The organism is Pseudomonas sp. DWP2-2 (genome assembly GCF_049897065.1).
Lineage (GTDB): Bacteria > Pseudomonadota > Gammaproteobacteria > Pseudomonadales > Pseudomonadaceae > Aquipseudomonas > Aquipseudomonas paracarnis.
The window spans coordinates 670,900-725,803 of record NZ_JAFCVN010000002.1; the positions used below are offsets into that span (position 1 = coordinate 670,900).

A 54,904-nucleotide genomic window follows, 5' to 3' on the forward strand; every position below is an offset into this window, starting at 1 on the left:
TGGGCTGCGCGCACTCGTCAGCTGCAAGGCGCTCATGTCAGCACCCATGATCGGTTGTGGTCGAACCTGCCCTTTTTAAGGCCCTTGGTCACGATCACCGATGACAGCCTGGCCAGCTACGGCATTGATGAGCACGGTGGGCGTTTGCATGATTTGTTGGGCACGCGGTGCGACCCCTATGTGAACCGTATGTTGACCGGTGAGGACTTTCATCACCATTGCCACTCGAACCTGACCCGTGCGGTATTGCCCCACGGACTGACGGAGTTCGATGTGCATGACGTGTTGAATATTTTCCAGTGCACCGGGCTCAATCACGATGACATGTACTTTATGAAGGCCTGTCCGGCGCAGAAGGGCGATTACCTGGAGTTCTTTGCCGAGATTGATTTGCTGTGTGCGTTGTCGACGTGCCCTGGCGGGGATTTGTCGCTGCCCATGTGGGGGCCGGAGGCGCAGGACCCGTTGACGGTGTGTCGTCCGTTAGGGGTTGAGATCTATAGGCTGGAGGATGAGTTGCTCAGTGGCTGGAGCCAGCCGGAGCGTGCCGCCTATAAGGGGCAACATGGGTTGCATATTGCCAAGGCGAAGTGGGAGTAGGGGGCTGCTTCGCAGCCCAGCGGGAGCAAGCTCCCTCGCCACGGGGTTACACGCGATTTATCTGTCTTGCGCATCCTTGGCATCCGCCTGCGCATTGCGCTCGGCCACGCGTTTGCGTTGTTCGTCGGTGAGTTCGACTTTGTTGGCGCTGTCGCGCAGCATCATCAGCCCTCCGACGATCGACCCGATCGCGACTACCATAATCAACCACGCATACCACGGCATAAGGCTCTCCTTGAGGCAGATGTCCGTGGGAAAGTTTCCCACGGTAATGACTGCTTTGAGTCACGGGCTTTCTGAGTAGTTCAGTGTAGGCCCGTTCTGCCTCATAGGCGCTATTGTCCGGTCAACATCGCATCTGCCGGCGCATCGACACGGTCTTGTGCGGTCAGCTGGAAGTAGATGAAGCCCACCGCCATGAAGCCCAGGAAGATCAGCCCGATCAAGGCATTGAACCAGGCCATTGCCACCAGGCATACCACCGCCAGCACCAGCGCAATACCCGGCACGATGGGGTAGCCCGGCGCGCGGAAGGTGCGTTCCAGCAACGGCTCGGTCTTACGCAGTTTGAACAGGCTGAGCATGCTCATGATGTACATGACGATGGCACCGAACACCGCCATGGTAATCATCGCGGCGGTCAGGGTCATGCCGCCCAGGTTGATCAGGCCGTCGCTGTAGATGGCGGCGATACCCACCACGCCGCCGGCGAGGATGGCCCGGTGCGGTGTCTGGAAACGTGAGAGTTTGGCCAGGAAAGACGGCAGGTAACCGGCACGGGCCAGGGCGAAGAACTGGCGCGAGTAGCCGAGGATGATGCCGTGGAAGCTTGCCACCAGGCCGAACAGGCCAATCCATACCAGCATGTGCAACCAGCCGGAGCTGTCACCCACCACGGTTTTCATCGCTTGGGGCAGTGGGTCGTTGATGTTCGAGAGGGTGCGCCAGTCACCCACACCACCGGCGAAGAACATCACGCCCATGGCCAGGATCACCAGGGTGAGGATGCCGCTGATGTAGGCTTTTGGAATGGTGCGCTTGGGGTCCTTGGCTTCTTCGGCGGCCATGGCCGCGCCTTCGATGGCGAGGAAGAACCAGATGGCGAAGGGGATGGCGGCAAACATCCCGGCAATTGCCGGGGCGCCGAAGGTGTCGGAACCGGCCCAGCCGTTGAGGGCGAAGTGGCTGAAGCTGAACGCCGGTGCGACCACCCCCATGAACACCAGCAGTTCGGCGACGGCGAGCACGCAGACGACCAACTCAAAGGTGGCGGCGAGTTTCACCCCGAGGATATTCAGGCCCATGAACACGATATAAGCGCCGACGGCGGCGTGCTTGGGGTCGAGTGCCGGGAACTGCACGTTCAGGTACGCACCAATGGCCAGGGCAATCGCGGGCGGGGCGAAGACGAACTCGATCAAGGTGGCCAAGCCGGCAATCAAGCCGCCTTTCTCACCGAAGGCGCGACGGCTGTAGGCAAAGGGGCCTCCTGCGTGGGGAATCGCAGTGGTCAGTTCGGTGAAGCTGAAGATGAAGCAGGTGTACATCGCGGCGACCATCAACGAGGTCACCAGAAAGCCCAAGGTACCGGCGACGCCCCAGCCGTAGCTCCAGCCGAAATACTCGCCGGAGATCACCAGCCCCACGGCAATGCCCCATAGATGCAAGGTACCCAATGTGGGTTTGAGTTGTGTGTTCATTGTGCTGCGCTCCTTGAACTGTTTGGAATGATTCAAGGTGTTGCAGTGGCTATGCCAAGCCTCAGAACTATGTCGTAAAGCAATGCCTATGTCGCCGAAGGGACGGTTTGGCGTTTGAATGCGGCATGAGTTGCACCACATAAGTGCGGTGGTGCCTTGGCGGGCGCTTTCGCGGGCAAGCCCGCTCCCACACTTGACCGAGTTTTAACTGAAAGAACGCAGTCGAATGTGGGAGCCGGGCTTGCCCGCGAAGAGGCCCCCCCAGCCACGGCAAACCCCGCTGTAAACCCCGCTAAACCCACTCTTTACGCCATCTTTACGCCCCACCCGGCCCCTCGCTCTCGTTCCTTTACACCGCTCCTGCGGACAATGCCCCCACACGCGGCAATCGCCGCAAGACGGGGAAATTTCCATGAGCGTTCTGGACGGAGTGTCACTGCTATTGGCCGTGGCGCTGTTCATTTATCTGCTGGTTGCGCTGTTACGCGCGGATCGGAACTAGGAGCGGGCTATGCACAGTTATGACTATTGGCTGATCATCGCCTTCTTTGCCGTGGTACTGGTGCCGGCACCCTTTTTGGGGCGGTTCTACTACAAGGTGATGGAAGGCCAGCGCACTTGCCTCACCCCGGTACTTGGGCCTGTCGAGAAAGCCTGTTATCGCCTCTCGGGCGTGGATGCGCAGCAGGAGCAGAGCTGGCAGAAATACATGCTGGCCTTGCTCGCATTCAACCTGGCGGGCTTCTTGTTGTTGTTCTCGATCCTGTTATTCCAGGGCTCCCTGCCACTGAACCCGCAAAAACTGCCGGGCCAGGAATGGACCCTGGCGTTCAACACCGCCGTCAGTTTCATGACCAATACCAACTGGCAGAACTACAGCGGCGAAGCGTCCCTAAGTTATCTAAGTCAGATGGCCGGCCTCACGGTGCAGAACTTCGTCAGTGCGGCGACCGGTCTCGCCGTCCTGGTCGCCTTGTGCCGTGGGATCGGGCGCAAATCTGCCCAGACCCTGGGCAACTTCTGGGTCGACATGACCCGCGCCACCCTCTACGGCCTGCTGCCGTTGTGCCTGGTGCTCGCGCTGTTTCTGGTGTGGCAGGGCGTACCGCAAACCTTCGCCCACTATGTTGATGCGGTCACGCTGCAAGGCGTGGATCAGGTGATTCCCCTGGGGCCGGCCGCGAGCCAGATTGCGATCAAGCAACTGGGCACCAACGGCGGTGGCTTCTTCGGCGTGAACTCGGCGCATCCGTTTGAAGACCCGACAGCCTGGGCCAACCTGTTTGAAGTGGCCTCGATCATCCTGATCCCGGTAGCGTTGGTGTTTACCTTCGGCCATTACGTCAAAGACCTGCGTCAGAGCCGGGCGATCCTCGCGTGCATGCTGGCGTTGTTCCTGATCGGCGGCGCGACGTCGCTGTGGTCCGAGTACCAGCCCAATCCAACCCTGAACAACCCGGCGGTGGAGCAAACCGCACCGTTGGAAGGCAAGGAAACACGCTTCGGCACCACCGGTACCGTGCTGTGGTCGGTGACCACCACTGCGGCGTCCAACGGTTCGGTCAATGGCATGCAGGACAGCCTCAGCCCCCTGAGTGGGATGGTCGCGCTGGTGAACATGATGGTCGGCGAAGTGATCTTCGGCGGCGTGGGTGCCGGTATGTACGGCATGTTGCTCAACGTGTTGATCGCGGTGTTCCTCGCCGGCTTGATGATCGGCCGCACCCCCGAATACCTGGGCAAGAAACTCCAGGCCAAGGAAGTGCAATTGCTGGTGGTGACTCTGCTGGTTATGCCGGTCGGCGTATTGGTCTTGAGTGCCATCGCCGCCAGCCTGCCCGGCCCGGCAGGTGCCATCAGCAACCCTGGCCCCCATGGCTTCAGCCAGTTGCTCTACGCCTATACCTCGGCCAGTGCCAACAACGGTTCGGCGTTTGCCGGCCTCGGCGCCAATACCCCATTCCATAACCTGATGCTCGGCCTGGGCATGTTGATCGGCCGCTTTGGCTACATCCTCCCGGTACTGGCCCTGGCCGGCAGCCTGGCGATGAAGAAGACCGCACCGATTGGCCAGAACAGCTTCCCCACCCATGGCGCGCTGTTCGTGACCTTGTTGACCGTGACCATTTTGCTGGTGGGCGGCCTGACTTTCCTGCCGACGCTGGCGTTGGGCCCCATCGCTGAACACTTGAGCATGGGCTTCTAGTTAAGGGATATGAAAATGAATATGCCTGCAAAAAACGCGGCCCCGGTCAAACCCCTGGAGCCTGCCAAAACCGCCATCTCGGCCCTGTGGCGCCCGGCGCTGGTCCAGGCGTTCGTCAAGCTGGACCCACGCCAACTGCAACGCTCGCCAGTGATGCTGGTGGTGGAGCTGACCGCCATCCTCACCACCGTGTTGTGCTTTGTGCCCGACACCACCGTGCCCACTTTTGTAGCGGTGCAAATCGCCGTGTGGCTGTGGTTCACCGTGCTGTTCGCCAACTTCGCCGAAGCCCTGGCCGAAGGCCGCGGAAAGGCCCGCGCCGACAGCCTCAAGGCTGGCAGCGAAGGCTTGAGCGCCCGACGCCAGGAAGCCGATGGCAGCTTCAAGGTGGTGCCGGCCACCAGCCTGCGCAAAGGCGATGTAGTTCGTGTTGCCGCCGGGGAAATGATCCCCGGTGACGGCGAGGTCGTCGAAGGTATTGCGGCAGTCAACGAAGCAGCGATCACCGGCGAATCCGCCCCGGTGATCCGCGAGTCTGGCGGCGACCGTTCGGCCGTCACCGGCAACACGCGGCTGGTGTCGGACTGGCTGCTCATCCGCATCACCGCCAACCCGGGCGAGTCCACCCTGGACCGCATGATCGCGCTGGTGGAAGGCGCCAAACGCCAGAAAACCCCCAACGAAGTCGCGCTGGATATCCTGCTGATCGGCCTGACCCTGATCTTTCTGCTGGTGGTCGTGACCCTGCAGCCGTTCGCCCACTTTGCCAATGGCAGCTTGCCGCTGGTGTTCCTGGTCGCACTGCTGGTGACGCTGATTCCCACCACCATTGGCGGCCTGTTGTCGGCCATCGGGATTGCCGGCATGGACCGCCTGGTACGCCTCAACGTGATTGCCAAGTCCGGCCGCGCCGTGGAAGCGGCGGGGGACGTGCATGTGTTACTGCTGGACAAGACCGGCACCATCACCTTCGGCAACCGTCGTTGCTCGGCCGTGGTCGCTGCACCTGGTGTCAGTGGCCGCGAATTGGCCGAAGGCGCGTTGCTGGCGTCCCTGGCCGATGACACGGCGGAAGGCAAGTCCATCGTTGAATACCTGCGCGCCTTGCACCCCCAGGCCGAGCCGAGCCTGGATGCGTTGACCGCCGTGCCCTTCAGCGCCGAGACCCGTTTGTCCGGTGTCGACTATCAGGGCCGTGTGTTCCGTAAAGGCGCGGTGGACTCGCTGCTGGCGTTTATCGGCCAGCAACGTAGCGACCTGCTGCCTGCGTTGTCGCGGGAAATCGACAAGATCGCCCAAAGCGGCGGCACGCCCTTGCTGGTGTGCGCCGATGGCAAGTTACTGGGGGCGATCCATCTCAAAGACGTGGTCAAGCCAGGTATTCGTGAGCGTTTTGCCGAGTTGCGCAAGTTGGGGATTCGCACCGTGATGGTCACTGGCGACAACCCGCTGACCGCCGCCGCGATTGCCGCTGAAGCGGGTGTGGACGATGTGCTGGCCGAAGCCACGCCAGAGAAGAAACTCGCGCGTATTCGCCATGAGCAGAACGATGGTCGCCTGGTTGCGATGTGCGGCGACGGCGCCAACGACGCCCCGGCGCTGGCCCAGGCTGACGTCGGCATGGCGATGAACGACGGCACCCAGGCTGCGCGCGAAGCCGCCAACATGGTCGACCTCGACAGCGACCCGACCAAGCTGCTGGACGTGGTGCAGATCGGCAAGGAGTTGCTGGTGACTCGCGGCGCGCTGACGACCTTTTCCATCGCCAACGACGTGGCCAAGTACTTCGCGATCCTGCCGGCGCTGTTCGCCTCGATCTACCCGCAACTGGGCGTGCTCAACATCATGCACTTGCAGAGCCCGCAGAGCGCGATCCTATCGGCCATCGTGTTCAACGCGCTGATTATCGTGGTGCTGATCCCGTTGGCCCTGCGCGGCGTGCGCGTGCAGGCCGCGAGTGCGGCGGCGTTGTTGCGGCGCAATCTGCTGATCTACGGGCTGGGCGGACTGTTGGTGCCGTTCGTGGGGATCAAGGCCATCGACATGTTGCTGACCGCGCTGCACCTGGTTTGACCTGGCCGCTGATCGTTCCCACGCTCCGCGTGGGAATGCCACCCCGGACGCTCCGCGTCCCACCGCACCACTGAATTGAGGAGTCTGAAATGTCCAACATCATCCGCCCAGCCCTGAGCTTGCTGGTACTCATGACCCTGATCACCGGCGTGGCCTACCCGCTGGTAGTCACTGGCGTGGCCCAAGTGGCCTTCCCCGATCAAGCCAATGGCAGCCTGGTGCGCGACGCCAGCGGCAAGGTGCGTGGCTCCATCCTGATCGCCCAGGACTTTACTGGTGACCGCTGGTTTCACCCACGCCCGTCAGCCGGTGCTTTTGCCACAGTGTCCAGCAGTGCCAGTAACCTGGGCCCGAGCAATCCGGCCTTGGCCACTCGCATAGTCGAAGAGGCCAGCAAGCAGTCAGTACCGGGCCAGGGCCCGGTGCCATTGGCCTCGCTGACAACCTCCGGCAGCGGCCTTGATCCACACTTGCCACCGCAGGCGATTGCCTATCAACTGGCGCGAGTGGCGGCGGCGCGAAATATGCCGGTGTCGACCTTGCAGCGGTTGCTGGATGAGCACATCGAAAGCCCTCTGGTAGGCCCGCCTGTAGTAAACGTACTGGCCTTGAACATGGCTTTGGAAGCGTTGTAAGCCAGGCGATCGCCATCGCGGGCAAGCCCGGCTCCCACATTTGGAATGCATTCCACTGTGGGAGCCGGGCTTGCCCGCGATGGCGGCCTTGAAGACTCTCTATCAATACCTGAAGGAACCCCCGAGCATGAGCGACGCCGGCCGCGCCGATGCCCTGTTAGCCGATCTGCCCCGGGACGGCCGTGGCCGGCTCAAAGTTTTCCTCGGCGCCGCGCCCGGTGTCGGCAAGACCTACGCCATGCTCCAGGCGGCCCATACCCAACTGCGCCAAGGCGTGCGCCTGATCGCTGGGGTGGTCGAAACCCATGGCCGCGCCGAGACCGAAGCCTTGCTCAGCGGCCTGCCGCAACAACCGTTGTTGCGCAGCGAATACCGTGGCGTGATGCTCGAAGAAATGGACCTCGACGGCCTGCTCGCCGCCAAGCCAAAACTGGTGCTGGTCGATGAACTGGCCCACAGCAACGCCCCTGGCAGCCGTCATGAAAAACGCTGGCAAGACATCCAGGAACTGCTCGCGGCCGGCATCAACGTATTCACCACGGTCAACGTCCAGCACCTGGAAAGCCTCAATGACCAGGTGCGTGGCATCACTGGCGTGCAAGTGCGCGAAACCTTGCCGGACTGGGTGCTGCAAGAGGCCGACGAACTGCTGCTGATCGACTTGCCATCCCGCGAGCTGCTTGAGCGTCTGCGTGACGGCAAGGTGTATGTGCCGGAGCAGGCGCGTGCGGCCATCGATGCGTTTTTCACCCAGACCAACCTCATGGCCCTGCGCGAGCTGGCCATGCAAACTGCCGCCGCCCACGTCGACGATGACCTGGCCCAGGGCTACCGCCAACTCGGTCAGGCCGCGCCGGCAGTGCGTGGGCGCCTGTTGGTCGGTGTGGATGGCGATGCGCAAGCCGAACGACTGGTGCGCCATGCCTGCCGCGTGGCCCAGCGTCGGCATTTGCCCTGGAGCCTGGTGCACATCGACAACGGCCGTGCGCGGGATGAGCAATCGCGCCTGCGCCTGCAAAACGCCCAGCAACTGGCAGAGCGGCTGGGCGGGGAAGTGGTGTTGCTGCGCGCCGGGGAAGTGGCCAAGACCCTCATCCAGCACGCCGCCGAACGCCGTGCCAGTTTAGTGCTGGTGGGGCAGTCACGGATGCGCTGGCGGCGGCGCCTGTTCGGTGGCGGCTTGGCGGCACGCCTGTTGCGCAATGCCCGCGGCTTGGAAATCAACGTCCTCGACAGCGATGACATGCCTGCACCGCCACGCCTGCCGGAGATGCGCGGGTTGGTGTGGTTCGATTACGCCTTGGCGGTGGTGGCGACCCTCGCCGCTGCCGCAGTGGCCTGGGCCGTGTCCAGCGCGTTGGCGCTGCCGAACATCTCGCTGGTGTTTCTTGCCGCCGTGCTGTTGGTGGCGGTGCGCAGCAGCCTGGGGCCGTCCCTGGTGTGTGCGGCACTGTCGTTTTTGACTTACGATTTTCTGTTTATTCCGCCGAATTTTTCCTTCGCCATCCAGCGCGAAGAAGACGTGTTGACCCTGTTGTTCTTCCTGTTGATGGCAGCGTTGACCGGCAACCTCGCCGCACGCCAGCGCCGCCAGTTGCAGGCGTTGCGCGATACCCAGGAAGAAACCAGCGAACTGCTCGACCTGTCGCGCAAGCTCACCGCTGCCACCGACCGCCAAGCCGTCATCAGCGCCGCCGCCCACCATCTGCAAGGTTGGAACGAACTCGACCTGTGCCTGGTCAATCGCGATGGACAGGGAGGCTGGAAGGTCGAGACCGGTGGCTCGTTGACCCTTACCGAAGCAGAACGCGCCGCCGCCGACTGGGCCTGGCAGCATGATCAGCCGGCCGGCATGGGCACCGGCACCTTGCCGTTTGGGCGTTGGTGGTGGTGGCCGCTGTCGGGTGAAGAGGGGCCCTTGGGGTTGCTGGGTGTCAGTGCCAAGCCTGGCCTGGAATTGAGCGGGCAACGTCGTCGCTTACTCACCGCGTTGAGCCAACCGCTGGCCCAGGCGCTGGCGCGGGCACAACTGGGGCAGGAGCTGGAATCGGCGCGCCTGCACGGCGAAACCGAACAACTGCGCAGCGCTTTGCTCGCGTCGGTGTCCCACGACTTGCGCACGCCATTGACGTCCATGCGCGGCAGCATTGACAGCCTGCTGGCCCTGGGTGAAGCCATCCCGCTGGAGGATCGCCGCGAATTGCTCGAAGGCACTCGCGATGAGGCCGAGCGCCTCGACCGTTATATCCAGAATCTGCTGGACATGACACGCCTGGGCCACGGTGCGCTGAAACTGGCACGCGATTGGGTGTCGCCCGGCGATATTGTCGGCAGTGCCCTTGGGCGATTGCGCGCCGTGCTGGCGCCGTTGCAGATGAGCACCGATGTGCCGCCGGAACTGCCCTTGTTGTATGTGCATGCGGCGCTGATTGAGCAGGCCCTGGTCAATGTGTTGGAAAACGCCGCACGGTTTTCGCCGCCCCAGGGCCGCTTGCAGTTGCGCGCGGGCGTGCAGGATGAGCAGTTGTTTTTTGCCGTAGCGGATGAAGGGCCAGGGATTCCCGAGGAGGAGCGTGCGAAGATCTTCGACATGTTCTACACCGCTGCCCGCGGTGATCGAGGCGGGCAGGGCACCGGCCTCGGCTTGGCGATCTGCCAGGGCATGGTCGGTGCGCACGGTGGGCATATCAGCGTGGCCGATGGCATTGACGGGCGGGGCACCTGCATCACCTTGTTTTTACCGCTGCCCACACAACCTGCCTTGGAGTAAACCTTGTAGGAGCGAGCTTGCTCGCGAAGGTCGTTAACGATAATGATGGCTTCCTGAATGCACGCGTTGCCTAGAGGTTTTTCGCGAGCAAGCTCGCTCCTACAGAGAGGGTGATTTTTTAATGGGTTTTAATGAGACACCATGAGCCAGACCGCGACGATTCTTGTCATTGATGACGAACCGCAGATCCGCAAATTCCTGCGCATCAGCCTGGCTTCCCAAGGCTATAAGGTAATCGAAGCCGGCACCGGCAACGAAGGCCTGGCCCAAGCGGCCTTGAGCAAACCGGATCTGCTGGTACTCGACCTGGGCCTGCCCGACATGGACGGCCAACAGGTGCTGCGCGAGTTTCGCGAATGGTCCACGGTGCCGGTGCTGGTGCTGTCGGTGCGGGCCAGCGAAGGTCAGAAGGTCGAGGCCCTCGACGGTGGCGCCAATGACTACGTGACCAAACCGTTCGGCATCCAGGAGTTTCTTGCCCGTGTGCGTGCGCTGTTGCGCCAGGCACCGGCCGGAGAGGCCCAGGAAGCCGCCTTGAGTTTTGGCCCGCTGACGGTCGACCTGGCCTATCGCCGCGTTTTGCTGGACGGTGCCGAAGTGGCGCTGACCCGCAAGGAATACGCAGTGCTGGCGCAGTTGGCACGCCACCCGGGGCGGGTGATTACCCAACAGCAACTGCTCAAGGACATCTGGGGGCCAACCCATACCGAGGACAGCCACTACCTGCGGATCGTGGTGGGGCACTTGCGCCAGAAGCTGGCGGATGACCCGACCCAGCCACGGTTTATCGTGACTGAGGCGGGGGTGGGGTATCGGTTGCTAAGTGCCTGAACGTTTGGTGCCTGTGCTGGCGCCATCGCAGGCAAGCCAGCTCCCACAGCTGAAATGCATTTCCCTGTGGGAGCCGGGCTTGCCCGCGATGAGGCCATCCGCAACACTTACACGCTCAACTCTGCTCACTCTCATACCGATCCAACGTATCACTGGCAATCTCCCGCCCCAAAGCGATCAATTCCGGCGCTTTATAGAACTCGAAAAAGCGGCACACCCGCTTCGGCACGTTGATCAGCACATCGGGCGGATACCCAGCGATCTTGTACTGTGCCAATGAGGTTTGCATCACCTCGAAACTCTGGTTGATCAGATCCAGCAACGAGGCAGGCCCGACGTTGTCGATGATGAACGAGCCGGTGGCCGACTTCGGTGCACCGGCTTTCTCGGGCGCAGCGGCAGGTTGCTGGGCTTCGGGTTCGGCAGACTCCAGCCACGGGTTGATTTCGGCGGCCTGGGCCTGCAAGGCTTCTTGTTCCAGCTTCATCAACTGCTCGGCCTGCTTGCGGCGAAATGGCAGGTGGGAGCCCAGTGACTTGGCCAGGCTGTTGAAGCGGCTCTTGAACGCCGGCGGGCGCGGAATCACCGGCAATTGGTAGTGTTTCTGGTTGGTGGCATTGAGGTTGACCGCAATGATCAAGTCGCAATGGCTCGACACCACCGGAACGATGGGCAGCGGGTTGAGCAGGCCGCCGTCCACCAGCATGCGGTTGCCCTGCATCACCGGTGTGAACAGGCTGGGGATGGCCGCTGAGGCGCGCATGGCCTGGTGCAGGCAGCCTTCCTGAAACCAGATCTCCTGTTGGTTGGTGAGGTCGGTGGCGACGGCGGTGTAGGGGATGCGCAGCTCCTCGATATTGATATCGCCGACAATCTTGCGGATTTGCCCGAACACCTTCTCACCGCGAATCGCTCCCAGGCGAAAGCTCACATCTACCAGGCGCAATACGTCGAGGTAGTCCAGGCTTTCGATCCAGTTGCGGTACTCGTCGAGCTTGCCGGCGGCGTAGATTCCACCCACCACGGCGCCCATGGAACAGCCGGCGATACAGGCGATGTCATAGCCGCGTCGTTCGATTTCTTCGATCACCCCGATATGGGCGTAGCCCCTGGCCCCACCGGAGCCCAGCACTAAGGCAACACGTTTCTTCATGGCCAGATCCTTCGCAAAACAGGGGCCCACAATGCACCCATCAAGGGGCCTGCTTCAATCCTTGCTGACAGCGCGCAATATTTTTCCAGGCTGGCGATCAGCCTCGGGTATGCTCTGGCAATAGGTACTACTGATTTCAGGCTAAGGACAAGGCACTTTTCCCTGTAGGCAACGTCTACAGGCTACGACTGAATTTGTATATTTGAGGTGTCATCAATGAAAGCCTGGATCTGTGTGCCTGTGATCGTGTTGGCCTTGGCTGGCTGTGCCGGGAAAACCGCGTATCGCGACAGCTGTGGCTCGCAATTGGACGCCGCCTGGAAAGAGCTGGACCTGGCCAAGGCCGAAGGTTTTGCTGGCACTGTCAGCTACTCCAAGGCTTTGTCGCTGTTGACTGGCGCCAAGACTCAGCAGCAGTTTGAAGCGTTCGAGGGTTGCTCCAACAAGGCCGAAAAGGCGCGGTTCTACATTCGTGAGTCTCGCGCCGGGCGATGACCCTGCGGCGGATAGGATTTTTCATCGGAAAGTGAGGGCAGGATGTCAGCGTTGGTCAATCAGTTAGTCGCTCAGGTCATTGGCCTGGAAGTAGGGTTACTGAGCTGCCAGGCTCGCCTCGCCGCCGTCACTGACGATGAAGCCTTGCATGATTTGCGCACCACGGTACGCCGCCTGCGCAGCCTGTTGCGCCCTTTGCGCGGGCTGCCCGGTGTCGAACAGCTTGAATTGGCCGCCAGCACGGTTGGCCAACTGACTACGCCGCTACGCGACCGAGAGGTGCTGGCGGCGTATTTGCATCAGCACGGTCATCACGACGCGGCTGATCGACGCCTGCGTCTGCAGCCCGAGGCTTATCGCCAGGTGGCGCAAAGCCCGGAGTTGGCGCACTTGCTGCTGATTCTGGATGCGTTCCCACGGTTTATCCGCGCGTCCCAGCATCAGAAACTGCTCAAGGGCTTGCGCCCGCGCATCCAGAAACGCCTGGCCAAGCAATCGCAGAGACTCGATGAGGCGCTGAAGGATCCCGATCATGACCGTCATCGACTACGGTTGCTGATCAAGCGCGTGCGCTATGCCGCCGAGGCGTATCCCGAGCTGGACAAATTACCCCCCAAGGCCCTGTCGCACTTGAAGAAAGCCCAGAGCGCGCTGGGTGACTGGCATGACTGTTGGCAGTGGCTGGCCCAGGCCGGGCACGAGCCGGACCTGCAACCCTGCGTAGCGGTGTGGCAGCGCACCATGCTCAAGGCGCAAGGCAAGGCCGATCGCGTGCTGGACACGCTCAGCGCCGAGTGTTTTTAAACCGGTCCGGTTTTTGGCTGGAATGGGCGCTGTGCCTGTGCAATTCGATGGTTAAGATTCCTCCAGGATTTTCTTGATGTGAGGTCGCCATGCGCTTTAGTGATTTGCTCGACGCTGCCCGTAGCAATCCGCTGGATGTCACCATCCCTGCCGAATGGGCCCAGGGTCGGGCTACCTTTGGCGGGCTGGTCGCTGCCTTGCAGTACGAGGCGCTGCGCGCCCAGGTGCCGGCGGACCGACCGCTGCGCTCGCTGGCCATCACCTTTGTCGGCCCGGTAGCGCCGGATGTACCTGCCAGCTATCAAGTCGAAGTGCTGCGCGAAGGCAAGGCGGTCAGCCAGTTGCTCGGGCGCGTGGTGCAGAACGGTGAAGTGGCGACCCTGGTCCAGGCCAGTTTTGGCGCCTCTCGCCCCTCCGAAATTGACGTGGCAAGTGAGCCGCCACCGGTATTCAAACATTGGGATGAGTGCCAAGAACTGCCCTATATCAAGGGTGTTACCCCCGAATTCATGCGTCATTTGGCAATGCGCTGGAGTGTCGGTGGCCTGCCGTTTACCGGCAATAAATCCCGCGACATGGGCGGCTGGGTACGGTTGCGGGGGGATGTGAAAGAGGAGCCACTGACCGAGGCGCATATCCTCGCCCTGGTCGACGCCTGGCCACCGGCGTTGCTGCCACACCTGAAAAAGCCCGCGCCGGGCAGCACCCTGACCTGGACCATCGAGTTCATCCAGCCGCTGCAAGACCTGACTACGCTCGACTGGTGCCAGTACCACGTCAACATCGAACACGCCCGCGACGGCTATGGCCACGCTGCCGCTGCCTTGTGGAGCCCGACCGGCGAGTTGATCGCCCTCAGCCGCCAGACCGTGGTGGTGTTCGCCTGAACCCGCCGGTCAGTGGTGGTGCCGCTGCCGCCAGGCCCGCCACCAGCCACCGCTGAGCACAAAGCGCGGGAAGGTCACGAACTGCTCGACCACCAGGCGCTGCACCGCATCTTTGCGATCACTGAACGGCTCACTGGCCTGGGCTTCCAGGCTATGGCCGTGACGCTGCAACGCCAGGCCCGCGACAATACCAATCACGCCGACGGCGAAGCTGGCCAGACTAAGGCTGAACACGCCCGACACGATCAGCAGGAAACCGACGATAAACAGCGGCACGGCAATCAGGTGCAACGCCAGGTTGGTTGGGTGCTGATGGTTCTGTGGGTACTGACGCCATTGCCAGGCGGGGAGGTTGGGGTGACGTTTGCCCATGGTGGTGAATCCTCTGTCCGTTGAAACAACTTGAACAGAGTTTAGGTTGAGGTGGGCGAGGTGGCGAATTGGGGCTGGCTATGGGGGTCATAGGCTGCAATTTAGGCGGAGTGACCCTCATGCCCAAATGACACAGTCATGATCATCCATGTGTACCAAGAACGTCAGCTCTTTATCGGTTATCCAAAACGGATATCCGGTGGTTTCGCCTAACACAGAGGCTAGCACTCGAGCGTTTTCCATTCTCCAGGCGCTATACGCTGAGTCAAATACCAGCAGAACCAGGCCATTCCCGCTAATGCGATGCGGCATCTCCTTCCAAAAGTCAGGGTTGTGTTCGGTGCTTTTCTCGTTTAGTTCGATGGGATCAAGCACATTGCTCTGCGCTTTGAAGAATTTTCTCGTCAGAGAGCTTATCAACAAGTTGAGTTCGCTCGAATCAAGCTTTCCAGCGTCGAGGTTCAGCGCATTACAGGCTTCGTCTATTTCGTCTTCCAGGTAACTCATCAGGGGACACCTATTCTGGACCGGCTGACAGGAACCAGTTGGAGCAGTATATGGCCTCTTTTGGCTCCTCGGGTGTGAATGTGGGAAGGATTCCAGTCTGTTAAGCGCAGATCCCCTGTGGGAGCGGGCTTGCCCGCGAAGGCGGTGTGTCAGTCACTGCCTCTGTTACTGCACTACCGCTTTCGCAGGCAAGCCAGCTCCCACTTTTGATCTTCGTTGCTTTGAGTATTGCGTTCGCTTGACTGATCGGCACCAAGGCTTACCTCCGATGTTGTTGGGTCAGTTTGCACATGCATTGGCTGGTTCACAGTTATCGAGGTCAAGTCCCATCCCATATTCGATATTCAGAGTGTCTAGGGTAAGGAGATTTACCTGAACGGCATCAAGACTGTATGAAGTACAAATTAGATGTGGACCCTTCGATTTTCTTGGCTTTGCCCTTTTTTAGGTACGCATTGAACTCACGTTCCAAGGCTTGTTTATCTGTATATTTTTTGTACTTGCTGGGTGTTTCGCATGCGTACATATACAGCCTCCACGAGTCGAAACCGTCGACCCTATCGTCCGGGCCGTAATCAAAGTCGACACATATTTCAGATAAGTAAACACTGCAACCAATACCGTGCAGCTCGTAGGTGACATTTGCAGCGACCGTCCCACGCTGCGGGATTTTTTTGGATCGCCACAGACCAATGATATTTTTGGTTCCAAACACTTGCTCAAGTAAGTCGGTAGCCTTTTTTACTTGCTCCAAGTATTCTGTGATCAAATGTTCTAGCGTCTGAGCTCTCATCGTCTAGGCCTTTCCAGTCTATCCAGTCCTACTGCATTTGAAGCGTCTATTACGTCCTGGGTGCTGTTGAACGAGCTGTTATGGTCACCTATATTCTGGATTAGTTTTATGGTGACTGGCGTCTTTGTTTGTCTTGCAGCGGCAGCTCGGTGGTGCCCATCAACAATATAGCGTTGCTCGTTATACTCAAAAACGTCTATTGGCGTATTTTTATCGTATCCGTCGTTTCGCATACTGCGAGCAATTTCTTCCACACGCTTGGTTGACCGCTTCCCTTCAATGCTGTGTGTTCTATTTAAGAAGGTTGCGTCTACTCCGTGAACAAGAGGAGCTGAAGGCTGTCCATCATCCACGCTCGATTTGTAGGATGGATCGTCAGCACTCGTTTGCTTTTTACACCCATCATCGCCTGGGCATGAATTCAAGCCTAGCGGGTCTACCCACCCTGTCGGATTGGGCACGTACTGGTAGCCATTGATCCCACCCGCCAACTTCACCGGATCCGGCGTCAGATAGCGACCAATATCCGGATTGTAGTAGCGATGGCGGTTGTAGTGCAGTCCGCTTTCCGCATCGAAATACTGCCCTTGAAAGCGCAGCGGGTTGTCAATGTTGCCTACGTCGAGCCGGGCGATCTGGCCGTAGGCGCGGTAGTGGGCGGACCAGACGATTTTGCCCTCGGGGCTGGTCAGTTCCTGCGGGGTGCCGAGGTGGTCGAGTTGGTAGTGGTAGGGCTTGGTTTCTTTTGGGCCGAAACCTTCCAACAGGGCCAAGGGGCGGAAGCTGTCGGGTTCGTAGAGATAGCTGCGATGGCGCTCTGCATGGTGTTCGGCAATCAGCTTGTCGCCTTGCCAGAAAAACTCTGTGGTTTTGTCGTCCACGGTTTTGCTGATGCGCCGCCCAAACGGGTCATAGCGATAGCTGGCGGTTTGGCCGTTGGGTGTTGTAACCCCGACCAACCGGTGCTGGCAGTCGTAGCGGTACTCTGTGACGAGTTGCTGGCCCTTGCCGCGTCGTTCGCGGATGAGGTTGCCGAAGGCGTCGTAGTCATAGTGCCGGTCGCCCTGGATCATCAGGCGGTTGGCCGCGACGATGTCCGGGCCGGGGCGGTCTTGCATCAGCAGGTTGCCGGCCGGGTTGTGGGCGAAGCGCTCCTGTACGTCCTGGGAGTGATCGGCGTGGGTCAGGCGGTTTAGCGGGTCGTAGCGGTAAAGGTGTTCGCCTTTGCGGGTGTCGAGCAGGCGGGTAAGGTTGCCGCTTTTGTCGTAGTCGTATTGGCGTTGGTAGAAATAGTTTTGCTGCTGCGTAACGGCGTGGGCGTGCAGACGATTCTGGTCGTCGTAGTGGTAGTGGTTGAGGAGTTGGCCTTGCTGGCGCTGATGTTCTCGGCCGCTCTTGAATAGATGTGAGGTGAGTACTTCACCGTTGAGCTCGACGGTGGCTAGGTGGCCGCCTTTGTCGTGGTTGAAGGTGACGCGGTTATTGTCCGGCAGGCACAGGTTTTTCAGTTGCCCGCAGGCGTCGTAGCCGTAGCGCAGGGTGCCCCAGCCCTGGTGTTCGGCGGTGAGGCGGTTTTGGCGGTCGTATTCGTAGGCCAGCGCCCAGTGGCCGTCCTCGACGCTAAGGAGGTTGCCCTGACGGTCGTAGGCATAGTCGACAACGCTGGCATCGGGCAGGGTTTTTCGGACGAGGCGACCGGCGTGGTCGCGCTCGTAACGGGTGATTAGCTGACTGTTATCGTCGCCGTATTCGGTCTTCTCCAGCAGGTTGCCGTTGAGGTCGTAGACGTAGGCGGTACGTTGGCCGTCGAAGCCGGTTTCCTGCTGGATCAGGCCGTTGGGGTGGTAGTCGAGTTGGTAGGTTTCGCCGGCTTCGTTTTCGATCTCGGTGAGCAATAGCCGAGCGTTGTCGTAGCGGTACTTGACCTGGGTGCCGTCGGCGTTGAGACGGCGGCTGATCAGGTGCAGGCCATCGGCGTATTCATAGCGGGTGACGTGGCCGAGTTCGTCGCGTTCGGCGATGATTTTGCCGTAGGGGTTGTAGCTGAACTCCCTACAACCACCGCCTGGCAATACAAGACGAATCAACCTGCCGACGCAGTCCCAGTGATAGTGCGTCAGCGCACCATGCTCATCCTCACAGGCAACTTGCCGTCCCAGATCGTCATAGCGATAACGCTTGATCCCACCATTGGGCAATTGCTCCTCAAGCAACTGCCCGCGTTCGTTCCACACCAGTCGATGGCAACTGTGATCCGGGTACCAAACTCCAGTCAGTTGCCCGTGCTTGTTGTAGCTGTAGTCAGTAACCTCTCCATCGGGATCGGTCCTACGCGTAACATCGCCTTGTTCATTACGCTCGTATTTCCAGACCGCCTCCCCACGCCTGACAACCCGTACAAAACCGTTGTCATGCTCGTAGGACGTTGGCTCATCATCCCCCGGAAACAGCGCGACCAAGCGCCCGGCATCGTCGTACTGATAGGCCGTCACCGCGCCCATCGGGTCTTGCTCGACGGTCAGCCGGCCCTGGTCGTCGTAGGATTTAAAGTGCGTGGCGCCGTCCGGATCAATCCTCTGCACCAGCCGCGCCCGCTGGTCATGGACATACACCTCCTGGCTACCATCGGCGTTATGCACCGTGACACGCCCGTCATCGCCCCAGGCATAGCGCGTGTCCATCTGCGAAAAACTCGCCCAATGCCGAACGCAGCGCGCCGCCTTGCCCGCGTGTTCCCATTCCCAATAGAAACTCGCGCCTCCGGCCAACTGCCGCTCGAGAATGACGTGCTGATCGTCGTACCGATAACGCTCGCTTTCCCCGACAGCATTGGTCGCGCAAACCAGTCGTCCGTGTTCGTCATAGGCGTAGGAAACAAGGTTCTGTTCGGTTTCCCACACGTAGGGATCACGCCCTTTGGCGCGATGCACCTGGTAGTCCACCGCAACGATGCGATCCAACTCATAACGCAACAGCAACGAGCGACCAGCACCGTTATCCAGCCGCTCAATCCGTCCTGAGCGATCACGGCAAATGCGCAGACGGTTGTCATACGCATCGCTGATGGTTGTCAGCACACCGTCGCGAAAGTGGTAGAAACGCGAGGCTTGGGCCAGCACCAGTTCATCAGGCGCCGAACCCAAGTAGATCGCCGCTTCCGCCAGGCTATTGGTGATTGCCGGTCGAGCTGAAGTCGGCAAGGGCAGGGTGGTCGAGCGGTTCTCATGGTCGGTCCACACCACCGAATCGCCCGACACCACCAGCCGATGAGCCAGCGCATGGCTCCAGCCAAACCCCAACCCACACTCGACTTCCACCGCACTGGTGCGGTACAACCGCGTCCACTCAAACGGCAAGATCCCATCCAGCGCGCCGTCGGTAAGGGTCAGCAATTCCTCGCCGGTGACCATCGACACCGGGCAACCGTGGGTGACGGTTTTATCCGCTGGCGCCGCCGCATCCCCCTTCGGGTTCGACGCCACAGCCGGCACATCATCGACAGGCTCCTGACGGACCAACGTCGTGCGCTGGGTCTTGCCGCGCACCATCGGCACCGGGTTCGAAACTAGCGTATCGCCCGCCTTCAACGGCACAGCCGGCACCGTCTTAATCGGCGTCGCCGCACTGCTCAGCAACACCGGCTTGGCCGCCTCCACATGGGTTTCCAACCGAGGCCCCGCCACCTGCTTGGCCAGCAATTCCAACAACGCCCGCGCCCGCCCGGACTTGACGCCACTAAGCACCTGAGCGCCCAGGCGCAGCTGGACCCCAATGCCTCGCGTGGCCCAGATCAGCAACAGATTGATCAAGACTTCGCCGGTGATTTCACCCAGCAGTTCGTACATGTCGGGTGGCGGCAGCATGCGTACCCAGGCCACCAGCGCCGACAGGTAGATAAACAACAGCGGCTCATCACTGAGTACCAGCAACCCCTTGGCCAGCGTGTCTTTGCCCAGCTTGAGCAGCGCATTCAGCTCGGCCTCGGACAGGTATTTCAGCAACGTTTCGCTGTTGGTCTTGAGGTTCGCGAGCAGGTCGTACAGCTCGGTGATGTTGTCCCACAGGTTATAAAGCGCGTTGCCCAGCCCGGCAGCAAAGGCCATGCCCTGTAAGGCACTGCGCTTGTAAGCCGGCGCTTTGGCAAAGTCTGCCCATCGAGGCTTGAAATACTCGGCCCATGCCGTGCGCAAATCCGCTTCCAGCCCGGCGATCACAGACTCATAGGACGCATACAGCGCCTGGACGTGAGCCTTGGAAACGTTGGGGTAAAAGGTGATTTCGTACTGTTGGTCGCGGGTACAGTCGCTGACTTCAAGAATGCCGCTGGGGCCAATGGTCCGATGCAGTGGCGCGCCTACCGGGCTGCCGTCCTGTGCAACGGCTTGCAGCCTCACGGGCGTGTTGCCGATAGGCACGAACTGCGTGCTTTCGAACAGATGCACCAGCGTCAGCCCACCCTGGGCTTTGCATTGAGCGACGGTGCGGCTGGGTTTGTCGGAAGAGATCGGCGCGACCAGTGCGACGTCTTCCCCAACCTTGAACACCTGCTCCACGCTAAGTGCCGAACCACTTAAAAAGCTGTCGGTCCACTTATCAAAGGTATTCAGGCAGGTGCGGAAGTCCGCGAATACGCGCTCAACCTTCGGCGCTTCGGGATCCATCGGCACCAGCATCAGGTTGGCCAGCACCGAGATCAAGAGACAGTCCCATTCATCAGGGCTCTAACGAACACCAGCATCTGCAATCCCTCGCACTGTTTGATCAGGCGAGGGACTTTGCAGCGGTTGTCAGGTAAAAGAAGTCGGCGTTATGCGCGAAAATAGCGAGGAAATTTCGTCTTAACTTCAGTTAAACCGAGGCTTGGTCGTAGGAGTCGGATTACAGCTGGAACAGTCTTACAACTTCAACTGCCCAATCGCCTTGCTCAACTCCCCGGCCAACGTCGCCAGTTCATTGCTGGTAGTCGCCGATGCCACGGTTTGATGTACGGTGTTTTCGGTCACATCGCGAATGCTCACCACGGCGCGGTTCATCTCTTCGGCAACATGGCTTTGCTGCTCGGCGGCCACGGCGATCTGGGTGTTGCTTTCGCGCATCTGTGCCACGGCCCCGGTGATTTCAGCCAAGGCCACACCAGCTTCCTGGGCCTGCTGGACGCAGTCATCGGCCTTGAATGAGCTTTCCTGCATGAAGTCCACGGCGTCGCGGGTGCCGGCTTGCAGCGCCGAGACCATGCGAGTGATTTCGTCGGTGGAGCTTTGCACACGCTTGGCCAGGTTGCGCACTTCGTCGGCGACTACCGCGAAACCGCGACCCATTTCCCCGGCGCGGGCGGCTTCGATGGCGGCATTGAGGGCAAGCAGGTTGGTCTGTTCGGCGATGCTGTGGATCACACCGACCACGCCGTTGATTTTCTGGCTGTCTTCGGCCAGTTTCTGGATCATTTCGGCGGTCTGCTGTACCCCACTGGACAGCCCGGCGATCGAATGCTGTACCCGGGTGACCACTGCCTGGCCGCTGCCGGCGAGGGTGTCGGCGGACTGCGACAAGTCACGGGTGGCGCCCGCGTGCTGGGCGATGTGGTAGACGGTGGCGGTCATTTCGTTGATGGCGGTGGCGGCCTGGTCGGTTTCGCTTTGCTGGCCCAGCATGCCGTGTTGCACCTCGTTCATGCTGCTGGCCAGGCGTGCGGCGCCGTCGTCCAGTTGCCGGGCGGTGCGTGCCACGGTATTGACCACGCGCTGGTAACCGGCTTGCATGGCGTTGAAGGCGCTGGCCATCTGGCCGACTTCATCCTTGCAGGCCAACGGCACCCGCGCCGACAGGTCACCAGTTTTTTCAACGTGCAGCATTACATCCTTGAGGGTGTTGAGCTGACTGAGCAGGAAGCGGATCAACAACTGCGAGGCGCCGAGCATGGCCAGCATCAGGACTGCCACGGCAACGGCGTAATTGGCGAAGCGTTCACTGAACACCTGGCTCAGGCTCGGCGCGTAGGCGAGGACTGCGACCTGCTGGCCGTCGGCCCGGCTGATCACCTCGGCGCCGATCAGCGGGTTTTCACCGAACAACGGCATAGGGTTGAGTTCAGTCCAGCCGTTGGCAGTGTTCAGGGCGGGCAGGTCCTGGGGGATCTGGCCTTTGGAAAATGCGAGCCAGTGCTCACCAGTGGGCAAGGTTCTGTCGGCTGGCCAGGCGCTTAGCAAGCGTCCCTGAGCCTGGGCCGATGCCTGTGACGCCTGGCTACGCGCCTGTTGTTCCAGCTGTACCGCGTACAGCACCAGCAGCAGGGTGGTGATGAAGGCGACCGCATTGACGGCCCAGAATTTGTATTTGAGCGAGATATTGCTAAGCCAGGCACCCATGGAAGGTTTTCTCTGATAGCGGAAACGGTATTGGCAAGGTGCCATTATTGTGCCGCTATTCAGAACAGCGCTTTTGATATGGGTCAATGCGCCGCATCAATCGATGGCAGGCAAGCCGAAAAAGCGCCGGGCGCACGCGGTGCTGTGCAGCGCCAGGTCTTCCATTGTTTCGTTACGGTGCAAGGCCACTTCGCGCAGTACTTCGGGCAGGTAAGCCGGTTCATTGCGACCATTCTTCGGCTTGGGGCGCAGGGTGCGTGGTAGCAGATAGGGCGCATCGCTTTCCAGCATCAGACGGCCTCGGGGAATATCCCTGACCAGTGAATGCAGGTGGGTGCCACGGCGTTCGTCGCAGATCCAACCCGTGATGCCAATGTGCAAATCCAGGTCCAGGTAGCTGAACAGTGCTGCCTGTTCGCCAGTGAAGCAGTGCACCACGGCGGCTGGCAGGTGGTCGCGGTAGTCCTTGAGGATCTCCAGCAGACGCTGGTTGGCATCGCGCTCATGGAGAAACACCGGCAGTTGCAGCTCGACGGCCAGGGCGAGGTGTTCTTCGAGGACTTTTTCCTGCTGGGGGCGAGGGGAGAAGTCCCGGTTGAAATCCAGCCCGCATTCACCCACGGCGCGCACTCGGCTGTCGCCCAGCAAGCTGCGCAGGCGTTGGGCGCTGTCGCTGTTCCAGTCGCTGGCAGAGTGAGGGTGAATACCGGCGGTGCTGAACAGGCGCTGGCCGCTTTCGTCGAGCTTTACACACAGTTGCAGGGCCTGTTCGCTGCCCTCGACGCTGGTGCCGGTGAGTACCAATTGCTGCACGCCAGCGGCGTAAGCGCGTTCGAGAACGGCCGTGTGCCTCTCGTCGAAACTGGGGTTGGTCAGGTTGACGCCAATATCAATGAGTTGCATGGTGCTATCTCCGCCTGCGGCCGGAAAGCATATCAGAGCTGTAGATTGATAAGAAAAACCAAGAACTACAACGCGTTAACGCTGTCTTTGAACGTCGCAAGCGACATTGTGGTGGGCCGATTGCCTACCACCGTGGCGCCGTTGCACGCCTTGCCAGCGCATAAAGCGCTCTGTTTCTGACCACCAGCACGTCGTTATTCGCGAAGGTGCTGGCCAGTTTTCTTTTCGGAGAGCGGATGATCCGACCCTCGGCGTTGCTTATGTTGTGCCTGACGTTGCTGCTGCCCATGGCGGCGGTCGCACGTCTGGATGGGCCGCTGCAAGTGGCCAAGCCCGGCAAGGTCCGCGACCTCGCGCAAATTCGCTCCAGCCGCACTCTGCGCGTATTGGTCAACCAGAGCCGCAACAGTTCCGGTGAAGTGCAGGGCCAGGCCATCGGTGTCGAATACCATCGGTTGCGTGCCTTCGAGCAGTACCTCAATGGCCATGCCCGTGATGGGCAGGCCATCAATCTCAAGATCATCCCCAAGGCCAAGGACCAGTTACTCGGCGCGCTGGCCCGTGGCGAGGGCGACCTGGTGGCGCCCGGTGAGTTGCTGGACGTGAAGGGCGTGCACAAGGTCAGCGCCAGCGACCCGATTGTCAGCGATGTGCCGTTGTGGCTGGTGGGCGTCAAGGGTGAACGACGCTTTACCAGGCTGGAGCAACTGTCAGGTCGCACGCTGACGCTGACCACGGGCAGTGCGGCGGCGGATGCCATCAGTCAGGTCAATCAAAAACTGGCTCTGCACAAGCGCCCCCCCGTGAAAGTCGAATGGGTTGACCCCAGCCTGGCGGTGGAAGACGTCCTGGAGATGGTGCAGGCCGGGATTTTTCACCTGACGATCGTGGAAAAACCCATTGCCCAACGCTGGTCGAAAATTCTGCCCAAGTTGCGCTTTGACAAGCAGGTGGTGATCAGCGAGCCGGGCGACGAGTTCTGGTTTGTGCGCCAGGATGCCTCGATGCTGCGCGCCAGCATTGATCGGTTTCTCAAGACCTATCACACGCCTTCCGACCAGGATGTGGCATTCCAGCGTATCTATCGACGCCTCTACCAGGTCCGTAACCCGTTGGCGCGGGCTGACCGCCAGCGCCTGGAAAAACTGCGCCCGGTCCTGCAAAAACATGCACGTGAGCAAGGTATGGACTGGCTGAACCTGGCGGCGTTGGCGTTCAAGGAGTCTTCCCTGGACCCAGGCGCACGCAACAGCGGCGGCCCTACCGGCCTGATGCAGATCACGCCGTCGGCGGCCCAACGGGTGGGGGTCAACAATATCGAGACGCTCGACAATAATGTGCAAGCGGGGGCACGTTACCTGGCGATGATCCGCCGCAAGTTTTTCGCCAGCCCCAAGCTCAATGAGCGTGAGCGCATGGCCTTTATGCTAGCGGCGTACAACATGGGGCCGGAGCGAGTACAGGGCATGCGCACCGAGGCCAAGCGCCGTGGGCTTAACCCCAATCAGTGGTTCTTCCAGGTTGAACGCATTGCCATGGAGCAGGTAGGGATGGGCGGCGTCAGCTATGTTAATAGCGTCAACAAGTATTATTTGGCGTTCGATCGGCAGCGGGAGTCCTTGGAGCCGCCCGCGGCTAAAATTGCATCGCGTAAATAATCGAATTTTTAGATGTCAATTAGGCAATATTTTGGCTTTTATCATTGTTTAAACTGATTAATATAGCGGCCAACCAACCCCTACCTGGAAAAGGATTTACCCCCATGAGCCCAATGATTACCCGTGTACTGTCCACTCGCGCCGGTTATGGCCTGACTATTCTGCGAATTTTCGTCGGCATCATCTTCGCTGCCCACGGTTCGCAAAAACTCTTCGGCTGGTTTGGCGGTGGTGGCCTGGCGGGCACCGCACAATGGATGGAAAGCATCGGCCTGGCGCCGGGCACGCTGATGGCGCTGCTGTCGGGCGGTACCGAGTTCTTCGCCGGCCTGGCCCTGATCATCGGTTTGTTGGTTCGCCCTGCCGCATTGGGCCTGACCTTCCTGACACTGGTGGCGATTTTCTCTGTACACATCCACAACGGGCTGTTCATGGCCAACAACGGTTATGAGTTCGCACTGGCGTTGCTCGGCGGCGCGTTGGCGGTGTTGTTGGAAGGTGCGGGCAAATTGTCTGTCGACCGCGCGATCACTCACTGATCGTTTAGCAAGCTGTACAGAAGGCCCGCTGATGCGGGCCTTTTCGTTGCCCGGGATTCTTGACACTGCCCCACCGGCTTCTCTAGGATGCTGCTCATGCGCCGATTTAAACAGCTAATTGCGGGGCGCCACTGGGACTCAATGCAGCCCGACAGAAGCACGCTTGCTCACGCAGGGCGTTCTTCGAAATACCGCTAAAGCGCTGGTTCGGTGTTGCCTCTCACCTGCCCGCAGACTTTTGAGGCAGAGACACGACACGATGAATGCACTACGCCCTCTCATACGCCTGGCCCCGATCACCGCGGACCTGACTCAACGCAATCCGAAAATCCTTCTGGGCGGTAAGCACCAGCCGACGCTGCTGCGTTATCTGGACGGCTGGCCACGCCGTTCCGGTCGACCTTCGGCGTTCCTGATCCAGTTTGTTGAAGACGGCGATTCCCTGGCCCGTTTTGCCAGCGATAGTTTCGACCTGGCAGTGATCCAGGCACCGAATGCCAGCAACGCCGTTGAGGTGATCCATCAACTGACACGCATTGCCCGCCAAGGCCTGATTACCCGTCGCTGAGCGAGTGGTGATAGGCCGCCAACGTAAATGTTCGACGCCTTCGCTGGTATAGGAAAAGTACCCAGGCAATCAGGCACAGCAGCAGCGGTATCGTGGCGACCATCAGCCATTGCAGATATCGTTCGAAACGCAGCAGCGGGGCGTATGCCTGGGTCTTGAGCGCCTGCAACTCGATGGGCAATTGCAGGCGCTCTTTGTTGAGTGCCTGCAACTGGGTAGTGGTATCCACCGCTTGAGTCATGAGGCTGGTGTGGGGTGGGTTCAACCTGCGCCATGCTTGTTCTGTCTGCTCAAGTCGTCGCTCCATCGCAGTCGCACTTTTGCGATAAGCCTGTGCGGCTTCGTCGCGCATGTGTTCTAGCCTGTGCAGTGGTTGGCGCATCACACGGGATTGAATATTTCTGAGTGCCTCGGGCGCCGCCAGATTATCCAAAGTGTTCAATACAAACTGCGCGTTGCCGTTGGGTAGGGCGTTGTTGAGCGTGTCCGCGAGCAAGTCGGTGTCGGCCACGATCACCATCTGGATCTGTTCTGCCCTCTGCAGCCCGGGCGGCTGGCCCTCCAGGCCGTCGGGAAACGCTGAATAAGCGGGCCCGTCAAGGCGGGCGGCGATGACATGACGCTGCCCTGAAGTCGCTGATTCATCTATGAGTGAATCGAACGTAGTAGCGGAAGCAAAGCGTTCTGCGTCCACCAATGCCGATTGGCGTGAGCTCAGCAGAAGCGGGGTCAACAGCGAGCGGCTTTTGGGGGCCAAGGAGAGCGCGCCGCTGCTCGATACGATGACCGAATGCAGTCCCCAGGTGCTGATATCCGTCCTGGTCATTGCCTGCCTTGGCAGATGTAGCCTGGCCGGGTGCAGTACCGCGGGCATTCCGGTGCCGGGCGTTGCTGATGAGGCATAAAGATTATCGACCAGCAACTTGTCCGCAGGCATCTGGATACCCCATGCGGTCAGCAGCGCATCCAGCCTGGCGTTTGTGGATATGGCGTCGGCGCCTATCTCGCTCACCGGGTCGATGAACATCATCAGCTTGCCGCCTTTGAGTACCCATTGCTCAAGGGCATATAGGGCTCGACCAGATAGAGCGTGTGGCTGTACAACCATCAGTGTGTTCATGGAGGGCGGTACTTGGGTGATGTTCGCTGCCAATTCCACCACACTGAATTGCTCGCGCATCAACTCCAGTAACCCACCGGCCGATTTGTCCAAGGGCAGTCCCGACAGTAGGCCAACAGTGGGGCGATCAGGGTGCATCAACTTGTAGATCAGGTGGCTGATTTCATACTCGAGCAATGATTCATGCTCAGGGCTGAACGCTTGGATGCGTTGGGCGCCCTGGCCGGCACGCGTACCGATAAGGCCAAGGAATCCTTGTGTGTCATCAAGGCCAAACAAGCTGGCTTTATAGGCGTCCTCAGAGAACGGGGTGGGGTTGATAATATGTAAGTTGATCATGCCGTTGGCAGCTTTTTCGAATTCCTTGAGCAAGTCTTCCACGCGCCGGCCATAACGTTTCAATACCGGTTTTTTTTGCGGTGCATTGAGGGTGTTGAAGAAATATAAGTCCAGTTGGCTTTCAAGTGAAACGAGTAATTGCCGCGCCGATGGCGATAGGGTGTGGGTGTTTTCTTGGGAAAAGTCCCAACGGACAGTTGGCAGTTTGGGTACCCAGACTAAATTGAATGCCAGAAACAGTAGTGATATGACGATCAATGTCATACCCGCGCGAAAAGCGGATCCCATCAGTGGCGTTCCTATGTCAGCTGTTTCTGTAGTTGAGTGTGAGGGTGGTCGCAAACAGAAAAGCCAAGATCATGCTTATGAAGTACAGGCAGTCATGCAATGTCAACTTGCCGTTATCCATCGCGCTGAAGCGGGAAATCGGATCAAGGGATATCAAACTGTCGATAATCCATATGGGGGTCTGCTGTTCCAGTGCATCCAACATTGAAGATATCCCACTGGCGGCCAGCAACAAGCACAGCGTCAAGAGGGAAATCATAACGCGTTGGTTCGTCAGCACACAGGCAAAGCAACCTACAGAGAGATAGCTTCCCGCCAATAACCAACTGGCGAAGAACTGTGATGCGATAACGGTATTGTCGGGGGTGCCAAGGTAATTGACAGCCATCACCCAAGGGAAATTAAGCATCAAAGCGATGCCACAGACGATCCATGCCGCCATAAACTTTCCAACCACTCGCTGCGTCGGAGTGACGGGTAAGGATTTCAATGTGTCGCAAAAGCCGGTATTGGATTCGTCTGACCATAACTGCGTCGATAAAATCGGTACCAGTAGCAGATAGAGCCAAGGATGCAGTTCGAAGAACGCCTGCAAATCGCTGCTGTTTTGTTCCAGCCAGTGATGGCTGTGCAACCCCAGCGTCGCACCCAGCACGAGAAAAACCGCCACACTCAGATAAGTGCTCGGTGACGAGGCAAAGCTGGCGAGTTGTCGTTTGAAAATGATGGCTAGCAGTCTCAAGGATTTACCTCATGGCTCAGATGGTGAACGACATCGTTCAGGCGACCCGGCTCCAGATTCATTGACGTTATGTTCCAGCCACGGTGGGTGATGAGCGCGTTGATTGAAGGGAAGATGGAGTGTCCGGGCATGGCCAGAACAGTCACCTTGCCGGGGGCATGCCGGTCTTCTTCGATGCCTGCGACGCCAGGTAATACGGCAAGCGCCAGCAAATCCAGCGGGGTGTCCGCCGCCAGGGTCACCGCTTGGAAATGCCGGGAACTGCGTTGCAAATCCGGCAGTGAAGCGTCGGCCACCAGGCGGCCGTCGGCGATGACCAAGGCACGGGTGCAGGTATCCGCTAACTCTTGATAACGGCGGGAGGCGATGATGATCGTCATTTCCTCGGTCAGGGATTGGATGAGTGCCCTGAACTTGAGCCGTTGATCAGGGCATAGTCCCTCCGTAGGCTCATCCAGCAGAAGCAGGCTTGGGGAGTGCAGGAGTGCCTGGGCCATTGCGACTCTGCGCTTCAAGCCAAGTGGAAGCACATCGATCGGGCAGTTGAGCACGGGCAGCAGTTCCAGTCGCGTGACTACTTGCTCGACTCGACTGCGCTTTTCAACACCGCTCAAACCGCGAATAGCGGCAATAAAATTGAGCATATGCCTGACGGACATCCTGTGATGATTGAGGCCTTCCTGGAGTTGATAGCCAACGACTTTTTTGGCTTGGAGTGAATGGGTCTGGGTACTGAAGCCTTGGATAGTGATTTGTCCTGAAGTAGGTTTGATTGCCCCGGCAATCAAACTCAGCAGTGCTGTTTTTCCTGCACCACTCTCTCCCAGCAGGGCCACACACTCCTGGCGCTGGGCGCAGAAGGAGAGGTTGGTGATAACGCTTTTTTTGCCCAGCTGTTTTGTCAAGTTGCTTATCTCGATCATATTTTTACCGAATAAGTTTTGCAGGGCGTGTGAGAGGTGCCGGCCGTATGGGAGAGAGCTTTAAAAAGGGTACGTTCAATAAAGTGGCTTGGGAACGCGAGACGTAACTAATAAGAAGAATCCTACGTTCGGCTCGATAATTCGCTGAAACAATTGTTTTGTTTGGAAGACTTATTAAAGCTCGGATGTTTATCTGGTGTTTATATAAGGTTTTTTCTTTTGTAATGAGGTCTGATTGCCATGATGCTTCTACGTACTCTTGTTCTTGAACGTAACGACGAAGACGCGCCCGTTAACGGCGCGTTGCTGTGTGGGTTCGCTGTCACGCAAACCGGGTCCAACTTTCTCGTGTATAGCCTGGATGAGGAGACCGAACCCGGTCACTCCCGGGTCTATATCGCGGTATTACGTAAAAAGCTCGAACGCTATTTTCTGGGGGGGGTTGATTCAAAAGAGGACCTGCAATCAGCGATGCAGGTCTTCAAGCAGATCCTGATGATGGCGGCCGCGTCAGGTTCGAAGGCAAGCTCGATTGGCGACGCTGAGGTTCCCTTTCACTTTATTGACTTGAAGGGCTGCCGGCTGCCGCCTGCCAGGCCCGAGGATCATCACTCGGTGATCATCAAGAAGACATTGGTCATGAAGGTGATCACCTTGGGTATGTCTGCGCCGGCGTTGCCTGCGATCGAAAGCAGCGCAGTGATCGTGCCGTCCATTCGCTTTTCGTCGCAAATGGTTGCGCCGCCCCGAAATCCGCGCGCACCCACGGCTGTGCCGCAGCCTGTGGATGAAGACACCTTTGAAGAGCCGGCGCAGTCGCTGGCCGCGATACCGCAGTTGCAGGTCAAGACCAGTGCGCCGCCTGTCCCGGATGAACAAAATGACAGCCAGTTTGAGCCAAACAACCTGCGGCTGGAGCCACCCGAGCCCGACCACTTGGACCCGCCTGCCCACCTGGAGCATACCTCTTTGCTTGAAATGGACAGCGCGCTGAGCAATCTGGCCAAGGTCGCCCAAGAGTTGACGCAAAAAAAATGCGCCGTCCTCGAGAAAGAGCAGATGCTTGAACAGTGGCAGGCGTCCCTGCAACAGCAGCAGAGCCAACTGGATGAAAAAGGCCGTGAACTTGAGCAGCGCCATACCTATTTGCAGAAGCAGGGGTTGGAGGTCAGTCAGAAAGCCGAAAAACTGACAATGATGATGTTGCAGCTGTCCGGCATGCGCCAGCGCATGCAGGGCATGCTGCTTGAGTTGGATCAAGTCCTGGAGGGCCATGGGTGAGGTTACAGGGGGCGCCGGCCTGGATACTTTCCAGGGTTCATTTATCATCAGTCCCAGCCAGCCGCTGCCTGGGCATGATGCCCTGGCGTATCGGCACCATTAGACATTGCCTGGGGATGTGAGCGTTTGAGTACCAAGCTGATTACCAAAGAGGGTCATGAAGCGCTGAAAAAAGAGCTGGATTACCTATGGCGTGAAAAACGTCCGGATACCACGCGTAAAGTGACCTGGGCAGCCTCCCTGGGAGATCGCAGTGAAAACGCCGATTACCAGTACAACAAGAAGCTGCTGCGCGAGATCGACCGACGGGTGCGTTACCTGCGCAAACGCCTGGAAGACATGCGGGTGGTGGAGTACATGCCCGAGCAGGAGGGAAAGGTGTTTTTCGGCGCATGGGTCGAAATCGAAAACGAACAGGGCGAGGCCAAGCGTTTTCGCATCGTGGGTTATGACGAGATCTACGACCGTATGGATTACATCTCCATCGACTCACCCATGGCACGGGCCCTGCTGCGCAAGGAGGTGGATGACGAGGCAGTCGTACAGACCCCAGGCGGAGAGGTGTGCTGGTGGATCACCAAGATCGAATATGTAAAGCCGGCCTGATGGCACGTACCCTTGGTAGAGTACGCGCCATCGGGGGTCAGCTTTCGCGCAGAACGGTCAGCGGGCTGGCATTCAGTGCGCGGCGCGTGCCGAATACCCCGGCAGCGCCAATCAGCAAGGCACCGATTACGGGCAGCAGTAACAACCACGGGTGGGGGTGCCACGCCAGGTCAAATGCATAGCGGTACAGCACCCAGGTCACCAGTTCGGTGCCCAGTGCCGCCAACAAGCCACTGACGGCGCCCAGCAGGCCGAACTCAATGCGTCGGGCCTTGACCAGCAACTTACGCTCGGCACCCAAGGCGCGTAGCAATGCACCTTGGCGGATTCGTTCATCCAGGGTGGCCTGCAGGCCAGAGAACAACACCGCCATGCCCGACGCGAGGACAAACAACAGCACGTATTCGACTGCCAGCGTTACTTGGGCAAGGATGCTGCGCAACTGCTCCAGCAGGGCCTCGACCTGCAGGATAGTGACCGCCGGGAAGGCCCGTGACAGGTCGACGATCTGTTGGTCATGGCCGGGAGCCAAGTAGAAGCTGGTGAGGTAGGTCGCGGGCAGATCCTTCAAAGTGCCCGGTTGGAAAATCATGAAGAAGTTGGGCTGGAAGTTATCCCAGTTGATGGTGCGCAGGCTGGTGACCCGCGCTTCACGGTTTTCCCCGCCGATGGTGAACAACAGATGGTCGTTGAGCTTGAGCTTCAAGCTCTCGGCCACTTTGGCTTCCACCGACACGCCAGGAACCCCGTCAGTGGGTTGCGCCGACCACCAGGTACCTGCCGTCAGGACGTTACCCGCTGGCAAGTCGTCCGCCCAAGTCAGGCTCAGGTCACGTTGAGTGGCACGGTCGCCACTGGAGTCCTTGCTGACAATCTCCTGCACGGGTTCGCCATTGATGCTGATCAGGCGCCCTGGCACCACCGGGTAGAGCGGCGCTGCTTGTGCCTGGACGTCCAGCAGGCGGGCGCCAAAGGCGTCCTTGTCGGCTGGCAGGATATTCAGGGCGAAGTAGTTGGGCGCATCCTTGGGCAACTGGTTTTGCCAGGTGTCGAGCAATTCGCCCCGCAACAGCGCGATCAACCCCATGGACAACAGGATCAAGCCAAAGGCCAGGGATTGGCCCGCTGCCGCCAACGGGTGACGCAACAATTGGCCCAGGCCCAGGCGCCATGGCAGGGAGGCGCGAGCCAGTAACCGCCGCAGGTTCTGTAGCAACAACAGCAGCAAGCCACCCAGGAGCAGCGCAGCGACTACACCGCCGCCGAGTAATGCGAAGGTCAATACCAGGTCCAGGCTCAGGCGCCACATGATCAGGCCCAAGGCAAACAGTGCCGCACCGTAGACCATCCAAGTACTTGAAGGAATAGGCAGCAAATCGCGGCGCAATACCCGCAGCGGCGGTACCCGGCCCAGTGCGGCCAGCGGTGGGAGGGCGAAGCCGGCGAGGGCGACCAGCCCGGTGCCGATCCCGGCAACAGCCGGCAGCAACCCGCCTGGCGGTACGTCGGCGGGCAACAGGTCGTGCAGGAAGTAGAACAAGCCAAATTGCGCCAGCCAGCCGAGCAGGACGCCGGCCAGGCTCGCCAGCAAGCCCAGCACGCTCAGTTGCAGGCTGAACAGCAGCATGGCTTCACGGCGCGACAGGCCCAGGCAGCGCAACAACGCGCTGGCATCGAAACGTCGACTGGCGAAGCGGTTGGCCGACAGCGCCACGGCCACGCCAGCCAGCAGCACGGCCACCAGGCTGGCCATGTTCAGGTAACGTTCGGCCTTGCCCAGCGCGCCGCCGATTTGCTGGTTGCCATCTCGGGAGTCCTGCAGCCGCTGGTTGGCAGCCAGGCCCGGTTTGACCAGGTCGCGATAGGTTTGCAGCGCAGTGCTGCCTTGTGGCGCACGCCATAGTTCGCGGTAGCTCACACGGCTGCCTGGCTGGACGACACCGGTGGCGTCCAGGTCCGCCAGGTTGATCATGACCCTGGGCGTGAGGCTGTAGAAGTTCCCGGCCCGGTCGGGCTCGTAGGTCAGGATGCGCGCCAGGCGCAGGGTCTTCATGCCGACATCGATGCTGTCGCCGATTTTCAGGCCCAGCGCCGTCAGCAATCGTGCTTCCACCCAGGCGTCACCGGGTTTGGGACCACCGCCAGGGGTTTGCGTACCGAATGGCTCGGTGCTGCTTTTAAGCTCGCCGCGCAAGGGGTACTGCTCGTTGACCGCCTTGATGCTGGAGAGCTGGATGCCATTATCGGTGGCGATAACGCTGGAGAACTCCACGATACGAGCGTGATCCAGGCCCAGTTCGGTCCCGGATTTGATTTGCTCGGGCCGGGCCGGCGAGCTGCCTTCGAGCACCAGGTCGGCGCCGAGGAATTCGGTGGCGCGCAGCAGCATGGCGCCGTTGAGGCGTGCACCAAAGTAGCCGATGGCGGTGCTGGCAGCCACGGCCACCAGCAGGGCAAAGAACAGCACGCGCAATTCGCCGGCGCGGGCATCGCGCAGTAACTGACGCATGGCAAGGCTGAACAGACGCAATAGCGGCAAACGTGCCATCAAGGCTCCAGGGGCGCGACCATCAGGCCGGCTTCAAGGCGGATCAGGCGTCGGCAACGGTGGGCCAGGCGCTCGTCGTGGGTGACCAGTACCAGGGTCGTACCGCTCTCTTTATTCAACTCGAACAGCAGATCGCTGATGCGCTCGCCAGTGTGGCTGTCGAGGTTGCCGGTGGGCTCGTCGGCAAACAGCACGTCCGGTTCGGCGGCAAACGCGCGGGCTATCGCCACGCGTTGTTGTTCGCCACCGGACAGCTGACGGGGCGAGTGGGTCAGGCGCTGGCCCAGGCCTACGCGCTCCAGCAGGTGTTTGGCTCGCTCGCGGGCGTCCTGGCGACCGTCCAGCTCCAGCGGCAGCATCACGTTTTCCAGTGCATTCAAGCTGTCGAGCAATTGGAAGGATTGGAATACGAAGCCCACATGTTCGGCACGGATGCGTGCGCGCTGGTCTTCGTCGAGGGTGCTCAGGGCTTGCCCGGCCAGGGTGACTTCGCCGCTGCTGGGCAAGTCGAGGCCGGCCAGCAGGCCCAGTAGCGTGGATTTGCCGGAACCGGAGCTACCGACGATAGCCAGGCTATCGCCCTTGTTCAGTTCCAGGCTCAGTTCGTGCAGGATAGTCAGTTCACCTTCCGCGCTGGGAACCACTTTGCTAAGGTTTCGCGCGGTGAGAATGCTTGCGCCCATGGAGAATCCGATGCGAGTGTGGTTTTTGAGTGCTGGCCTGGCCTTGATGTGCATGGCCCAGAACGCAGCGGCGGGTACAGTCCTGATCGTTGGCGATAGTATCAGTGCCGGTTTCGGCCTGGATACCCGCAAAGGGTGGGTTGCGTTGCTGGAGCAACGGCTCAAGCAGGAGGGTTTTGACGATAAAGTGGTCAATGCTTCCATCAGTGGCGACACCAGCGCGGGAGGCCTCGCGCGGCTGCCCGCGGCGCTTGCAACGCACAAACCCGACGTTGTGGTGATCGAGTTGGGTGGCAACGATGGGTTGCGCGGCCAGCCGCCTGCGCAATTGCAACAAAATCTTGCTTCGATGATCCAGCAGTCCCGGGACAGCGGCGCCAAGGTGCTGCTGTTGGGCATGCAGATTCCGCCCAATTACGGCAAGCGCTATGTCGAAGCCTTTGCCAAGGTATTCGGTGATGTGGCACAGAAAGAAAAGGTGCCGTTTGTGCCGTTTTTCCTCGAGGGCGTGGGTGGCCATCCGGAGTTGATGCAGGCTGACGGGCTACACCCGGCAGTCGCGGCGCAAGACAAGTTGCTGGAAAATGTCTGGCCAACGCTAAAACCGCTGTTATGACGCTTTTCTACCGGCAGGCTTTCGGCTAAGGTGGCGCCCCCCCGATTTGGAGCCCTCGATGTCGCGCCCTGCCTGGTCCCTGTTTAACTACCAACTGATCGAGCCGGACGAGCAGCTGGACCTGTTCGCCTGCCAGGAAGTGCGGGTGCATTTGGTGGCGCGTCAATTGGAACTGGGCGGCTCGATCGATCGCACGCTCTGCGGCACTCTATTGCCGGCACAGCCACGCTGGTCATCGGTCAACCGCTCGATTTTCCAAGACCAGCGACTCTGCCCGTTATGCCGGGCAATTCTCGAATCGCAAAAGCGCGGCACTCCGCCGATCTGGCCGGAGCTGCGCTTCGAGCTGTAAAACAGCTTGAAGCTTGGCACTGCGAAGCCGTATACAATCAATTTTTCCCCACCCGTCGTCTTGCGAAGGATTTTCCGGATGTTGTCGCGCCTTTCCGTCGTCACCTGCTGCCTGTCTCTTGCTGCGCTTTGTGCGGCGGGTTCGGCGGCGGCCTTGCAGTTGCCCTTGCCGCCGCCCGGTGAGGACATTGTTGGCCAGGTCCAAGTGATCAAGGCCAAGTACGAAGACACCTTTGCCGACCTTGGCACCACCTACGACCTGGGCTATTCGGAAATGGTTGCGGCCAACCCGGGTGTCGATGCCTGGTTGCCGGGGGCGGGCACCGAGATTGTGCTGCCGACACGCTTTATCCTGCCGCCCGGGCCGCGGGAAGGCATTGTGATCAACCTGGCGGAATACCGGCTCTACTACTATCCAAAAGGCCAAAACGTCGTCTATACCTTCCCCCTGGGCATTGGCCGGGAAGGCTGGGGTTCGCCGATCGCCCATACCAGTATCATCGCCAAGACGCCGAACCCGACCTGGACGCCACCGGCCTCGATCAAGGCCGAACACGCCGCCAACGGTGACCCGCTGCCCAACGTGGTGCCTGCCGGCCCGGACAACCCGCTGGGGCCCTTCAAGTTCACCCTGGGCACGCCGGGTTACCTGATTCACGGCTCCAACATGAAGTTTGGTATCGGCACGCGCACCAGCCACGGCTGCTTCCGCATGTTCAATAACAACGTGTTGGAAATGGCGGGCATGGTGCCGGTAGGCACGTCAGTGCGCATCATCAATGACGCGTACAAGTTCGGCAGCAGTGGTGGCAAGGTTTACCTTGAGGCTCACACGCCGTTGAACGATGACGGTACGCCATCGGTGGTCGACAAGCACACCGCTGTCATCAATGCGTTGCTCAAGCGCGAAGACCTGTCCAATAACCTGCGCGTCAACTGGGACCAGGTGCGTGATGTGGTCGCCGCCGAGGATGGCTTGCCGACTGAAATTGGAGTGCCAGGCGGCGCACCTGTGGCGTCCAGCACCCCGCTCGATCTTCAATAATAAGCCTGAGCGAATATCCCTGTGGGAGCGGGCTTGCTCGCGAAGACGTCGGCCCAGCAAACATTGATGTTGACTGATCCACCGCTTTCGCGAGCAAGCCCGCTCCCACATGCCAAATCAAAGGCAAAAAAAAGCCGACCCATAAATGGATCGGCTTGATAACAACCCCGAAGGATTATTACTTGCGGCTTGCTTTTTCAAGCATGCGCAGAGCGCGCTCGTTAGCTTCGTCAGCAGTCTGTTGTGCTTTTTGAGCAGCAGCCAGAGCTTCATCAGCTTTACGGTAGGCTTCGTCTGCACGGGCCTGGGAGCGAGCTGCTGCGTCTTCAGTTGCAGTCAGACGAGCTTCGGTTTCTTTGGAGACGCTGCTGCAACCGGTAGCCAGAACTGCGGCCAGAGCCAGAGCAGAGAATTTCAGAACGTTGTTCATCGTGTTCCCCTTCAAGGACTTTCAATTTAATGGCTACTTTCTCAGAGTGAGCTAATAGCCGGCGTACATACTACCCATTACTTGTAGTAAGTAAACTGACGTTGCGCAAGAAGCAAAAAAAATTCTTGTGCTGAATCTATTTTGGCTAATCTTTTGGCGGTCTGTATGAAAACTGTCCAGATTTTTGCACCTCGACGAACATTGGATCCAGGCTGAAAGGGCCGGCCCGCATGTGTTAAGCCTTGTAAACAGATGAAATTTTATATAACGAAGCGGGGCACTTTGGTTGCGCTTGGCTTTACTGCGCAAGGCATCTTTCGCGCATCTAGAGGTGACTTTAAGTGCGCCAGTTCGTCTCAAGGTTCAACTGCCGGCAATGTTCAGGCTATCGGTCACCGGTTGATCGAGGCCCTTTCTATATCCACCAGCGGCAGGGGATGACGAGTGCGCCTTGAGCAATTTCAGGATTGGTGCCTACTATTCCCTATGTGCTGGTTGTGAGCGCTCACGGTTTTCTCGCTGTCGAAACCGGCACGGGGTGGCGTAGATGTTCCTTCGCCGGAAAAACATCGGTAAGGTAGGGTCGTTAATTCAGACCCGCGAGGAGTAGTGATGAGCGAGGCGTTGTCCATCCACCATGACCAGGCTGGTCATCAGTTCGAGACCAATGTGGACGGTCATCGTGCCTACCTGACCTACATGGACCTCGGGAAGCAGACCCTGGATATCTATCGCACCTTCGTGCCCAACGCACTGCGGGGGCGAGGCATTGCGGCTGCATTGACCGAGGAAGCCTTGAAGTTTGCCGAAGAGGCTGGCTACACGGTGATCCCCTCATGCTCCTATGTCGAACGCTATATGGAGCGCCACCAGCGCCATGCTGCGAAGTTGTAACTGACCAGTTGCCAATAAAAAACGCCGGGCTTGGCCCGGCGTTTTTGTGTGCGCGAAACAGGTATTGGCTCAGGTGCGTTTGCGCTGGGGCAACACGTCCTTGAGTTTGGCATGCATGCTGCGCAGGGTGGTCTCAGTGGCCGACCAGTCGATGCAGGCATCGGTGATCGACACGCCGTATTGCAAATCGGCCAAGTCTTTTGGAATTGCCTGGCAACCCCAGTTCAAATGGCTCTCGACCATCAAGCCGATGATCGACTGGTTGCCCTCCAGGATCTGGTTGGCAACGTTCTCCATCACCAGCGGCTGCAACGCCGGGTCTTTGTTGGAGTTGGCGTGGCTGCAGTCAACCATGATGTTTGGCTTGATCTTGGCCTTGTTCAGTGCCTGTTCGCACAATGCGACGCTGACCGAGTCATAGTTGGGCTTGCCATTGCCGCCACGCAGCACCACGTGACCGTAGGCGTTGCCCTTGGTCGTCACGATGGACACGCCGCCTTCCTGGTTGATACCCAGGAAACGGTGAGGGCTGGAGACTGATTGCAGCGCATTGATCGCCACGGTCAGGCCGCCGTCGGTGCCGTTCTTGAAGCCTACGGCCGAGGACAGGCCGGACGCCATTTCGCGGTGGGTCTGGGATTCGGTGGTACGTGCGCCGATGGCCGACCAGCTGATCAGGTCCTGCAGGTATTGCGGGGAGATCGGGTCGAGGGCTTCGGTTGCGGTGGGCAGGCCCATTTCAGCCAGGTCCAGCAGCAGCTTGCGACCGATGTGCAAGCCATCCTGGATTTTGAAGGAGTCGTCCAGGTATGGGTCGTTGATCAAGCCTTTCCAGCCGACGGTGGTACGCGGTTTCTCGAAATACACGCGCATGACCAGGTACAAGGTGTCGGACACCTCTGCCGCCAGCACCTTGAGGCGCTCGGCATATTCGTGGGCGGCCTTGAGGTCGTGGATAGAGCAGGGCCCGATCACCACGAACAGGCGGTGGTCGGTGCCGTCGAGAATGTCACGGATGACTTCGCGGCCCTTGGTGACGGTCTGCAGGGCAGCGTCGCTCAGGGGGATTTCGCGCTTGAGCTGATCGGGGGTGATCAGGGTCTCGTTGGATTCAACGTTAAGGTCATTGATCGGTAAATCAGCCATCGTGTTACTCGCCAGGGTCACGGGTGCCGGCCGCCAGCTATCCCCGTGCGGCGGGCACAGCATGATTTGAATGCAGGGGGGAGGAACCTTAGCGCGTAACACGGGCCCGCGACAATGGGCAAAGCCCGGTTTAATCCAGCGCTGGCTACACAATCGCCTCATGGGAGAACTCGCCAGCATGGCGCGACACCCAGTCACGGGCCATGGCTTCAAGTTGCGCAGGCGTTGGCTCGGCATCTTCGTGCAGGCGGCAGTAACGCTCGATCTGGCACACTTGCTCACCCATTCGCGCACCGAACAAGGCGTGTTCATCGGTAAAGCAAATACCGATGCGATAGCCCTGTTCGACTTTGCGGCACCAGGCGACATAGCCCGGATAACGGGCGCTGGGCCCCAGGGAAGGGATATGCAGATCAACCGCCGTGCCGGCGCGCCAGGCACGTGGCCAATTGCAGGCGACGCCGCCGCGGCCGATAGTATGCAGGCGTTGGCGGGGCAGGGCGGGAGAGGGACGTTGGATCAACTCGACAGCGACATCATCAGGGTGAGGTAAAAAACGACCCATGTACACGGACTCCGAGCGCCGTCCAGTTGACGGCAATGGCAGCAGTATAGTGAAGGAACTGGAATTGACCGACCTGGATATTGACCAGCAATTGCTGGGATTGCCAGGTATTTCGCTGGTAGTGTTCACCAGTGTCGGTTGTGCCAGTTGCCGCTGGGCACGCCAGCAGTTGCCTGGCTGGCACTTGCCGGTGGACCGCGTGTGCTGGGTGGATGCCGGGCACAACGGCGGTGCGGTGGAACGCTACCAGATCTTTCATTTGCCGGCGTTGTTCTTGGTGTGCGAGGGTCAATTCCTTGGGCAATTACAGGCACGTCTTACAGCATCCGACCTCGCCGAATGCGTAAACCAGGCGCTCAATCGAATACCAGAGGATTTGCCATGACAGCAGTTGCAGCCCCGTCGCCACGCATTGGCATTATCGGTACCGGTGCCATTGGTGGTTACTACGGACTGATGCTGGCGCGTGCCGGCTTCGATGTGCATTTCCTGTTGCGCAGCGAATATGCCGCGGTGAGCAGGCATGGCCTGCACGTCAACAGTACGGTGCATGGGCAACTGCACCTGCATCCGGTGCAGGCCTATGCCAGCGCCGCCGACATGCCGCCGTGCGACTGGCTACTGGTGGGCACCAAGTCCACCGGCAATGTGGACCTGGCGCCAACCATCGCCCAGGTGGCGGCGCCGGACGCCAAAGTGGTGCTCTTGCAAAACGGCCTCGATGTGGAAGACAGCCTGCGTGAACACCTGCCGCCGTCGCTGCATCTGTTGGGCGGCCTGTGCTACATCGGTGTGCATCGCTCGGCCCCCGGTGTGGTCGAGCATCAGGCGCTGGGCCGGGTCAACCTGGGCTATCACAGTGGCGCGGCGGCCAACGACGAGGTGCAGCAACAGGCGATTGTCGAAGCCGGTGCCGGGCTGTTTCATCAAGCTGGCATCGAGTCCCAGGCCATGGCCAATGTGCATCTGGCGCGTTGGCACAAGCTGGTCTGGAACGTGCCGTTCAACGGCCTCTCTGTGTTGCTGGGCACGGGCACCACGGCCATGATGGCCGATGAGTCCAGCCGCGAGTTGATCCAGGCGCTGATGGCCGAGGTGGTGCAGGGCGCTCATGCCTGCGGGCATGAAATTCCTGCCAGTTACGCTGGGCAGATGTTCGCCATGACAGAAACCATGGACGACTACCTGCCCAGCATGTACCACGACCATCTGCACAAGCGGCCGCTGGAGCTGGCGGCCATCTACGCCCGCCCCTTGGCCGCTGCCAAAGCGGCCGGTTGCGAACTGCCACGCATGCAGGCGCTCTATCAGGCCTTGAGTTTTATTGATCGGCACAACCGCTGATTGGGGGGAACTACCATGGTGAAGGGATTGGCTGACAAACTGGTGCTGGCGATTTCCTCACGAGCGCTGTTCGACCTGAGTGACAGCCACAAGGTTTATCTGGCTGAAGGGGTCGAGGCTTACCGCAAATACCAGATCGAGCACGAGGAAGAAACCCTCGAGCCTGGCGATGCCTTCCCGCTGGTCAAGAAGCTGCTGAGCCTGAATGCCAGCCTGGGGCGTGCGCGGGTCGAGGTGGTGTTGGTGTCGCGCAACAGTGCCGATACCGGGCTGCGGGTGTTCAACTCGATCCAGCATTACGGCCTGGATATTTCCCGCGCCGCTTTCGTAGGCGGGCGTAGTCCCTATCCCTATTTGGCCGCCTTCGGTTGTCATCTGTTTCTCTCCACCCATGCTGAAGATGTGCGCAGTGCCCTCGATGCCGGGTTTGCGGCCGCGACGATTTTGTCCGGCGGCCCGCGCCGCGCTTCCAGCGAAGAGCTGCGCATCGCATTCGATGGCGATGCCGTGCTGTTCTCCGATGAGTCCGAGCGTGTCTACCAGGCCGGCGGGCTGGCAGCCTTCCAGGCCAGCGAGCGAGAGTCGGCGCGCCAGCCTTTGCACGGCGGTCCGTTCAAGGGCTTCCTGGCGGCACTGAACCTGTTGCAACGCGAGTTTGCCGATGAGGCCTGCCCGATCCGTACCGCGTTGGTCACCGCACGTTCGGCACCGTCCCATGAACGCGTGATCCGCACGTTGCGCGAGTGGGATATCCGCCTGGACGAGTCGCTGTTCCTCGGTGGCCTGGAAAAATCCGCGTTTCTGGAAGCCTTTGCCGCCGATGTGTTTTTCGATGACCAGGCCGGCCATTGCGAGAAAGCCAGGGAGGTAGTGGCCACCGGGCACGTGCCCCATGGCATCAGCAATGAGTTGAGAATCCAGACCGAGAGCTAGCTGCTAAGCTCATTCAATTCCCGCCATCCTGGCAGTCCAGGAGGTTTTATGATTCGCTCGATGCTGTTTGCCACGGACCTCGGTCTGTATGCACCCTATGTGATGCAACATGCAGTGGCGCTGGCGCGAACGTTCAAGGCTGACCTGTATGTGATCCACGTGGTCGAGCCCATTGGCTTGTTCGCCGAATCGGTGTTGCAGAGCTACCTTGATGAAACCGCCTTGAGCGAATGGCAGAGCAAGGGGCTGAGCACGGTGATGGCGACGATTGAACAGCGCGTGCTGGACAGCTTTCGCGAGGAGTGGGAGGAAGGGGAGCAGGACCTGCAATGGATTCGCTCGGTCAAGGTTATCCAGGGGGACCCTTGCGAGGTGATTCTCGACCAGTTGCGAAAACTGTCCGTCGACTTGCTGGTCGTAGGCAGTCATAGCCAGGCAACCGGCGTGGCCGTCCCCCTTGGGCGTACCGCCGCACGGGTGTTGCAGTTGTCCCCGGTGCCGGTTTACCTGGTGCCGTCGCTGCAGCGTCGGCGCAGTGACGATAGTTGATCGGTAAAAACGATAAAAAGTTCTAGATTTATCCGTTAAACCTTTAATATAGTTATATACCGTCGCTGATACCCGTGGCGTCTATCTGCTTTGAGGGATTCATATGAAGCTTCAACAACTGCGCTACATCTGGGAAGTGGCGCACCACGACCTCAACGTTTCCGCTACCGCTCAAAGCCTCTATACCTCGCAGCCTGGTATCAGCAAGCAGATCCGCCTGCTCGAAGACGAGTTGGGCGTCGAAGTCTTCGCACGCAGCGGCAAACACTTGACCCGCGTCACTCCAGCCGGCGAGCGCATCATCACCACCGCCGGCGAGATCCTGCGTAAAGTCGAAAGCATCAAGCAGATCGCCCAGGAGTTCTCCAACGAGAAGAAAGGCACCTTGTCGATCGCCACCACTCACACCCAGGCGCGCTATGCATTGCCGCCGGTGATCCGTGATTTCATCAAGCAATACCCGGACGTAGCGCTGCACATGCACCAGGGTTCGCCGATGCAGATTGCCGAAATGGCCGCTGACGGCACCGTCGATTTTGCCATCGCCACCGAGGCCCTGGAATTGTTCGGCGACCTGGTAATGATGCCCTGCTACCGTTGGAACCGCTGCGTGGTTGTGCCCCAGGGGCACCCTTTGGCCAAGCTGCCGAAGCTGACCCTGGAAGCCTTGGCTGAATACCCGATCGTGACCTACGTGTTCGGCTTTACCGGCCGTTCCAAGCTCGACGAAGCGTTCAGCCATCGCGGCCTCACGCCCAAGGTGGTGTTCACCGCTGCCGATGCCGACGTGATCAAGACCTATGTTCGCCTGGGCCTGGGCGTCGGGATCGTCGCCAAGATGGCGGTCGACACCAACCTGGACAAAGACCTGGTGGTGCTGGATGCCAGCGAACTGTTCGAGTCCAGCGTGACCAAGATCGGTTTCCGCCGCGGCACCTTCCTGCGCGGCTTCATGTGCGACTTCATCGAGAAGTTCGCACCGCACCTGACCCGTGAAGTGATGGCCAAGGCGATCCAGTGCCACAACAAGCAAGAGCTGGAAGAGTTGTTCGACGGCGTTGAATTGCCCGTCCACTGACCGCGATGACCCTGTAGGAGCGAGCTTGCTCGCGAAGATCGCCAACGTTAACGCGGGGCGCCAGGTAGCATGCAGCGCCCTTGCGTTTCTTCGCGAGCAAGCTCGCTCCTACAGGGGTGTAGGTTATCTGGCCTCGGTAACCGTAAAGTGCTGCCGAGCGCCGGCCACCAGAATCTCCACCTCTTCATCGATACGCTTGCCCAACAGGCCTTTGCCCAACGGCGAGCGCGGCGTGATGACGGTCACCGGTTGCCCGACCACATCCACTTTCAAACCCGCTGCATCCGGCGCCAGGAACAGCCATTGCTGACGACCGTCCTCGTCTTCCAGGCCCACCAGCGTGCCGATCTCTATCCCGCGTCGATCATCGTATGCACGTAGCTGCAGTTGCTGGCACAGCACCAGCGATTGCTTGATCTCCTGCACTCGCCGGGCCTGCCCGGTGGCCAGGTACGAAGCCTCCAGGCCGAGGGTGTCGTATTTGTTCTCGGCAATGTTTTCTTCGTGGGTCGCGGTTTCGTAGGCGGTCTGCGCGGCGCGTTGGACGATGTCGAGGTCGACGGTGAGCTTTTCCAGGATCAACTGGAGCACGGCGTGTTTATTCATGGCGGTATCTGGCATCAATCGCAGAATTGCAGGACATTGGCCCGCGTCTTTTCATTGGGGGCATTCTGGTCTTGTTGCAGCCAGAACTGGCATTTGGGGTTGGACAGGTTACGCGCGTTGCTACGGGCCTGGTCCAGGGCCTGTTGTTGTTCCTGTTTTTGCAGGTTTTGTTGGTACTGTTCGAACAGACGGTTCGGTGGCTGCGGCTCAACCATCGCCGGTTTGCCCAATTGCTGAACCGCCTGTGCCACCGGCGCCAGGCTCTGGGGGAACAGGTAGCGAGACGCCAGCCAGGTGGTCAGCGCAATGGCGATAAACCCTAGCCACACGCCTGCGGCAATCGCGATGCAGAGTTTGAGCAGCGATGACGGACGGTCAGACATAAGAGCCTCCTGGCAGGCATTGACGGCATGACGGTGATTGTCGCACAGCCTCCGTGCAGAATAATCGCGATCAAGCCTTCTGCATCCACGCATTTATGCGGACAATCGAACCTTTGATCGATGGAGCCCGGAATGAAAGCCCGCTGGGATATTTTTTGCAGTGTCGTCGACAACTACGGCGACATCGGCGTGACCTGGCGCTTGGCCCGGCAGTTGGTGGTGGAGCATGGCTGTGACGTGCGCTTGTGGGTCGATGACCTGCGCGCCTTCGAACGCATGTGCCCGGACATTGATGTGCAGGTGGGCCAGCAATGGCAAGAGGGCGTCGAAGTGCGTCACTGGCCGGCCGAATGGCCAGGCGCGCACCCGGCCGATGTGGTTATTGCTGCGTTCGCCTGCCAGCTACCGCCTGAGTACATGGACTGCATGGCCGAGCGAGAGCGTGCGCCATTGTGGATGAACCTGGATTACCTCAGCGCTGAAGACTGGGTGGTGGGTTGTCATCGCTTGCCTTCGGTGAAGTACAAAGGCGTGCAGAAATACTTTTTCTTCCCCGGGTTTCGCCCTGGCACCGGCGGCCTGTTGCGTGAAGCCGGCTTGTTGGAGCGACGCCAGGCGTTTCAACAGGACGCCGCCGCGCAGCAACAGTTCCTGCAAAGCCTGGGCGTTGCTCCGACGGCCGGCGCGCGTTTGATGTCGCTGTTTGCCTATGAGAATGATGGCTTGGCCGGCTGGCTGGACGTGCTGGCAGCCGATGGGCGTGGGACGCACTTGCTGGTGCCGGAAGGGCGCATTCTGGGGGATGTGCAATGCTGGCTGGGGGTGAGCAGTTTGTCGGCGGGAGACATTCAGGTGCGCGGCGCGCTGACCGTTCAGGTCATTGCATTCGTGCGTCAGGAGCAATATGACCGATTGCTATGGTGCTGCGAATTCAACGCCGTACGGGGCGAAGACTCGTTCGTGCGTGCCCAGTGGGCGGGGAGGCCAATGCTATGGCACATTTACCGCCAGGACGAAGACATCCACCTGGACAAGCTCGATGCCTTCCTGGAACTGTACACTGCTGCACTTTCACCGGCCGCCAAGGCTGCCGTCGTCACGCTTTGGCAAGCCTGGAACGCTGATGGCGATATGGCACAGTCCTGGAAAATGCTGCTGGAACACTGGCCCGAGGTCACCCAGCACGCTGAGAAGTGGTGTCTGGAACAAGGCTTGCAGGCCGATCTTGCGACGGCGCTGGTACAGTTTTATGAAAGTTGGATATGATACGCCACCTTGATTTTTGTCAATCCCATCCAAATTTCGGATATACGCAATGAAAACTGGTAAAGAACTGAAACCCGGTACAGTGATCCGTCTCGAAAACGACCCTTGGCTGGTTCAGAAAGCTGAGTTCACCAAGTCTGGTCGTAACAGCGCAATCATGAAGACCAAGCTGAAGAACCTGCTGACCGGTTACAAGACCGAGATCGTCTACAGCGCCGATGACAAACTGGACGACGTAATCCTCGACCGCAAAGAAGCGACCCTGTCCTTCATCAGCGGCGACACCTACACGTTCATGGACACTACCGACTACACCATGTACGAGCTGAACGCTGAAGATATCGAAGCCGTTCTGCCGTTCATCGAAGAAGGCATGGAAGACGTCTGCGAAGCTATCTTCTTCGAAGATCGCCTGGTTTCCGTAGAGCTGCCGACCACCATCGTGCGTCAGGTTGACTACACCGAAGGTTCCGCTCGCGGTGACACTTCCGGCAAGGTGATGAAGCCTGCCAAACTGAAGAACGGTACCGAGCTGAGCGTTGCAGACTTCATCGAAATCGGCGACATGATCGAGATCGACACCCGTGAAGGTGGTTCGTACAAAGGTCGCGCCAAGAAGTAATTCTGGCCCCGGCGATACGAAAAAAGCCCGACTTTGAGTCGGGCTTTTTCATGGGCGTCTGTTTTTCAGACCGTTACATGCAAGCGCACATCAACGTTGCCACGGGTGGCGTTGGAGTACGGGCAGACCTGGTGCGCGGCGTCGACCAGGCTTTGCGCGTCATCCTGGGCCAGGCCCGGCAGGCTGACATGCAGGTCGATATCCAGGCCGAAGCCGCCAGGGATCTGGCCGATGCCAACGTGGGCGGTGATCGAAGCGTCATCCGGGATTTTGCGTTTGGTCTGGCTGGCAACGAATTTCAGTGCGCCGATAAAGCAGGCGGAGTAGCCGGCAGCAAACAATTGCTCGGGGTTAGTGGCCTGGCCACCGGCGCCACCCAACTCCTTGGGAGTCGACAGTTTGACGTCGAGGATATTGTCGCTGGAAACGGCGCGACCATCACGGCCGCCAGTGGCGGTGGCTACTGCGGTATAGAGCGTTTGCATGGGGCGTTCCTCTGTATGTTTAGCGCTAAACATTTGCGCGCTAAGTAGTTGGTGAGGCGAATGTATAGCGCTAATGTTTAGTGCGCAAGTTAATTTTTCAGTTTTTTGGCTGATTGAAAAAATTGAGGGCACCGCAGAGCAAAAAGTGTGAGCTGGCTTGCCTGCGATTGCGGTGTGTCAGTCAATGCATTGTTGACTGATGTACCGCAATCCCAGCATAGGTATCTACATAACTCTGTTAGCTCAACGGTAACCACGATGCGAAGCGAGCCGCTCTTTATCTTGATCTGCTTTTGATCTTAGGCGCCCGTTAAACCACGCTGGCGGATTACAGGCACACCGAGCCTGGGCGAGGTGCCGAGTGGTGGGGCAAGAGCGTTTTGCTTACTTTTGTCTGGGCCGGCATTCCGGCTTTTCAAAAGTGAGCCGCTGTAAAAGCGGAACCCTAAGTGGCCGTTACCGCAGGAATGGATATGTACACGGTCCAACTGTGTTGACTGTCAGGCCGTCTTCGCAGGCAAGCCAGCTCCCACCTTGGATCGCGGGGCATCAGTTATATCTGTGTCGGCTGCCAGGCCGTCACGGGAGCAAGCTCCCTCGACACAGATTTAGCGTCGTGCCGAAGTTGTGTAGATACCTATGGCCATCGCAGGCAAACCAGCTCCCACTTTTTAGGTGTGTGTTGCGTCAGAGGCTGGTTTGCAGATTGGCGCGCAACGCGATCAGGTCTCCTTGCAGCTTGCGCAATTGCTCCAGCGCCATCCCGCTGGCGCCCAGGATGCATTGCGGAACATCCTTGGCCTTCTCCTGCAAGGCGCGCCCGGTGTCGGTCAGTTCCACGACTACCACTCGTTCATCTTCGCGGCTGCGGGTACGGCTGAGCAGGCCCTCGGCTTCCAGGCGCTTGAGCAGTGGCGTCATGGAGCCTGGGTCCGTCAGCAGGCGGCTGCTGATTTCGCTGACGGTCAATTCATCCTCTTCCCACAGCACCATCATGGCCAGGTATTGCGGATAGGTCAGGCCGATGGCTTGGAGCAGCGGCTTGTAGACCTTGGTCATCAGCAATGAAGTAGAGTGCAGGGCGAAGCACAGCTGGTTGTCCAGCAACAGCGATTCGCAAGGATCAGGGTTTTTGCTCATGGTAGCGTCTCGAATAAGCATGTCTGGGCTGGAATCTAGCGGGCAAATCTTTAATGCGCCAGGTAATTCTTGCCGGAGGCGTCAGACCAAGCCACTTTGCAATGCCAGATCCCAAGGCGGCACCGGGCTGAAACGGGATTTAAGATATTCAAGCAACAATCGGCTGCGCGCATTGGGCTGTTGCTCCAGGCGCAGCGCATAAATGCCGGCGGTTTCCGGGCTCGGCAAACCGTCTTCACAAAACAGCGGCAACAGCTCACCGCGTACCAGGTATTCACTGGCCAACCAGGTCGGCAGATGAGCGATGCCCAGCCCGGCCAGTGCACCCGAAAGCAGGGCTTCGGCATTGTTGGCGCTCATGCGGATGCGCCGGGGGCGATAGGTGGTGCGACGCCCGTCCAGTTCGAAGCGCCAGGCGAACATTGGCGCCAGCCCGTCCCAGTCCAGGCCATCATGTTCGCTCAGCTCTCGAGGATGGGCCGGCGTGCCACGGCTTTTCAGGTACGCGGGGCTGGCGCAGGCGATACGCACAATGCTCGCCAACGGCGTAGCGACCAGCCGGGTATCGACAATATGCCCAGCGCGCAGAACCAGATCGACCTTGCCCAGATGCGCGCCCTGCATATCGACAAAGCTGTCGATCAAGTGCAGGTGCACGTCCAGTCCTGGGTACAGGTTTAAAAAGTCCGCAATGACCGGCGCCAGATGCCGGCGGCCGAATGCTGCGGGCGCATCGACCCGGATCAACCCCTCCGGCGCATGGCTCAGCGAGACCGCTTCAGCCCGCGCCAGCTGCAACTCGTTGACAATCCGTCGTGCCCGCTCGGCAAAGGCCAGGCCCGCCGAGGTGGGCACCACCGCATGGGTGCTGCGTTGGAACAGGCGGCTACCCACGGAGCTTTCCAGGCTGTCGATGCGCCGGGCCACGGCGGAAGGTGTCAGCGGATGGCGGCGCGCGGCGGCGGAAAAGCTGCCGGCTTCCAGCACATCCAGAAACAGGCTGAGTTGGTCGGTCAAGGTGTTGGGGTTCATGGCTCGACGCTTATGCGAGATTGGCACAGCCATTGTGCGTTGCTGTGCGTTTCCGCGCCAGAGCCGACTGCGTAGCATGCAAAACTTGGAATTGCGGAGTAGCGAGCGGTGTGGGATCTAGTGATGTACTTGGCATTGGGTGCGGCGTTGGGCACCGTGGGTGGGCTGTTTGGCATCGGCGGCGGGCTGATTGCTATCCCGGTACTCGGCGTGTTGTTCGGGCTGGATCAGCAAATTGCCCAGGGCACCGCTTTGGTCATGGTCGTGCCGAACGTGATGCTCGCCCTGTGGCGCTATCACCAACGTAACCGCATCGAGTTGCGTCACGCCTTACCCTTGGGTGTGACCGGCTTTTGCTTTGCCTGGCTGGGATCGATCTGGGCGGTGGGGCTGGATGCGGGCGCCATGCGCATTGGTTTTATTGCGTTCTTGGTGGCGCTGTCTGCCTACAACCTGCTGCGCATGTTTACCCGCAACGCGCCGCCCACCACGCAAATGCGTTATTCCTGGCCCTGGCTTGGCGTCTTGGGCGCGGCATCCGGCTCCATGGGCGGGCTGTTCGGGGTCGGCGGCGCGGTGGTGGCCACACCGGTACTCACCAGTGTGTTCGGCACTACTCAAGTGGTTGCCCAAGGGTTGTCGTTGGCATTGGCGTTGCCCAGTACCGGTGTGACCCTGGTCACCTATGCCTGGCACCACGAGGTGGACTGGATGATCGGCCTACCGCTGGCGGTGGGTGGCCTGCTGAGTATCAGTTGGGGCGTGAAAGTGGCTCATGCCTTGCCGGAGCGCCTGTTGCGCGGCCTGTTCTGTGGCTTTTTGGTGGTGTGCGCGGTGATGCTTACCTTTAAAGTTTGAAGCCTTCGACGATGTAGTCCGCCAGGCACTCGGTGATCGGCGAGGTCATCTGCGGGTTACGCAGCAAGCGCAGGTTCATCGACGGCAAAGTCGGGAAGCCTTCGTCGCTGCCGAGCACTCGCAGGTCGTCGGTGACCAGGCTTTCCATGCTGACCATCGCCGCCAGGCCCGCACTCACCACCGCCAGGATCGCTGCTCCGTTAGAGCTGTGATAGGCCAGGCGATAATCTCGCCCGGCCGCGTCCAATGCCGCACGTGCCCAATGGGTGTACAGGCACTCGTCGCCGGACACCGCCAGAGGCAGGGCATCGTGCTCCTCCACACAAAAGCACGGTGATGCTGCCCATACCATGCGTTCGGTACGCAACAACTCACCCAGATCATTGCCGGGCTCGCGGCTGATCACGGTCAGCGCCAAGTCCCGCCGTTGCATCAATACGGTCGATGCTTCGCAGTGCATTTCGATTTGAATCAGTGGGTAGGCTTTGGAGAACTGTTTCAGGATCCCTGGCAGAAAGCGCATCACATAGTCATCCGGCGTGCCGATGCGCACCAATCCCACCATATGCGGCTCGCGCAGGGTATTGAACACTTCACTGTGCAATTTCAGGATGCGCCGCGCATAACCCAGCAGCACCTGGCCTTCGGGTGTGAGCCGTACCTGCCGGCCATCGCGCTCGAACAGTTTGCGCTCCAACACGTCTTCTTCCAGACGCTTCATCTGCATGCTGACCGCCGATTGAGTGCGATTGACCGTCTCGCCGGCACGGGTGAAACCGCCCTGGTCGGCAATGGCGACGAAGGTGCGCAGCACGTCTGTGTCGATGCTGGGATAGGCGGACAATTGATCAATCTCCGAGATGTAATGCATAAGAAACATTCGTTGGATTGATCATAATGCCAGGCACACACTGTCGTCATCCCCACTGGAGGGCGAGAAGATGAAAGGTCAAAAAGGTTTCATATCGACGGATAACTGGCTGTTTGCTGGGCTTTTTCACACATTCGCGCGTTGGCAGCTGTTGCATCAGGAGCGGCAGATGCTGGCGACCCTGAGCGATGACGCACTCAAGGACATCGGGCTCAATCGCGCCGACGTCGCGCAGGAAAGCCATCGGCATTTCTGGGAAGACCCGCTGCGAAAATAAGCCCGGATGCAGTAGGGTAGGGCGCGAGCCTCAATGGAGATCGCCATGCCCGCCGACCTGTGTATTTCACTCAAGCAAGCTCGACGCATGGCGCTGGCTGCCCAGGGGTTTTCCGGGCGCCAGGCGCCTGCACAGATAAAGGCCACGCACCTCAACCGCTTGATCGAGCGCCTGGGCGTTTTACAGATCGACTCGGTCAATGCGCTGGTGCGTTCCCACTACCTGCCCGTGTTTTCCCGCCTTGGTTCTTATTCCCCATCGATTCTTGAGCAGGCGGCCTGGAGCCTGGGGCGGCGGCGTTCTCTGTTTGAATACTGGGGGCATGAGGCGTCGCTGCTGCCCTTGGCGCTGTACCCGCTGATGGGTTGGCGTATGGAGCGCGCCCGGCAAGGGCAGGGGATCTATTCGCAGATGGCACGTTTTGGCCGTGAACAGCAGGCGACGATCCAGCGCGTGTTGCGCACCGTCGAACAGCAGGGCGCCGTGGGGGCGGGTAGCTTGTCGACCCGCGAGGAGCGTGCCGGTCCCTGGTGGGATTGGAGTGATGAAAAGCACGCGCTGGAATGGCTCTTCGCCGCTGGCCTGGTCACGGTTGCCGGTCGTCGAGGGTTTGAGCGGCTTTATGATCTGCCCGAGCGTGTTATTCCCGCAGAGGTGCTCAGGGTCTCCATGAGTGAAGGTGAAGCGCAGCGTGGCTTGCTGTTGCACAGTGCGACTGCATTGGGTGTCGCCACTGAAAAAGACCTGCGCGATTATTTTCGCCTCGACCCCGCCGACAGCCGCAACCGCTTGGCCGAGCTGGTTGAGGATGGGCAACTGCTGGCGTGCCAGGTGCGGGGCTGGAAACAACCAGCGTATTGCCTGGCGGTGCCCAAACTGCCGCGCAACGTGCCGGCCAGTGCATTGTTGTCGCCGTTCGATTCGCTGATATGGGAGCGCAGCCGCACCGAGCGCTTGTTCGACTTTCGCTATCGCCTGGAGATCTACACGCCGCAAGAAAGACGCGTGTACGGCTATTACGTCCTGCCGTTTCTCCACAACGAACGCATTGCCGCACGCGTCGACCTGCGGGCCGAGCGTGCCCATGGGCGCCTGGCCGTGCATGCCGTGCACGAGGAAGAACCTGGGCTGGATGAGGAAGGTATGTTGGCGCTGGCCTTGAACCTGCGAAAGATGGCCGACTGGCTAGGGCTGGAACAGATCCAGCTCAATTGCCAGCGGCCCAGTGCTGCCCGGTTGAGGGCTGCGATGCTGAACCGGGATGTCAGCCTTTAAGGCCCCTATCGCGGGCAAGCCCGGCTCCCACAGAGAAACGCGTTCAAATGTGGGAGCCGGGCTTGCCCGCGATGGCGTCATCCCCGTCGATAAAACGTCAGCGCTTTACCTGTTTCAAGGTCTCGGCAATCAGGAACGCCAACTCCAGCGACTGATCGGCATTCATCCGTGGGTCGCAATGGGTGTGGTAGCGGTCTGACAGGCCATCTTCGGTGATCGGTCGTGCGCCGCCGATGCACTCGGTGACGTTCTGCCCGGTCATCTCGATATGGATCCCGCCGGCATAGCTGCCTTCTGCCTGGTGCACCTGGAAAAAATCCTTCACTTCGCCAAGGATCTGCGCAAAGTCGCGGGTCTTGTAGCCACTGCTGGCCTTGATGGTATTGCCGTGCATTGGGTCGCAACTCCACAGCACCTGCTTGCCCTCGCGCTGCACGGCACGGATCAGGTTGGGCAAATGGTCGCCGACCTTGCCTGCACCCATACGGGCAATGAGGTTGAGGCGGCCAGGGTCGTTATCCGGGTTGAGGATGTCGATCAGGCGGATCAGGTCCTCCGGGTTCATGCTCAGTCCGACTTTCACGCCGATCGGGTTGTTCACCCCGCGCAGGAACTCGACATGGGCGCCGTCCAATTGACGGGTACGGTCGCCGATCCACAGCATATGCGCCGAGCAGTCGTAGTAATCGTTGGTCAGGCTGTCGCGGCGCACGAAGGCTTGTTCATAGTTGAGCAGTAACGCTTCGTGGGCGGTGAAAAAGCTGGTTTCGCGCAATTGCGGCGAGCTGTCCATGCCACAGGCGCGCATGAAGGCCAGGGTTTCGTCGATGCGGTCGGCCAGTTGGCTGTACTTTTCGGCGAGGGCGGAGTTGGCGATGAAATCCAGGTTCCACTTGTGCACTTGGTGCAGGTCGGCAAAACCGCCCTGGGCAAAGGCGCGCAGCAGGTTGAGGGTGGCGGTGGACTGGTGGTAGGACTGCAACAGGCGGTCCGGGTCTGGCACGCGGCTTTTTTCGTCGAAGCCGATGCCGTTGACGATATCGCCACGGTAGGCGGGCAGGGTGATGCCGTCGATGGTTTCATCGTTGGCCGAACGTGGCTTGGCGAACTGGCCGGCCATGCGCCCGACTTTCACCACCGGGCAACCGGCGGCGAAGGTCATGACAATGGCCATCTGCAGCAGCACCTTGAAGGTGTCGCGGATCTTCGCGGCGGAAAACTCGGCGAAGCTCTCGGCGCAATCGCCACCTTGCAGCAGGAAGGCACGACCCTGGGTCACTTCGGCAAACTGACGGCGCAATTCGCGGGCTTCGCCGGCAAACACCAGAGGCGGGTAGCTCGCCAGGCTCTGCTCCACTTGCTCCAAGTGCGCGGCGTCCGGGTATCGGGGTTGCTGCTGGATCGGCAGGGCTCGCCAGCTATCGGGACTCCAGGGGTGGCTCATCATGAACTCGTTTGCAGGTGGATGTTAGGGCGTCAATGTTAGCAGCAATTAGTGCGTGACCTGTGGTTGCCGCTTGGCCGACAATCGCGCCTTTGTCGTGCGGTAAACCCTTTAGGAGTAGTGATGAGCGAGGAGCGTGTCGAGCGCCTGCTGGCCGAAGTCCATGATGAATTCGGCATGATCCGTGTGCTTGAAGTGGCTGATTACCGCTTTCTCGAATTTGGCGACGCCATCGAGCAAAGCTGTGTGTTCACTGCTGACCCGAGCTGGCTGGAGTACGACTACACCCGCGCGATGCTGATCGGCGCGTTGTGCCATGAACAGCCGGAAAGTGCGTTGTTCCTCGGCCTGGGCGCGGGCACGTTGACCCAGGCATGCCTCAAGTTCCTGGCGCTGGAGGATGTCGAAGCCATTGAGCTGCGCCCCGATGTGCCGCGCCTGGCGATTGAATATCTGGGGCTGGATGACGATCCGCGCTTGTACATCCGCATTGGTGACGCGCTGCAATTGCTCGACAGTGCTGAATCGGCCGATTTGATTTTCGTCGACCTCTACACCGATGTCGGCCCGGGCGTGGGGCATCTGGCCTGGACCTTCCTGGAAAACTGTCAGAAGAAACTCAACCCCGGCGGCTGGCTGGTGATCAACCAGTGGGCCACCGATGACGGCAAGCCGCTGGGGGCGGCGTTGCTGCGTGGGTTGTACCACCGGCATTACTGGGAGCTGCCGGTGAAGGAGGGCAATGTGATTCTATTGGTGCCTTCGGAGCTGGATCAGGTGCTGGACCTGGATGCGCTGTCAGCCCGCGCCGAAGCCTTGGCGCCGCGATTGGGGTATTCGTTGCAGCCGTTGATCAAGGCGATTCGGCCAGCAACTTAGTTGTCAGTTCGGACGCTTTCGCGGGCAAGCCCACAGTCGAGTTGCACTCTGTGTTGAAATGCAATCCCCTGTGGGAGCGGGCTTACCCGCGAAGAGGCTCTCACTGGCGACGGCTAATTCAGTTTGTTCAAATCCCCTTGAACACCCCGGGCCGCTTCTCGACCATCGCCCGAACACCCTCCTTGGCGTCCTCACTGTTGAGCAGTTTATCCACCATGGGCGGCAGCGCGGCGGCTGCGACGGCCTCACCCTCCATGCGCGCCAGGCGTGCCGACATCAACGTTGCCTGCACACCCAGCGGCGCCTGGCGGGCAATGCGGTTGGCCAATTCAATGGCACGGGGCAACAGGTCTTCACTGGCTATCACTTCCTGCACCAACCCCAGGCGCAGGGCCTCATGGGCGTCGAATTCGTCGCCGGTGAGCA

General features: G+C 59.8%; 55 protein-coding genes (2 of these 55 running past the window's edge). 30 read left to right on the forward strand and 25 right to left on the reverse strand.

Annotated features, from left to right (window positions below; translation table 11 throughout):
* Positions 1-600, forward strand: partial view of an urea carboxylase-associated family protein gene (locus tag ACP7CZ_RS07140; RefSeq protein WP_054898468.1) — the 3' portion only. Its footprint begins 249 nt before the window's first position; only the last 600 of its 849 coding nucleotides appear in the window; the start codon falls outside the window, past its left edge; it ends in the stop codon at positions 598-600.
* A gap of 57 nt (positions 601-657) precedes the next feature.
* Here ACP7CZ_RS07140 and ACP7CZ_RS07145 read toward each other — a convergent pair whose 3' ends face one another.
* Together ACP7CZ_RS07145 and eat are read right to left on the reverse strand one after the other, a co-directional pair.
* A complete protein-coding gene (locus ACP7CZ_RS07145; RefSeq protein ID WP_003172675.1) occupies positions 658-825 on the reverse strand; it encodes a DUF2897 family protein in 168 nt (55 codons plus the stop codon).
* A gap of 110 nt (positions 826-935) precedes the next feature.
* Positions 936-2,300 carry an ethanolamine permease gene (eat, locus tag ACP7CZ_RS07150; RefSeq protein ID WP_034126709.1) on the reverse strand — a complete coding sequence of 455 codons (1,365 nt, stop codon included), beginning with the start codon at positions 2,298-2,300 and terminating at the stop codon, positions 936-938.
* Positions 2,301-2,712: 412 nt separating this feature from the next.
* Between eat and kdpF the strand changes: the two genes are divergently transcribed.
* From kdpF to ACP7CZ_RS07180, 6 genes are all read left to right on the forward strand, one after another.
* Complete coding sequence (gene kdpF, locus ACP7CZ_RS07155; RefSeq protein WP_003218754.1) at positions 2,713-2,802, forward strand: K(+)-transporting ATPase subunit F; 90 nt, start codon at positions 2,713-2,715, stop codon at positions 2,800-2,802.
* Positions 2,803-2,811: 9 nt separating this feature from the next.
* Positions 2,812-4,506 (forward strand): potassium-transporting ATPase subunit KdpA, encoded by a 1,695-nt coding sequence (gene kdpA / locus ACP7CZ_RS07160; RefSeq protein WP_054898469.1) that lies wholly within the window; start codon positions 2,812-2,814, stop codon positions 4,504-4,506.
* A gap of 15 nt (positions 4,507-4,521) precedes the next feature.
* A complete protein-coding gene (gene kdpB, locus ACP7CZ_RS07165) occupies positions 4,522-6,579 on the forward strand; it encodes a potassium-transporting ATPase subunit KdpB (protein WP_169918940.1) in 2,058 nt (685 codons plus the stop codon).
* A gap of 89 nt (positions 6,580-6,668) precedes the next feature.
* Positions 6,669-7,214 (forward strand): potassium-transporting ATPase subunit KdpC, encoded by a 546-nt coding sequence (gene kdpC / locus ACP7CZ_RS07170; RefSeq protein WP_054898470.1) that lies wholly within the window; start codon positions 6,669-6,671, stop codon positions 7,212-7,214.
* A 127-nt stretch (positions 7,215-7,341) separates the two neighbouring features.
* Positions 7,342-9,984, forward strand: coding sequence for a sensor histidine kinase (locus ACP7CZ_RS07175; RefSeq protein ID WP_198790760.1), 2,643 nt, complete (start codon positions 7,342-7,344; stop codon positions 9,982-9,984).
* A 141-nt stretch (positions 9,985-10,125) separates the two neighbouring features.
* Positions 10,126-10,815: a response regulator gene (locus tag ACP7CZ_RS07180; RefSeq protein ID WP_044274219.1), complete on the forward strand. Its 690-nt coding sequence runs from the start codon at positions 10,126-10,128 to the stop codon at positions 10,813-10,815.
* A gap of 115 nt (positions 10,816-10,930) precedes the next feature.
* Here ACP7CZ_RS07180 and ACP7CZ_RS07185 read toward each other — a convergent pair whose 3' ends face one another.
* Entirely contained in the window at positions 10,931-11,968 is a 1,038-nt protein-coding gene (locus tag ACP7CZ_RS07185; protein WP_054898472.1) for a patatin-like phospholipase family protein, read from the reverse strand.
* A 216-nt stretch (positions 11,969-12,184) separates the two neighbouring features.
* Here ACP7CZ_RS07185 and ACP7CZ_RS07190 point away from each other — a divergent pair, with 216 nt between their 5' ends.
* The 3 genes from ACP7CZ_RS07190 to ACP7CZ_RS07200 all read left to right on the forward strand — a co-directional run bounded on the left by ACP7CZ_RS07190 (position 12,185) and on the right by ACP7CZ_RS07200 (position 14,154).
* The gene (locus ACP7CZ_RS07190) at positions 12,185-12,463 is read left to right on the forward strand and encodes a hypothetical protein (protein WP_003189839.1); all 279 of its coding nucleotides are present in this window, start codon (positions 12,185-12,187) and stop codon (positions 12,461-12,463) included.
* 42 nt (positions 12,464-12,505) lie between these two features.
* Positions 12,506-13,267, forward strand: coding sequence for a CHAD domain-containing protein (locus ACP7CZ_RS07195; RefSeq protein WP_294148584.1), 762 nt, complete (start codon positions 12,506-12,508; stop codon positions 13,265-13,267).
* A gap of 89 nt (positions 13,268-13,356) precedes the next feature.
* A complete protein-coding gene (locus ACP7CZ_RS07200) occupies positions 13,357-14,154 on the forward strand; it encodes an acyl-CoA thioesterase (protein ID WP_003189843.1) in 798 nt (265 codons plus the stop codon).
* Between the two features lie 9 nt (positions 14,155-14,163).
* On the opposite strand, the gene ACP7CZ_RS07205 is transcribed toward ACP7CZ_RS07200, so the two are convergent.
* The 6 genes from ACP7CZ_RS07205 to ACP7CZ_RS07230 form a co-directional block, all read right to left on the reverse strand.
* Positions 14,164-14,526, reverse strand: a complete 363-nt coding sequence (locus ACP7CZ_RS07205) for an Mpo1-like protein (protein ID WP_003189844.1) — start codon at positions 14,524-14,526, stop codon at positions 14,164-14,166.
* Positions 14,527-14,643: 117 nt separating this feature from the next.
* A complete protein-coding gene (locus ACP7CZ_RS07210) occupies positions 14,644-15,033 on the reverse strand; it encodes a hypothetical protein (protein WP_106111551.1) in 390 nt (129 codons plus the stop codon).
* A gap of 382 nt (positions 15,034-15,415) precedes the next feature.
* Positions 15,416-15,826, reverse strand: a complete 411-nt coding sequence (locus ACP7CZ_RS07215; protein ID WP_096144406.1) for a DUF6896 domain-containing protein — start codon at positions 15,824-15,826, stop codon at positions 15,416-15,418.
* A complete protein-coding gene (locus ACP7CZ_RS07220; protein WP_426174002.1) occupies positions 15,823-20,499 on the reverse strand; it encodes an RHS repeat-associated core domain-containing protein in 4,677 nt (1,558 codons plus the stop codon). The genes ACP7CZ_RS07215 and ACP7CZ_RS07220 overlap by 4 nt, the downstream gene beginning before the upstream one ends.
* A gap of 222 nt (positions 20,500-20,721) precedes the next feature.
* Complete coding sequence (locus tag ACP7CZ_RS07225) at positions 20,722-22,191, reverse strand: methyl-accepting chemotaxis protein (RefSeq protein WP_054920166.1); 1,470 nt, start codon at positions 22,189-22,191, stop codon at positions 20,722-20,724.
* Positions 22,192-22,287: 96 nt separating this feature from the next.
* Positions 22,288-23,094, reverse strand: coding sequence for a TatD family hydrolase (locus ACP7CZ_RS07230; RefSeq protein ID WP_054897912.1), 807 nt, complete (start codon positions 23,092-23,094; stop codon positions 22,288-22,290).
* A 236-nt stretch (positions 23,095-23,330) separates the two neighbouring features.
* On the opposite strand from ACP7CZ_RS07230, the gene ACP7CZ_RS07235 reads away from it, so the two are divergent.
* From ACP7CZ_RS07235 to ACP7CZ_RS07245, 3 genes are all read left to right on the forward strand, one after another.
* A complete protein-coding gene (locus ACP7CZ_RS07235) occupies positions 23,331-24,752 on the forward strand; it encodes a transglycosylase SLT domain-containing protein (RefSeq protein ID WP_034126720.1) in 1,422 nt (473 codons plus the stop codon).
* A 104-nt stretch (positions 24,753-24,856) separates the two neighbouring features.
* The gene (locus tag ACP7CZ_RS07240; RefSeq protein ID WP_003189852.1) at positions 24,857-25,291 is read left to right on the forward strand and encodes a DoxX family protein; all 435 of its coding nucleotides are present in this window, start codon (positions 24,857-24,859) and stop codon (positions 25,289-25,291) included.
* Positions 25,292-25,550: 259 nt separating this feature from the next.
* Positions 25,551-25,859: a hypothetical protein gene (locus ACP7CZ_RS07245; protein WP_034126721.1), complete on the forward strand. Its 309-nt coding sequence runs from the start codon at positions 25,551-25,553 to the stop codon at positions 25,857-25,859.
* Here ACP7CZ_RS07245 and ACP7CZ_RS07250 read toward each other — a convergent pair.
* From ACP7CZ_RS07250 to ACP7CZ_RS07260, 3 genes are read right to left on the reverse strand one after another with little or no spacing between them, the layout of a single operon-like run.
* Entirely contained in the window at positions 25,846-27,606 is a 1,761-nt protein-coding gene (locus tag ACP7CZ_RS07250; protein WP_294195902.1) for a Gldg family protein, read from the reverse strand. The two genes, ACP7CZ_RS07245 and ACP7CZ_RS07250, sit on opposite strands and share 14 nt — an antisense overlap.
* Before the next feature lie 16 nt (positions 27,607-27,622).
* Positions 27,623-28,348, reverse strand: coding sequence for an ABC transporter permease (locus ACP7CZ_RS07255; RefSeq protein WP_054920162.1), 726 nt, complete (start codon positions 28,346-28,348; stop codon positions 27,623-27,625).
* Entirely contained in the window at positions 28,345-29,271 is a 927-nt protein-coding gene (locus ACP7CZ_RS07260) for an ABC transporter ATP-binding protein (protein ID WP_054920161.1), read from the reverse strand. The genes ACP7CZ_RS07255 and ACP7CZ_RS07260 overlap by 4 nt, the downstream gene beginning before the upstream one ends.
* Before the next feature lie 240 nt (positions 29,272-29,511).
* On the opposite strand from ACP7CZ_RS07260, the gene ACP7CZ_RS07265 reads away from it, so the two are divergent.
* Both ACP7CZ_RS07265 and greB read left to right on the forward strand, forming a co-directional pair.
* On the forward strand, positions 29,512-30,552 hold the full coding sequence (locus tag ACP7CZ_RS07265; RefSeq protein ID WP_294195899.1) for a hypothetical protein: 1,041 nt from the start codon (positions 29,512-29,514) through the stop codon (positions 30,550-30,552).
* A 126-nt stretch (positions 30,553-30,678) separates the two neighbouring features.
* A complete protein-coding gene (gene greB, locus ACP7CZ_RS07270) occupies positions 30,679-31,158 on the forward strand; it encodes a transcription elongation factor GreB (RefSeq protein ID WP_054897905.1) in 480 nt (159 codons plus the stop codon).
* A gap of 37 nt (positions 31,159-31,195) precedes the next feature.
* Here the strand turns inward: greB and ACP7CZ_RS07275 are convergent, their stop codons facing one another.
* Together ACP7CZ_RS07275 and ACP7CZ_RS07280 are read right to left on the reverse strand one after the other, a co-directional pair.
* A complete protein-coding gene (locus tag ACP7CZ_RS07275; protein ID WP_294195897.1) occupies positions 31,196-33,706 on the reverse strand; it encodes an ABC transporter permease in 2,511 nt (836 codons plus the stop codon).
* Entirely contained in the window at positions 33,706-34,389 is a 684-nt protein-coding gene (locus tag ACP7CZ_RS07280; protein ID WP_003189864.1) for an ABC transporter ATP-binding protein, read from the reverse strand. Before ACP7CZ_RS07280 ends, ACP7CZ_RS07275 begins: the two co-directional genes overlap by 1 nt.
* Before the next feature lie 10 nt (positions 34,390-34,399).
* On the opposite strand from ACP7CZ_RS07280, the gene ACP7CZ_RS07285 reads away from it, so the two are divergent.
* From ACP7CZ_RS07285 to ACP7CZ_RS07295, 3 genes are all read left to right on the forward strand, one after another.
* A complete protein-coding gene (locus tag ACP7CZ_RS07285) occupies positions 34,400-35,005 on the forward strand; it encodes an arylesterase (protein ID WP_034126728.1) in 606 nt (201 codons plus the stop codon).
* Between the two features lie 58 nt (positions 35,006-35,063).
* Positions 35,064-35,357: a hypothetical protein gene (locus tag ACP7CZ_RS07290; protein WP_003189866.1), complete on the forward strand. Its 294-nt coding sequence runs from the start codon at positions 35,064-35,066 to the stop codon at positions 35,355-35,357.
* 78 nt (positions 35,358-35,435) lie between these two features.
* The gene (locus tag ACP7CZ_RS07295; RefSeq protein ID WP_019820319.1) at positions 35,436-36,401 is read left to right on the forward strand and encodes a L,D-transpeptidase family protein; all 966 of its coding nucleotides are present in this window, start codon (positions 35,436-35,438) and stop codon (positions 36,399-36,401) included.
* Positions 36,402-36,579: 178 nt separating this feature from the next.
* On the opposite strand, the gene oprI is transcribed toward ACP7CZ_RS07295, so the two are convergent.
* Positions 36,580-36,831, reverse strand: a complete 252-nt coding sequence (gene oprI / locus ACP7CZ_RS07300) for an outer membrane lipoprotei OprI (protein ID WP_003172710.1) — start codon at positions 36,829-36,831, stop codon at positions 36,580-36,582.
* A gap of 612 nt (positions 36,832-37,443) precedes the next feature.
* Between oprI and ACP7CZ_RS07305 the strand changes: the two genes are divergently transcribed.
* Entirely contained in the window at positions 37,444-37,725 is a 282-nt protein-coding gene (locus ACP7CZ_RS07305) for a GNAT family N-acetyltransferase (protein WP_003189869.1), read from the forward strand.
* Between the two features lie 69 nt (positions 37,726-37,794).
* Here ACP7CZ_RS07305 and ACP7CZ_RS07310 read toward each other — a convergent pair whose 3' ends face one another.
* Complete coding sequence (locus ACP7CZ_RS07310) at positions 37,795-38,871, reverse strand: 3-deoxy-7-phosphoheptulonate synthase (RefSeq protein WP_003189871.1); 1,077 nt, start codon at positions 38,869-38,871, stop codon at positions 37,795-37,797.
* A 145-nt stretch (positions 38,872-39,016) separates the two neighbouring features.
* A complete protein-coding gene (locus ACP7CZ_RS07315; protein ID WP_034126729.1) occupies positions 39,017-39,436 on the reverse strand; it encodes a pilus assembly protein PilZ in 420 nt (139 codons plus the stop codon).
* Between ACP7CZ_RS07315 and ACP7CZ_RS07320 the strand changes: the two genes are divergently transcribed.
* The 5 genes from ACP7CZ_RS07320 to cysB all read left to right on the forward strand — a co-directional run bounded on the left by ACP7CZ_RS07320 (position 39,435) and on the right by cysB (position 43,340).
* On the forward strand, positions 39,435-39,821 hold the full coding sequence (locus tag ACP7CZ_RS07320; RefSeq protein WP_034126730.1) for a hypothetical protein: 387 nt from the start codon (positions 39,435-39,437) through the stop codon (positions 39,819-39,821). The two genes, ACP7CZ_RS07315 and ACP7CZ_RS07320, sit on opposite strands and share 2 nt — an antisense overlap.
* Positions 39,818-40,780, forward strand: a complete 963-nt coding sequence (locus ACP7CZ_RS07325) for a putative 2-dehydropantoate 2-reductase (protein WP_072448180.1) — start codon at positions 39,818-39,820, stop codon at positions 40,778-40,780. Before ACP7CZ_RS07320 ends, ACP7CZ_RS07325 begins: the two co-directional genes overlap by 4 nt.
* A gap of 15 nt (positions 40,781-40,795) precedes the next feature.
* Positions 40,796-41,713 (forward strand): 5'-nucleotidase, encoded by a 918-nt coding sequence (locus ACP7CZ_RS07330; protein WP_034126732.1) that lies wholly within the window; start codon positions 40,796-40,798, stop codon positions 41,711-41,713.
* Positions 41,714-41,761: 48 nt separating this feature from the next.
* A complete protein-coding gene (locus ACP7CZ_RS07335; RefSeq protein WP_034126733.1) occupies positions 41,762-42,262 on the forward strand; it encodes a universal stress protein in 501 nt (166 codons plus the stop codon).
* A 103-nt stretch (positions 42,263-42,365) separates the two neighbouring features.
* The gene (cysB, locus tag ACP7CZ_RS07340; protein WP_003189876.1) at positions 42,366-43,340 is read left to right on the forward strand and encodes an HTH-type transcriptional regulator CysB; all 975 of its coding nucleotides are present in this window, start codon (positions 42,366-42,368) and stop codon (positions 43,338-43,340) included.
* Between the two features lie 123 nt (positions 43,341-43,463).
* Here the strand turns inward: cysB and ACP7CZ_RS07345 are convergent, their stop codons facing one another.
* Entirely contained in the window at positions 43,464-43,946 is a 483-nt protein-coding gene (locus ACP7CZ_RS07345; RefSeq protein ID WP_054897915.1) for a GreA/GreB family elongation factor, read from the reverse strand.
* Between the two features lie 14 nt (positions 43,947-43,960).
* Positions 43,961-44,329, reverse strand: coding sequence for a hypothetical protein (locus ACP7CZ_RS07350; RefSeq protein WP_054897902.1), 369 nt, complete (start codon positions 44,327-44,329; stop codon positions 43,961-43,963).
* A gap of 132 nt (positions 44,330-44,461) precedes the next feature.
* Here ACP7CZ_RS07350 and earP point away from each other — a divergent pair, with 132 nt between their 5' ends.
* Both earP and ACP7CZ_RS07360 read left to right on the forward strand, forming a co-directional pair.
* Positions 44,462-45,595 carry an elongation factor P maturation arginine rhamnosyltransferase EarP gene (earP, locus tag ACP7CZ_RS07355; protein ID WP_054897901.1) on the forward strand — a complete coding sequence of 378 codons (1,134 nt, stop codon included), beginning with the start codon at positions 44,462-44,464 and terminating at the stop codon, positions 45,593-45,595.
* Between the two features lie 49 nt (positions 45,596-45,644).
* Positions 45,645-46,217, forward strand: coding sequence for an elongation factor P (locus tag ACP7CZ_RS07360; protein WP_032892737.1), 573 nt, complete (start codon positions 45,645-45,647; stop codon positions 46,215-46,217).
* Positions 46,218-46,282: 65 nt separating this feature from the next.
* Here the strand turns inward: ACP7CZ_RS07360 and ACP7CZ_RS07365 are convergent, their stop codons facing one another.
* The 3 genes from ACP7CZ_RS07365 to ACP7CZ_RS07375 form a co-directional block, all read right to left on the reverse strand.
* Positions 46,283-46,702 carry an organic hydroperoxide resistance protein gene (locus tag ACP7CZ_RS07365; protein WP_034126737.1) on the reverse strand — a complete coding sequence of 140 codons (420 nt, stop codon included), beginning with the start codon at positions 46,700-46,702 and terminating at the stop codon, positions 46,283-46,285.
* Between the two features lie 687 nt (positions 46,703-47,389).
* Positions 47,390-47,842, reverse strand: a complete 453-nt coding sequence (locus tag ACP7CZ_RS07370) for a MarR family winged helix-turn-helix transcriptional regulator (protein ID WP_034127142.1) — start codon at positions 47,840-47,842, stop codon at positions 47,390-47,392.
* A gap of 81 nt (positions 47,843-47,923) precedes the next feature.
* Entirely contained in the window at positions 47,924-48,874 is a 951-nt protein-coding gene (locus ACP7CZ_RS07375; RefSeq protein ID WP_034127143.1) for a LysR family transcriptional regulator, read from the reverse strand.
* A 108-nt stretch (positions 48,875-48,982) separates the two neighbouring features.
* Between ACP7CZ_RS07375 and ACP7CZ_RS07380 the strand changes: the two genes are divergently transcribed.
* Entirely contained in the window at positions 48,983-49,732 is a 750-nt protein-coding gene (locus ACP7CZ_RS07380) for a sulfite exporter TauE/SafE family protein (RefSeq protein WP_034127144.1), read from the forward strand.
* Here the strand turns inward: ACP7CZ_RS07380 and ACP7CZ_RS07385 are convergent.
* A complete protein-coding gene (locus tag ACP7CZ_RS07385; RefSeq protein WP_054897900.1) occupies positions 49,722-50,603 on the reverse strand; it encodes a LysR family transcriptional regulator in 882 nt (293 codons plus the stop codon). The genes ACP7CZ_RS07380 and ACP7CZ_RS07385 overlap by 11 nt on opposite strands.
* 70 nt (positions 50,604-50,673) lie before the next feature.
* Between ACP7CZ_RS07385 and ACP7CZ_RS07390 the strand changes: the two genes are divergently transcribed.
* Both ACP7CZ_RS07390 and ACP7CZ_RS07395 read left to right on the forward strand, forming a co-directional pair.
* Positions 50,674-50,880, forward strand: coding sequence for a DUF1127 domain-containing protein (locus tag ACP7CZ_RS07390; protein ID WP_054920152.1), 207 nt, complete (start codon positions 50,674-50,676; stop codon positions 50,878-50,880).
* Positions 50,881-50,925: 45 nt separating this feature from the next.
* A complete protein-coding gene (locus ACP7CZ_RS07395) occupies positions 50,926-52,155 on the forward strand; it encodes a winged helix-turn-helix domain-containing protein (protein WP_096144168.1) in 1,230 nt (409 codons plus the stop codon).
* Between the two features lie 97 nt (positions 52,156-52,252).
* Here ACP7CZ_RS07395 and ACP7CZ_RS07400 read toward each other — a convergent pair whose 3' ends face one another.
* Positions 52,253-53,599 carry a class II 3-deoxy-7-phosphoheptulonate synthase gene (locus ACP7CZ_RS07400; protein ID WP_181124393.1) on the reverse strand — a complete coding sequence of 449 codons (1,347 nt, stop codon included), beginning with the start codon at positions 53,597-53,599 and terminating at the stop codon, positions 52,253-52,255.
* 123 nt (positions 53,600-53,722) lie between these two features.
* Here ACP7CZ_RS07400 and ACP7CZ_RS07405 point away from each other — a divergent pair, with 123 nt between their 5' ends.
* Positions 53,723-54,478 carry a spermidine synthase gene (locus ACP7CZ_RS07405; protein ID WP_034127149.1) on the forward strand — a complete coding sequence of 252 codons (756 nt, stop codon included), beginning with the start codon at positions 53,723-53,725 and terminating at the stop codon, positions 54,476-54,478.
* 127 nt (positions 54,479-54,605) lie between these two features.
* Here the strand turns inward: ACP7CZ_RS07405 and ACP7CZ_RS07410 are convergent, their stop codons facing one another.
* Positions 54,606-54,904 carry the 3' portion of a crotonase/enoyl-CoA hydratase family protein gene (locus tag ACP7CZ_RS07410; protein WP_072448170.1) on the reverse strand. It continues 493 nt past the right edge of the window, so the window shows 299 of its 792 coding nt (coding positions 494-792); the start codon falls outside the window, past its right edge — the gene reads right to left on this strand; its stop codon occupies positions 54,606-54,608.

What these genes read in the sequence shown, in the direction of transcription:
- oprI (WP_003172710.1), bottom strand. Translation starts at nt 36,831, where the DNA reads ATGAACAACGTTCTGAAATTCTCTGCTCTGGCTCTGGCCGCAGTTCTG.
- ACP7CZ_RS07390 (WP_054920152.1), top strand. Translation starts at nt 50,674, where the DNA reads ATGAAAGGTCAAAAAGGTTTCATATCGACGGATAACTGGCTGTTTGCT.
- ACP7CZ_RS07385 (WP_054897900.1), bottom strand. Translation starts at nt 50,603, where the DNA reads ATGCATTACATCTCGGAGATTGATCAATTGTCCGCCTATCCCAGCATC.
- ACP7CZ_RS07145 (WP_003172675.1), bottom strand. Translation starts at nt 825, where the DNA reads ATGCCGTGGTATGCGTGGTTGATTATGGTAGTCGCGATCGGGTCGATC.
- ACP7CZ_RS07360 (WP_032892737.1), top strand. Translation starts at nt 45,645, where the DNA reads ATGAAAACTGGTAAAGAACTGAAACCCGGTACAGTGATCCGTCTCGAA.
- ACP7CZ_RS07195 (WP_294148584.1), top strand. Translation starts at nt 12,506, where the DNA reads ATGTCAGCGTTGGTCAATCAGTTAGTCGCTCAGGTCATTGGCCTGGAA.
- ACP7CZ_RS07260 (WP_054920161.1), bottom strand. Translation starts at nt 29,271, where the DNA reads ATGATCGAGATAAGCAACTTGACAAAACAGCTGGGCAAAAAAAGCGTT.
- ACP7CZ_RS07205 (WP_003189844.1), bottom strand. Translation starts at nt 14,526, where the DNA reads ATGGGCAAACGTCACCCCAACCTCCCCGCCTGGCAATGGCGTCAGTAC.
- ACP7CZ_RS07400 (WP_181124393.1), bottom strand. Translation starts at nt 53,599, where the DNA reads ATGAGCCACCCCTGGAGTCCCGATAGCTGGCGAGCCCTGCCGATCCAG.
- ACP7CZ_RS07175 (WP_198790760.1), top strand. Translation starts at nt 7,342, where the DNA reads ATGAGCGACGCCGGCCGCGCCGATGCCCTGTTAGCCGATCTGCCCCGG.
- ACP7CZ_RS07335 (WP_034126733.1), top strand. Translation starts at nt 41,762, where the DNA reads ATGATTCGCTCGATGCTGTTTGCCACGGACCTCGGTCTGTATGCACCC.
- ACP7CZ_RS07365 (WP_034126737.1), bottom strand. Translation starts at nt 46,702, where the DNA reads ATGCAAACGCTCTATACCGCAGTAGCCACCGCCACTGGCGGCCGTGAT.
- ACP7CZ_RS07405 (WP_034127149.1), top strand. Translation starts at nt 53,723, where the DNA reads ATGAGCGAGGAGCGTGTCGAGCGCCTGCTGGCCGAAGTCCATGATGAA.
- ACP7CZ_RS07190 (WP_003189839.1), top strand. Translation starts at nt 12,185, where the DNA reads ATGAAAGCCTGGATCTGTGTGCCTGTGATCGTGTTGGCCTTGGCTGGC.
- ACP7CZ_RS07220 (WP_426174002.1), bottom strand. Translation starts at nt 20,499, where the DNA reads ATGCTGGTGCCGATGGATCCCGAAGCGCCGAAGGTTGAGCGCGTATTC.
- ACP7CZ_RS07275 (WP_294195897.1), bottom strand. Translation starts at nt 33,706, where the DNA reads ATGGCACGTTTGCCGCTATTGCGTCTGTTCAGCCTTGCCATGCGTCAG.
- ACP7CZ_RS07225 (WP_054920166.1), bottom strand. Translation starts at nt 22,191, where the DNA reads ATGGGTGCCTGGCTTAGCAATATCTCGCTCAAATACAAATTCTGGGCC.
- ACP7CZ_RS07345 (WP_054897915.1), bottom strand. Translation starts at nt 43,946, where the DNA reads ATGAATAAACACGCCGTGCTCCAGTTGATCCTGGAAAAGCTCACCGTC.
- ACP7CZ_RS07350 (WP_054897902.1), bottom strand. Translation starts at nt 44,329, where the DNA reads ATGTCTGACCGTCCGTCATCGCTGCTCAAACTCTGCATCGCGATTGCC.
- cysB (WP_003189876.1), top strand. Translation starts at nt 42,366, where the DNA reads ATGAAGCTTCAACAACTGCGCTACATCTGGGAAGTGGCGCACCACGAC.
- eat (WP_034126709.1), bottom strand. Translation starts at nt 2,300, where the DNA reads ATGAACACACAACTCAAACCCACATTGGGTACCTTGCATCTATGGGGC.
- ACP7CZ_RS07240 (WP_003189852.1), top strand. Translation starts at nt 24,857, where the DNA reads ATGAGCCCAATGATTACCCGTGTACTGTCCACTCGCGCCGGTTATGGC.
- ACP7CZ_RS07325 (WP_072448180.1), top strand. Translation starts at nt 39,818, where the DNA reads ATGACAGCAGTTGCAGCCCCGTCGCCACGCATTGGCATTATCGGTACC.
- ACP7CZ_RS07395 (WP_096144168.1), top strand. Translation starts at nt 50,926, where the DNA reads ATGCCCGCCGACCTGTGTATTTCACTCAAGCAAGCTCGACGCATGGCG.
- kdpF (WP_003218754.1), top strand. Translation starts at nt 2,713, where the DNA reads ATGAGCGTTCTGGACGGAGTGTCACTGCTATTGGCCGTGGCGCTGTTC.
- ACP7CZ_RS07285 (WP_034126728.1), top strand. Translation starts at nt 34,400, where the DNA reads ATGCGAGTGTGGTTTTTGAGTGCTGGCCTGGCCTTGATGTGCATGGCC.
- ACP7CZ_RS07290 (WP_003189866.1), top strand. Translation starts at nt 35,064, where the DNA reads ATGTCGCGCCCTGCCTGGTCCCTGTTTAACTACCAACTGATCGAGCCG.
- ACP7CZ_RS07320 (WP_034126730.1), top strand. Translation starts at nt 39,435, where the DNA reads ATGTACACGGACTCCGAGCGCCGTCCAGTTGACGGCAATGGCAGCAGT.
- ACP7CZ_RS07235 (WP_034126720.1), top strand. Translation starts at nt 23,331, where the DNA reads ATGATCCGACCCTCGGCGTTGCTTATGTTGTGCCTGACGTTGCTGCTG.
- kdpC (WP_054898470.1), top strand. Translation starts at nt 6,669, where the DNA reads ATGTCCAACATCATCCGCCCAGCCCTGAGCTTGCTGGTACTCATGACC.
- kdpB (WP_169918940.1), top strand. Translation starts at nt 4,522, where the DNA reads ATGAATATGCCTGCAAAAAACGCGGCCCCGGTCAAACCCCTGGAGCCT.
- ACP7CZ_RS07215 (WP_096144406.1), bottom strand. Translation starts at nt 15,826, where the DNA reads ATGAGAGCTCAGACGCTAGAACATTTGATCACAGAATACTTGGAGCAA.
- ACP7CZ_RS07330 (WP_034126732.1), top strand. Translation starts at nt 40,796, where the DNA reads ATGGTGAAGGGATTGGCTGACAAACTGGTGCTGGCGATTTCCTCACGA.
- ACP7CZ_RS07295 (WP_019820319.1), top strand. Translation starts at nt 35,436, where the DNA reads ATGTTGTCGCGCCTTTCCGTCGTCACCTGCTGCCTGTCTCTTGCTGCG.
- ACP7CZ_RS07310 (WP_003189871.1), bottom strand. Translation starts at nt 38,871, where the DNA reads ATGGCTGATTTACCGATCAATGACCTTAACGTTGAATCCAACGAGACC.
- earP (WP_054897901.1), top strand. Translation starts at nt 44,462, where the DNA reads ATGAAAGCCCGCTGGGATATTTTTTGCAGTGTCGTCGACAACTACGGC.
- ACP7CZ_RS07250 (WP_294195902.1), bottom strand. Translation starts at nt 27,606, where the DNA reads ATGGGATCCGCTTTTCGCGCGGGTATGACATTGATCGTCATATCACTA.
- ACP7CZ_RS07245 (WP_034126721.1), top strand. Translation starts at nt 25,551, where the DNA reads ATGAATGCACTACGCCCTCTCATACGCCTGGCCCCGATCACCGCGGAC.
- kdpA (WP_054898469.1), top strand. Translation starts at nt 2,812, where the DNA reads ATGCACAGTTATGACTATTGGCTGATCATCGCCTTCTTTGCCGTGGTA.
- ACP7CZ_RS07210 (WP_106111551.1), bottom strand. Translation starts at nt 15,033, where the DNA reads ATGAGTTACCTGGAAGACGAAATAGACGAAGCCTGTAATGCGCTGAAC.
- ACP7CZ_RS07265 (WP_294195899.1), top strand. Translation starts at nt 29,512, where the DNA reads ATGATGCTTCTACGTACTCTTGTTCTTGAACGTAACGACGAAGACGCG.
- ACP7CZ_RS07185 (WP_054898472.1), bottom strand. Translation starts at nt 11,968, where the DNA reads ATGAAGAAACGTGTTGCCTTAGTGCTGGGCTCCGGTGGGGCCAGGGGC.
- ACP7CZ_RS07180 (WP_044274219.1), top strand. Translation starts at nt 10,126, where the DNA reads ATGAGCCAGACCGCGACGATTCTTGTCATTGATGACGAACCGCAGATC.
- ACP7CZ_RS07230 (WP_054897912.1), bottom strand. Translation starts at nt 23,094, where the DNA reads ATGCAACTCATTGATATTGGCGTCAACCTGACCAACCCCAGTTTCGAC.
- ACP7CZ_RS07375 (WP_034127143.1), bottom strand. Translation starts at nt 48,874, where the DNA reads ATGAACCCCAACACCTTGACCGACCAACTCAGCCTGTTTCTGGATGTG.
- ACP7CZ_RS07315 (WP_034126729.1), bottom strand. Translation starts at nt 39,436, where the DNA reads ATGGGTCGTTTTTTACCTCACCCTGATGATGTCGCTGTCGAGTTGATC.
- ACP7CZ_RS07370 (WP_034127142.1), bottom strand. Translation starts at nt 47,842, where the DNA reads ATGAGCAAAAACCCTGATCCTTGCGAATCGCTGTTGCTGGACAACCAG.
- ACP7CZ_RS07200 (WP_003189843.1), top strand. Translation starts at nt 13,357, where the DNA reads ATGCGCTTTAGTGATTTGCTCGACGCTGCCCGTAGCAATCCGCTGGAT.
- ACP7CZ_RS07280 (WP_003189864.1), bottom strand. Translation starts at nt 34,389, where the DNA reads ATGGGCGCAAGCATTCTCACCGCGCGAAACCTTAGCAAAGTGGTTCCC.
- ACP7CZ_RS07305 (WP_003189869.1), top strand. Translation starts at nt 37,444, where the DNA reads ATGAGCGAGGCGTTGTCCATCCACCATGACCAGGCTGGTCATCAGTTC.